A 57671-nucleotide genomic window follows, 5' to 3' on the forward strand; every position below is an offset into this window, starting at 1 on the left:
ACTTATTAGAGTAGTACAAGCAGAAGTAAATAAAATTGATAGCATCTCCATTCTTATCTAAAATTCTATATAGATATTCTTACTTACCTCTTAACTTTAAACATATGTTTTATCAATCCTCCAACTAAATTCTAAATTTAGGTTTCCAGTACCATCTAAGCCTATCTAAGATCTTCAAAGCATGATATTGAACCCATATAATATTCTTATACTTTAACACTCTGTTAATAATCTCTTCTTATTCTCTATAAATGATACCATGTTTATAATACCACCCCACTACCCATATGATTTATTGTACTTACAAATGACAGCGCTTGAAAATTTCTATAAAACCTTGTCTTTATTTATTTCCTATACTTATAATATTACTATCACTTACTATTAATAAGGAACTAAGCATAGAATTAAGTGATTCATTACCTAATGCAATAATGCTAACGAAAACATTCTGTAAATTGCAAGATAATATACAACTAAATCCAGATGCAGGAGTTTTAGGGGAACATTAAATTAAGTATAAAGTAAGTATTTTAAGATTTTAGGAATTATAAGCTTCTTCTGTAGTAAGATATGCACAATATTAATACTCTTTAAGATTAAATGTTATAAAACTACATCTTTAATAAATATAAGCAATTCTTGAAAGAAATTTATTATATCTCTATAATTAACATATTCATTAAATTCAAGGTTCTTTGATAGTGATTGATAAATATTCTTCTAATTTAGTACCGGTAAATATCGAAGATGAGATGAAAGTATCTTATCTTGATTATGCTATGAGTGTCATAGTAAGTAGAGCAATACCGGATGTTCGTGATGGCTTAAAGCCAGTACATCGCCGTATTATCTATTCAATGTATGAAGCAGGTAACCACGCTAGTAAACCTTACAGAAAATCTGCTAGAATAGTAGGTGACGTGATGGGTAAATACCATCCACATGGGGATAGTGCTATTTACGATTCGTTAGTACGTATGGCACAAGATTTTTCATTGCGTTTGCCGCTTGTTGACGGGCAAGGTAATTTCGGCTCTATAGATGGTGATGCTGCTGCTGCCATGAGGTATACCGAATCACGAATGGCAAAAGTATCGCATAAATTGATTAGCGATATTGATAAGGAAACGGTTAGCTTTAATTCTAATTATGATGGTTCTGAACAAGAACCGTCAGTACTTCCTGCTATGTTTCCAAACTTACTAGTGAATGGTAGTGGCGGTATTGCTGTTGGTATGGCAACTAATATTCCACCACATAATCTTGGAGAAGTTATTGATGCTTGTTGTTTATACATAGATAATAATAATATAGAAATTTTAGATCTTTTAGAGGTTGTCAGAGGACCTGATTTTCCTACAGGATCAATGATTTTAGGTGTTAGCGGTATTAGGTCAGCATATTTAACAGGCCGAGGCAGCATCATTATAAGAGGTCGAACTGAAATCGAGAATATAGGAAGCGGACGTCAAGCAATTATTATTACTGAAATACCGTTTATGGTAAATAAAGCTAGATTAGTTGAGAAGATTGCTGAGATGGTTAAAGAGAAACGTATTGAAGGGATCAGTGATTTACGTGATGAATCGAATAAAAACGGTATAAGAATTTATATTGAATTGAAAAAAGATATAGTAGCCGAAGTAGTATTAAATCAAATATATGCTTGTACGCAGCTTCAAACTAGTTTTGGTGTAATAATGCTAGCACTTAAAGACGGCTTGCCTAAAGTAATGAACTTAAAGGAAGTAATTGCTGCTTTCGTTAATTTTAGAGAAGTAGTAATTACCAACCGTACTATACATTTACTGAATAAAGCAAGAGATAGAGCTCATATTCTATTGGGACTTACTATTGCTGTTAGCAATATCGATGAAATAATTCACATTATTAAGTCTTCAAATGATTCAAATGTAGCTAGACAAAAATTAATGGCACGCCAGTGGGATGCATTAAATATTTTGCCGCTTGTAAAGTTAGTGGATGACAAAGCAATGCTAGATAATCATAGCCAATGTAGATTTACTGAGGTGCAGGTTAAAGCAATCTTAGATATGAGATTACAGCGTTTAACTGCTATGGAGAAGAATAAATTAGAGGAAGATCTAAAAAATCTTGCTACAGAAATTACTGAGTATCTTAATATACTTGGCTCAAGGGAGAGATTACTTGAGATTTTAAAAGAGGAATTAGTTGAAGTTAAGAAAGAATTTGCAACCCCTCGTCTTACTTCGATTGAATTTGGTGAATTTGATCAAGATATAGAAGATTTAATTCAACGTGAAGAAATGGTAGTAACCGTAACGCTTGGTGGGTATATAAAACGTGTTCCTCTCAGTAGCTATCGTGCGCAAAAACGAGGAGGTAAGGGGAGATTTGGGCTTTCAATGCGAGACGAAGATATTACTACACAAGTTTTCGTCGGCAGCACACATACTCCGATGTTGTTTTTCTCAAATATCGGTCAGGTTTATAGCTTAAAGCTGTATAAACTACCATTAAGTAACCCTCAAGGTAAAGGTAGACCAATGGTTAATATATTACCTCTTAAAGAAGATGAATATATTACAAATATCATGCCATTACCTGAAAATCAGGATGAGTTAGGTAATTTAAATATTATGTTTGCAACTGCTAAAGGTAATATTAGAAGAAGCGATTTACTAGACTTTAAGAAGATCCAATCAAACGGTAAAATTGCTATTAGGCTTGATGAGGATGATAAATTAATTGACGTAAAACCTTGCAAGGAAGATGAACATATTTTACTTGCTACTAAAGCTGGTAAAGCACTAAGATTCCCAGTAGCATCACTTCGTATTATTAAAAGCCGTACTTCTGATGGTGTACGAGGCATGAGGCTTGCAGAAGATGATTCCGTAATTTCTATGACTGTGCTTAGAGGAATTAGCAGTACAAAAGAAGGAAGAGAGGCTTATTTGTCGATACCGTGGGAGCGAAGGCTTGAAATTGCTAAAGGAGAGTTAGTTAATCCTGAAGAGTTAATTGCAAACTTAACTGCTGATGCCATTTTAGAAATGGCTAGCTCTGAAGAGTTTATATTAACAGTTACTGAAAATGGTTTTGGTAAAAGAAGCTCAGCATATGGTTATAGAATTACTGATCGTGGCGGTAGCGGTATAATCAATATGGATGTCAATGACAAGACCGGTTTGGTTATCGGTGTTATGTCAGTTAAGATGGATGATGAGTTAATGCTTATTACTGATAGCGGTAAGTTAATTCGCTGTAAACTTGAATCAGTGCGTATTACAGGACGTAATACTAGCGGTGTCATATTGTTTAAGTTAGATGAAGGTGAAAAAGTCGTTTCTGCCTCTTTAATTGCTGAAAGTTCTGAGGATGAAGAAGATACTGAATTAGAGGAAGATAAGATTTGGCAATCTTAGGCAGTGTTTCTAAATACTTAAACATTACTGCGTTAGCTCATAAAACGTCTCCTATACTGTACAAACAGTGTACTCGTGGTTTTTACAGAGCATGCTATATTATTTCTGCTTTCATAGGAACTGAGTAATACAAAAACTTTATAATTTTCATTTCTTTTGCCTAAAATAAAACACTGTCTATTACACATTTAATTTTTAATTTTTGTAAACAAACAATTAATTAATTTCTGAACTAACTCTAATATAGAAAGTTGATTTAAGATGAGTAATATATAATATTTGAAACAAATTAGAGATAAGCAAATTATGATATGGTTTTTAATGCTAATTAGTAACTGTTACAGTCTTGATTATAGGTATTGTGTCAAAGTGCTATTAGTAGTAAATTTGATAGGAAATTTAGTTCAAAGTTGATGACTTTGAGAGTTTATTTTCAGGCAGCTGGTATATTTGTATTAGTTATAATATATTCTTAAAGTTAATTTATACAATACATCTCTAGATTACTAATTAAATTGTTTTCTTGCATATTTCTGCCCATTCTGCTCTCTAAAAGTAACTTCTTTAATTTAAAGTATTTAAAATTTCTAATTATTTTTCCTAGATTTGATAGTGCTATATTTAGGTTATAATTATCATTATAATTAGCTTCAAATGTTCCCAATATTAGGTAAGGATAAAAATAGATAGAAGTTAGGAATAGAGAGATTAAAAATATTAGTTTTATATTGTAAGTATTAACACAAGAATGATATAGAATAGGAGGTTCATAGGTAATTTGTGCTTTGAATGCTCTAAGATTCATAGACTTTTTTAGAACATTAAATATAGATTCAATGAATGAACGATCTTTTGCATAATAAAACTATGTCTTCTATATCTAACAAATGATTTTCATTTTTTCTGTATTTCCTGTAAATAAAGGTAATTCATGAGAATATAAGTTATTAAATTAATCTTTGGATATATCTTCTGGTCAGTAACTCATAAAGCTTTTAGTCTCCTTTTCTCTAAGGCTTGCTATATACTAATTTTGCTGCCCTCATTCTTTATGTACCTTATAAAAAGTATCAAGTATACCAAATATACTTTGATGTACATCCCTTCATTGTTGAGTACATGATTTAAAATCAAAATACTATATAACTTACACCTAGTCTTTGTAAATTTTTTATTATTTCTCTTCTCCATTCTTTCCTTATCCTAAATTTGCATTTTATAGATATTTACCATTATTTTACTAAATATGATAACCCATAAATTATTATAAATAAATAAGTTTATCATGCGACTATTGCAACAGTTAGGTAGATTGCTTCCTTTACATTTTGGTGATTTTATAGTACATTAACTCGAAATATTATATTCAAAGATATGTCAATATTATCAATAGTAACAGCACCTGATGAAAGATTGAAACAGAGATCTCAGCCTGTTTTAGAGGTTACCAGTCAAACACAAAAATTTATGGATGATATGCTTAAGACTATGTATCATCACAATGGAGCTGGTCTTGCTGCTGTACAAGTTGGAGTATTAAAGCGTATCCTAGTAATTGATATAAACGATCATGATGATATAGAAAGACCAAAAGATTTTTATCCGCTTTTTATAGTGAATCCTGAAATAATAGAAAAGTCAGAAGAATTAGTTACTGCTAAAGAAGGATGCATTTCATTGCCTGAACAATATTTTGAGATAATAAGACCAGACTCTATAAAAATCAGATATTTAGATTACCATAATAAGTTGCAAGAACTTGAAGCAAGTGATTGGTTAGCAAGAGTCATTCAGCATGAATATGATCATTTGGAAGGTAGGCTTATAATCGATTATTTAAGCAATCTCAAACGAGATGTAGCCTTTCGTAAGCTCAAGAAACTTAAAAATAATATAGTATGAAAATAATCTTTATGGGTACACCAGAATTTGCTGTTCCTGCTCTTAAAAATCTTATAAATTCTCATCATCAAGTTGTCGCTGTTTTTACTCAAATGCCTAAAGCTAAAGGTAGAGGACTTATTGAAGCTCAATCTCCAGTACATCAATTAGCGCTTAAACATCGAATATCTGTTTATATTCCTTCTACTCTTCGTGATGATGAAATAATAAATTTAATTAATAGAATTAATGCTGATATAATAGTTGTTACTGCATATGGTTTTATCATACCAAAAAGTATTTTAGAAGCAAAGAGATATGGTTGTCTTAATATTCATCCATCTGATTTGCCACGTCATAGAGGTGCTGCACCATTACAACGTACTATTATTGAAGGTGATCGAAAAAGTAGTGTGTGTATTATGCGTATGGATGTGGGACTTGATACAGGTGATATATTGATGAAAGAGGAATTTGATTTAGAGGAAAGAATAACACTACAAGAGTTACATGATAAATGTGCTAATTTAGGAGCGGAGTTATTAATTAAAACACTTGCAAATATCGATAATATAGTACCAATAAAGCAGTCTAATAAAGGCGTTACTTATGCTCATAAGCTAACTAAGGAAGAAGGAAAAATTAATTGGTATGAATCAGCTTATAAGATAGATTGTAAAATAAGGGGTATGAACCCTTGGCCAGGTATATATTTTAATTATAATAATAAGATAATTAAAATTCTTGAAGCAGAATATTTTGACAAATCTCATGATTTTACTCCAGGTATCGTTATTAGTGATAAGTTAGAAATAGCTTGTGGGAGTGGCATACTACAGGTAAAAAAACTTCAGCAAGAAAGTAAAAAAGCTTTAGATGTAGAGGAATTTTTACGTGGTACAAATATTTTAACAGGAGTAGTATTAAAGTAATGGTAAAAATAAAGATTTTTAGAATATTCAGAGCGTAAGGTATACTATAAACCTGAAAAAAGTCGGCTAAGTCTTTTCTTAAGAGCAGTTAAAATAATTTATAAAAAATAAAATTAAAATTATTTGAAATTAGTGTTTGACAAGTTTTAAAAATATAGATATAAAGTCATCACGCAAGGTTTAAGAAAACTTTGTAGCTGTTTAAAAAGTTGATAAAGCTAAAAACTAAATACACCGCGATAATAAAAATTTATATCGTGAGTTTAGATACTGACAGAGTGATTGTAAAATTAATTCTGTATGCATTGTGTAATCTCAAGTTAAAGGCATAAGTAAATATAATAAGAGCATTTGGTGGATGCCTTGGCACTAGAAGGCGATGAAGGACGTAATACGCTGCGATAAGCTTCGGGGAGTTGCGAATGAACTTTGATCCGAAGATTTCCGAATGGGGAAACCTACCTAATTTTTAGGTATCATATAGTGAATAAATAGCTACATGAGGCGAACCCAGCGAACTGAAATATCTAAGTAGCTGGAGGAAAGGACATCAACCGAGACTCCGTTAGTAGTGACGAGCGAACGCGGACCAGGCCAGTAACTTCAAAAAAATAACTAAAATAACAGTGGAAAGGTTAACCATAGAGGGTGATAGTCCCGTATAGGTAAAAAGTTTGAAGTTCTTGAGTAAGGCGGGACACGTGAAATCCTGTCTGAATATAGGGGGACCACCCTCTAAGCCTAAGTACTCTCTAGTGACCGATAGTGAACAAGTACCGTGAGGGAAAGGTGAAAAGTACCCCGACAAGGGGAGTGAAATAGTACCTGAAACCAAATGCTTACAAGCAGTCGGAGCAGACATATTTATATGTTTTGTGACGGCGTACCTTTTGTATAATGGGTCAGCGACTTAGTTTATCTAGCAAGCTTAAGCCGTTAGGTGTAGGCGTAGCGAAAGCAAGTCTGAATAGGGCGTGTTAGTTAGATGAATTAGACCCGAAACCGGGTGATCTAGCCATGGCCAGGTTGAAAGTGGAGTAAAATCCGCTGAAGGACCGAACCCACTACTGTTGAAAAAGTAGGGGATGAGCTGTGGTTAGGGGTGAAAGGCCAATCAAACTCGGATATAGCTGGTTCTCCGCGAAATCTATTTAGGTAGAGCGTTATAGCGATTACCGTCGAAGGTAGAGCACTGAATGAGCTAGGGGGTCCCACAGACTTACCAAACTCAATCAAACTCCGAATGTCGACGAGTACAGCATAGCAGACAGACTATGGGTGCTAAGGTCCATAGTCGAGAGGGAAAAAGCCCAGACCGCCATCTAAGGTCCCTAAATCATGACTAAGTGTTAAAGGATGTGAGAAGACCAAAACAACTAGGATGTTGGCTTAGAAGCAGCCATCATTTAAAGAAAGCGTAATAGCTCACTAGTCTAAGTAAGTTTTCTTGCGCCAACAATGTAACGGGGCTCAAGTCATGTACCGAAGATGCGGATTCATGTGTTTTGCGTGAGTGGTAGCGGAGCGTTCCGTAAGCCTGCGAAGGTGAACTGTAAGGTTTGCTGGAGGTATCGGAAGTGAGAATGCTGACATAAGTAGCGATAAAGAATGTGAGAAACATTCTCGCCGAAAGTCCAAGGGTTCTTGCGTAAAGTTAATCTGCGCAAGGTTAGTCGGCCCCTAAGGTGAGGCTGAAAGGCGTAATCGATGGGAATCAGGTTAATATTCCTGAACCTGAGGGATGTGACGAAAATAGTAAATTGTACAAGCTTATTGGATTGATTGTGCAGTGGATATTTTCCAGGAAATAACACCTTCGTTATAGACCGTACCCGAAACCGACACAGGTGGACAGGTAGAGTATACCAAGGCGCTTGAGAGAACGATGCTGAAGGAACTAGGCAAATTGCATCTGTAACTTCGGAAGAAAGATGACCTGCATGTGGGCAACCATAGGCAGGTGGCACAAGCTAGGGGGTAGCGACTGTTTATTAAAAACACAGGGCTCTGCAAAGTCAATAGACGACGTATAGGGTCTGACGCCTGCCCAGTGCTGGAAGATTAAAAGGAGGGGTGCAAGCTCTGAATTGAAGTCCCAGTGAACGGCGGCCGTAACTATGACGGTCCTAAGGTAGCGAAATTCCTTGTCGGGTAAGTTCCGACCCGCACGAATGGCGTAACGATTTCCCCACTGTCTCCAGTATCGACTCAGCGAAATTGAATTCTCCGTGAAGATGCGGAGTTCCCGCGGTCAGACGGAAAGACCCCGTGAACCTTTACTATAGCTTTGCACTGGTGTTAGGAATCAGATGTGCAGGATAGGTGGGAGACTACGAAGCAAAGGCGCTAGCCTTTGTGGAGTCACCCTTGAGATACCACCCTTCTGGTTCTTGGCATCTAACCGAGATCCTTGAATCAGGGTCCGAGACAATGCATGGTGGGTAGTTTGACTGGGGCGGTCGCCTCCCAAAGAGTAACGGAGGCGCGCGATGGTTAGCTCAGGTTGGTCGGAAATCAACTTTTAGAGTGCAATGGCATAAGCTAGCCTGACTGTGAGTCTGACAAGACGAACAGAGACGAAAGTCGGTCATAGTGATCCGGTGGTCCCGAGTGGAAGGGCCATCGCTCAACGAATAAAAGGTACTCCGGGGATAACAGGCTGATGATTTCCAAGCGTCCATAGCGACGAAATCGTTTGGCACCTCGATGTCGGCTCATCACATCCTGGGGCTGAAGAAGGTCCCAAGGGTTCGGCTGTTCGCCGATTAAAGTGGTACGTGAGCTGGGTTTAGAACGTCGTGAGACAGTTCGGTCCCTATCTGCCGTGGGTGTAGGAAGTTTGAGAGGATCTGCCTTTAGTACGAGAGGACCGAGGTGGACGTACCCCTGGTGGACCAGTTGTCGTGCCAACGGCACAGCTGGGTAGCTAAGTACGGAAGGGATAACCGCTGAATGCATCTAAGCAGGAAACCCACCTCAAAACTAGACTTCCCCATTAGAGCCGTGGAAGACCACCACGTTGATAGGTCAGGTGTGGAAGCGTGGTAACACGTGTAGCTAACTGATACTAATAGCTCGATTGGTTTACTTTGCTGTGAGATTACATGTGCATATAGTGTTAATTATATAATCAAATGTAGCATCAATTCATAAAAGTTAAGTTAGCTTTATCAACTAACAATAGTTAAATTAATACAAACATACTCAAAAAAGTTTGTATTGTTAGCTTGGTGGTTATAGCATGAGTGAAACACACGATCCCATCCCGAACTCGAATGTGAAACCTCATAGCGCCAATGGTACTATGTCATAAGGCATGGGAGAGTAGGTCACTGCCAAGCTTGCAATACAAATTTTTTATTTTTATTACCTGCTTTTATCTTTTTTAATGTTAAAGCCTTGCATCATTTTAGTATTTATCTATTTTTCTAATAAGTAAAGATTATAATATAAAGATATAAAAATTTGCAAATTAGGTTTATGCTTAAGGTAGGATCATATTTTTATTTTAAGCTTATTGTTTTTTGAACGAACTATAAATCCTGGTAAAACATATCCTTATTTACAGGTGGTTGCTAAATGGTTAGAAGTTTATGATCATTATTTTGAAAAAAAATGGTTGTGATGTGCTTATTGAAGGTTTAACTCATTTTAAAGAGTTTTGAAGGTGGTATATAGAAAGTTATTACCTAGTAATGTAGCTTGCAGCATAATAGAAGAAAAAAGCTTTAGGGCTTTAATATGTTTATAAGCTCTGCATATGATAGCTAATTTAGTAGTTATAAGGCGGTATCTAACTTATACATTGTAATTATGTGGTGCCTTTCTAGCGTAATAAATAACTTTTTGACCCTAAGGAATGCTAATAATCTTAACTATTTACTGCTTTAGCAACTATTATTAAACTTATCTAGTTGCCTTGTTTTTGTTGTATATTACATCATACTATTTTCTATTTTTATATAGTGCAAAACAAAATGATTAAAAGCTAAAAAGCTAATCAAGCAAGTGTTATTAATATCAACTTAAGTTCTTTTTTTTAGCTTTTAATTGCTTTTCTTTCTCTTCATTGATGTAAGACTCAGAGATTAAAATTTGTTCTTCTTTATTTTTTATGCTAATTCTTAAAACTTAGCTTATATGTTATGAGGTAGTATAAAACATTATTTAAGAGGATTAAGCTATAGGGGTAATTAAAGTAATTCAAAAATATATAATTGTTGGTTGAAATAATTATATAGTAAATTTTTAAGAAAAAATTTACTATTTCTAATTCTTGACGTTTAATAAGCTCATTTAATTTTTTATTATTAGCATAAACTAGCTTAATTAGTGTTCAGCATTAAGTAAATAATTCCCCTTAATTAAGTTTTTTAGTAATATTTGTTTTCTAAAAGCTTCTACCATAATTAACGATTAAAGAGATTAAAGCTATTTAAATGAATGTAACAATCTACATTAAATAGCTTTAGTCTGTTTTATATCATCAAATAATTCTACACTTATTTATAATTATTACGCTATTGAGATAGTTCTAATAAGGTTTTATTATGTAATAAATAATGACTCATTGTTAAGTTTTGCTAGACAGTAAATATAAACCTTAAAGCTTCAAACTGCTTAGCAAATTTTATTAGACATTAATTTAATGTTAATAATTTCCTAAAGCAGCTATACTGATTGTTCCTATGCTATAGCAAAAATTATAGTTCCTATTTAAGTTACTTACTGCTTTTTCTTTAATTTTACGTAAGTAACTTAAATAATGAGAATCTTACTACATTTATTACTTAGATCTGCTCGAAAAGATTTTAGAGTGTTAATTATTACTTTCTCTAAGTATACATGTAAGCGTACTGAGATTTTTATTCTTACAGCTTTACGTAAATTCTTTTAGGAAGTTAAAGAGTGGTACCCGCGGCCGGACTTGAACCGGCAAGAGCTTACGCTCCACGGATTTTAAGTCCGTTATGTCTACCATTCCATCACGCGGGCAGTTGTGGATATTAGAGTTGCACTTGCTAAACGGGTAGACTAATAAAAAAAATGTAAAAAGGCAAGTACTTTTATTATGTTCTGCATAGGAAATTTAAATTATTTATATTTTAAGGTATTTTTATGCGCAAATTAATAAAATAGGGGGAAGATACTAAAAAAATATTATAATTGTTAGTGCTAAATAATTAAAAATAAATAAATGTATATTTTCTGCATAGAGTCCCTAAATAATATAGGAAAGTTGAAGCATAAGTATGCTTTTGCTATTAATTTCTTAGATAATTAACTTAAATAGTGACAAAATAGTAGTAATATGCTAAATTAGCTTTAGAAAGTGATACTTTCTCTTGCATGTTATTGACAAGTACCGCAAGGTAGGATAGTTTTGCATAATGAATTTTTATCAGTTCTTGTATAAGTAAGGTTTAAATTTAAACTTTAATCAATTATAAGTATTGGTTAAATTCAATAAGTAATTTCTATCTAATAAAGGTTTTTATGGCTACAAATATAGTAGGTAAAGTTAAGTGGTATAATGCGACAAAGAATTTTGGATTTATTGAACAAGAAAATGGCGGTAAGGATGTGTTTGTACACAAATCCGCTGTAGAAGCAGCAGGTCTCCAGAGCCTGGATGAAGGACAAGGTGTAGTTTTTGACCTTGAAGAGAATAAAGGTAAAGTTTTTGCTGTTAACCTTAGAATTAAATAATTATATTTTAAATACTAAAAACAGCTATCCAAGGTTTTTTATAATTTAGGAATTCTTAGTCGTCTTTATCAAAATAGTAAATATTTTGTTTTTGTCTTATAATAACCGATATAATTTAAAGTATAATAAATTTTTTCTTGTTAAAGAGGATGAAAATACTCTATGATGGTATCATCATTAGTTCTAGCTTGAATTAGATTCTAAAATAGCTTCATTGTTCATTATGGTTTTATGTATTTAATTAGTGTTTTGTAGCAGTTATGCATATTTTTTGAATCAGAATAATTATATAAGTTGTTATTTTTTGCTGTAACTTATTTTTATACAATCAGTAATGTGCATATTTTGACTTAAAACTATATTGGATTATCATATAATGAAAAACTTTAATTTATCTGAAGAATTAATTATTGCTCTTGAGAAGATGAATATAACTGAGCCGACCGAAATACAAAAGCAATCAATTCCGGTCGCAATGGCAGGTTCTGATATACTCGCTTCTAGCCAGACAGGTTCGGGAAAAACTCTTGCTTATTTATTGCCGGCCATTAATTCATTTATTAAAAATAAAACTACTACTTTGATCCTTGTTCCGACAAGAGAACTTGCAACACAAATATATAGTACTTTAAACAAAGTAACTATATCTTACAAAATTAATAGTATAATTTTAATAGGCGGTGAACCAATGCCTAAACAATTTGTGCAATTAAAAAAGAAGAATCCAAAAGTGATTATTGGTACTCCAGGGCGTATTATTGATCATTTAACCCGAGGCAGTTTAAAAATTGATCATATAGGTATAACGGTACTTGATGAAATGGATAGAATGCTTGATATGGGGATGAAAGAACAGTTAGAAGAAATCAACAAATTTTTGCCAGAAAAGAGGCAGGTTTTAATGTTTTCTGCTACTATGCCAAAACATATTATTGCTCTTTCTCAGAAATATCTAAATAATCCAGTACGTATTACAGTTGGTGCTGCTAATAAGGCAGCTATAGAAATAAAACAGGAATCGGTACATATTTCTGATAAAGAAAAATTTAGTGAATTAACTAAACAGCTTAATAATAGAGAAGGATCAGTAATTATTTTTGTAAAAACTAAACGATCTGCAGATCAATTAGCTAAAATGTTGAGATATGAAAATCATGAAGCGGAAGCTATACATGGTGATTTAAGTCAACGTCAACGTGAAAGAGTAATTTCATCATTCCGTAAGTCAAACCATAGGATAATGGTAGCAACTGATGTAGCTGCTCGTGGACTTGATATTCCTCATACAAAGCATGTTATTAATTATGATTTACCAATGTGTCCTGAAGATTATTTACACAGAATAGGTAGAACAGGTAGAGCAGGTGCAACCGGTCATGCATTATCTTTTATTTCTCCTGATGATGTTATAAAATGGCGTGCGATTAATCATCTAGTAAATCAAGGAGAATCTACACCACGTAGTGAGTTTAGAAATGTAAAAAATAATCGTAGAAGATTTGGTAATAATAGAAGAGCTGATAGTACTAATAAGAAGTTTAATTCTTTTGATAATAACCGTAAAAGAAATTTTGACGGTAGCAGTTACAGTAATAAAAAAAGTAAAGTATCGTACGTATAGCTTGGTGTCGTTACCGTGAAAGTAGAGCATTGTTACATTGTTAAAAAAACTAGTGAAATATTATACTATGGTCAGGCCATAGTATTTTAAAAAGTGATCTATGATAATCTACTTTGATAGATTTATGACAAGTCAGTTTTTCTGGACTTGCAACAAGGTTCTATTTTCATGTTGGTAACATCGCGTGATTTGAAGAAGTGTGTGCGCGCACGATGTATGAAGTCTAAAAAAATAAAACAAAGGGGGAAAATTCATCACTTTTAATTTTTTACGATTTAAATCTATATTTAATATTTTATTCATATTAATAATTTCTTTTCCCGGCGGTTTAATTTATTTGCTTACCGGTTCAACTCTGTCTTTTTGGCTTCGAGAATCTAGTGTTGATAAAATTACTATCGGACTGTTTAGCTTAGTTAATTTTATTCGTATATTTAAATTTTTGTGGGGGCCTTTACTTGAAAAAGTAAGTTTTGTACTTTCAAGTAAGCAAGGATATAAATATTGTTTAATCCTTTCTTTAATCAGTTGCATTTTTTGTGTATATGTTTTAACAAGTTTTAATCCTAATAATAATTTTATATCGTTTGCTTTGTGCTTAGTAGCTTTAGCATTTTTTTCTTCAATTTATGATATATTATTACAATCTTCACAAATGCTATTCGTTACGAATAGAAATTGGGGTATAAGTGAAGCAGCATGTACTACAGGTTTTAGAATAGGTATACTTATTGCTAGCTCTGGTGCACTTTATTTATCGACCATTATATCTTGGCAAAATGTTTATAGGGCTATGGCAATTTTATGTTTGCCATCTTTATTTTTAATTATAATCTATCCGTTTAAATTTAAAGATAAAGTTATTGTTAATAGTTTTGATAGATTTTGGCATGCTTTCTATGACTTTATTAAAAAACCTAAATGGCTAATAATTGTCAGCTTTATGCTTCTATATCGTTTTCAGGATAATTTTCTTTCAGTAATGCCGAATATGTTTTATCTAGATATAGGCTACACTAAAAAGGATTTAGCTTTTGGTTATAAAGCTTTTGGTATGTGTGCTGCTATTTTAGGCGGTTTTGCAGGTGGTTTTTTATGTAGAAAATATGAATATTTATATCTGTTTAAAAGGGTATTAATATATCATGCTTTATCAAGTTTATCATTCCTATTTCTTTATTTTTATAACCAAGATCTAATTAGCTTATATATAGCTGTATTTTCTCAAGAGTTTACGAAAGGGTTAACTATGTCTCCATTTTTTGCTTACCAATTAAAATGCTGTAGCTCTCAATATTGTATAACTCAGATTGCCTTAATTACCTCTATTGCTCATGTTGGTACTATATTATTTGGTAGTATTTCAGGTTATGCTGCTACTTATTTAGGTTGGATTTACTTTTTTATAGCTGCTGGGTTTTGCTTTATTCCTGCTTATAATTTGATAAAATATTTACCTAAATTATAATATACTCGATGAATTTTAAAGATTGGCTATGTTGTTTTGAGCTCCAATGCTCGCATATTAATATGTGTGTCCAATTCTCAGGTTGTAAACACCTTGCTCTTTCTATTGCTTTTTGCTATACTATTCATTTATTAGGAATTTAATCATAAAGATGTTGTCAGAATCTAGCTATTTACTTACAATTGTTAACAAATTTATTATTTAGTTTATATTTATGTTTATTCAAACTGAAGATACACCAAATCCAGATGCAATAAAATTTTTTCCTGGGCAAGAAATAAGTAGTGGTCAACCTATATTTTTTAGTGAGCTTGCTGAAGTTAAAGGCAAAAGTAAGCTTGCGGAATCACTATTTAATGTTAATAACGTAAAATCAATATTTTTCGGTAGCGATTTTATTACGGTAACTAAGAAAATTGAAGGTAATTGGCAAGTGATAAAACCAGAGATTTTAATGATTATTATTGATTATTTTGCCGCAGGATTGCCAGTATTTGAAGAAAATAGTTTATCAAGTGCTATTATAAAATCTAATAGTGAGGAGCTTTCAGAAATTGAGAAGCAAATCATAGAAATTATTGAAACTAGAGTACGTCCGTCTGTTGCTCAAGATGGTGGTGATATAATATATAAAGGTTTTGAAAATGGCACAGTTAAATTAGCTCTACGTGGTGCTTGTTTAGGATGTCCTAGTTCTACAATTACCTTAAAAAATGGAATTGAGTCAATGCTTAAACATTTTGTTCCAGAAGTTCAAGAAGTTGAGGCTATTGAAGAATATTTTGACCTTTAGTAACAATTATCAATTATTATAAAAATCCTATTGTATCTTTTAAAGAATCTAGATATGGCTAAGATTAGTTCTACCGCTTGTTATGATGTCGCAACTATTTAGAGAGAAAGATACTGCTGCTTACTTTATTGATTCAACTAAACTATCTATATACTACACAAAACTTACAAGTAATAATTAAATATTTGGTAATCTTGTTAAAATAGCAATAAGCAGTTATAGGGAATCTATAGAGTATTCATTACATCTTGTAATTAATCATAAAGAAATAATTATGACAATTAAATTACTAAAGCTAATAGTACTAATTTATCAACAATAGGTGATATAATAACTGAATTACAAAACAAAATCTTTGATGATAAAAGATATATATCCAAAGATTAATTTAATCTCATTTCTTTCTTAAAAAAGCTGGTATATCATGAATATCAGATTCTTTAATATCTTGATCTTGCGCACTAATAACAATATTTTTGCGCTCTAAAACCTGATTATTTGAAGTTCGCAGCGAACTCCATATTTTTCCTAAAAATGATGATTTAGGTGTTTCTTCTTCAGGTTTATTGTTATATGTATTTACATTTAATTTTATTTCATCTTTATTTGCAGTAGTATCTTGATTTATTAAAGAATCAGTAATTTCAACATTTTCAGTACTATAGCTATTAAAATTTGGAATTTCATCTATCTGAATAGGTTGTAGTGTAGCTTCACTTTCTTCAGGGAGTAGAGTAGTTTCAGCCAATGCAGGTTTATATAGCGGTATTTTATCAGCATCAATACCAGTAGCAACTACTGATACTCTAATCATGCCTTTTAGTTCTGGATTAAATGTTGAACCAAAAATAATATTAGCATCAGGGTTATTTACTTCTTCTCTAATTCGATTGGCAGCACTATCAACTTCAAATAAAGTCATATCAGGTCCGCCTGTAATATTAATTAATACTCCTTTTGCTCCACACATTGAGCTATGATCAAGTAAAGGATTTGAAATTGCAGATTCTGCTGCTTTAATTGCTCTATCTTCAGCACTAGCTTCACCTGTACCCATCATTGCTTTACCCATTTCACTCATGACAGCTTTAATATCAGCAAAGTCGAGATTAATAAGTCCCGGCATAATCATTAAATCTGTTACGCCTCGGACTCCTGCATGTAGTACATCATCTGCCATTTTAAATGCATCAGCAAAAGTAGTCTGTTCATTAGCAATACGAAACAGATTTTGGTTTGGTATTACAATTAAAGTATCAACATATTGCTGTAATTCAATAAGCCCTTTATCAGCAGTTTTCATACGATGTCCGCCTTCAAAGTGGAATGGCTTTGTGACTACTCCAACTGTAAGAATACCAAGTTCTTTGGCAATGCGTGCGATAACAGGTGATGCTCCAGTACCTGTGCCTCCTCCTAGACCTGCTGTAATAAATACCATATTACTATTTTCTAGGTGACCATGAATTTCGTTTTCTGATTCTTGTGCAGCTAAAGATCCAATTTCAGGAGATGCACCTGCACCAAGCCCTCTAGTTGTAGCAATGCCTAATTGGATTTTATTTTCACAAAGAGAATGTTCCAGTGATTGTGCATCAGTATTAGCAACTACGAAATTAGCACCTTGTAGTTTAGCACCGATCATATTATTTACTGCATTACTTCCTGCGCCTCCAACACCGAAAACTGTAATGAGAGGCTTTAGTACTATATTTTCAGGAGCTTTTATATTTAAAACCATAATAATCTTTTATTTAATATAATCATTTATGCTTTAAGTATAATAAAAGATTTAGAAATTTCCATACTATTTTATGAAAAATGTAGATTAATATTCTCTTGTAGAAGTGGTACTCCATTATTGTGGTATGCTTTAATTAGTGCTTTATCATTAGTCACCATAGCAAGATCTTCATGTATTGCAGTTAACAAATAAATTATTAAGATTATTAGCTCTAGCAACTTGTATAAACTTCATACATAGTGAAGTTATAATTTGATATGTCAGTAGGTAAAGAATTTAAAGAAAAAACATGAAATAGTTAATGAGCAATCAGCTATTTAAGGTTTAAAGCGTATCTTTTACCTTCATTAATTAACTCTTTAATAGAATATAGTGCTAGTTTTTTACCTTTGCTAGAATAAATTATTTTTTCTACTCTAGGTTTTTTTTGTAATACAGGTATAAACATTGCAACAGGCGTATTAATGTTTACAGATAACAACTTTCCACTATCTTATACACGTTGTATAATGTTTAAAAAATGAATTTCTGCTTCAAATAAATTAATTTGATTGGACTAAAGTTATTTCACATATTTAATTTAAATAGACTTGTACTATTCTATTTTCTTCTTAATATTGTCTTACCATTTTGTTAGATACTACTATTTTATCGAATTCTTCTTCTGATAAAAGATTTAACTTTTTTGCTGCTTCTTTTAAGGTTATACCATATTTATGTGCTTCTTTAGCAATTTTTGCAGCATTATCATAGCCGATATGCGGGTTAAGGCTAGTTACTAGCATCAGTGATTTGTCACGTAAATCATTAATGCATGCTATATTAGGCTCTAATCCTTGGATACAGTGAGTAACAAAGCTATTTATAGCATCAGATAATAACTCAATTGATTGCAGAATATTATATATTATTACAGGTTTAAAGACATTAAGCTCAAGATGTCCATTTGAACCAGCAATAGTAACTGTAACATGATTCCCCATTACCTGTGTGCATACCATTGTTAAAGCTTCAACTTGTGTAGGATTTACTTTGCCAGGCATAATTGAAGAGCCAGGTTCATTTTCAGGTAGATGTAATTCACCAAGACCACACCTTGGACCGGAACCTAATAACCTTATATCATTTGCTATTTTCATTAAGCTAACAGCTATAGTGTTAAGTGTTCCTGAAAATTCTACTAATGCATCATGAGCAGCCAAGGCTTCAAATTTATTAGGAGCTGTTTTAAATGGTTGCTTTGTAAATTCTGCTACTTTCTGAGCAAATTTTATATCAAAACCAACTCTTGAATTAATACCTGTACCGACTGCTGTCCCTCCTTGTGCAAGTAAGTAAACTTTTTTTAGTGCATCTTCTATGCGTTCCAAAGCATATTCTATTTGTGTAATATATCCAGAAAATTCTTGCTTAAGAGTAAGGGGTGTAGCATCTTGCAAATGAGTACGCCCTATTTTTATGATTTTATCCCAGTCTTTTGATTTATCTTGCATAGTCTTAAGTAAATTATTTAAAGCTGGGATTAGCTGTTCTTTAGTTGCAAGTACTGTTGCTATGTGCATACTAGTTGGAAAAGAATCATTAGAAGATTGCCCCTTATTGACATGATCGTTTGGGTGTACAGGATATTTCCCACCTTTTTTACCTGTTAATTTCTCATTAGCTATAGAAGCAATTACCTCATTCATATTCATATTTGTTTGAGTTCCTGAACCTGTTTGCCATACTACTAGTGGAAAATTATCATTAAACTCGCCATTTAAAATTCTATCTGCGGCTTGTTCTATATTTTTAGCTATTTCAGGTTCTAGATCACCAAATTCATAATTAACCTTTGCAGCACATTTTTTTAAAATAGCAAGGGCGCGGATTAAAATTATAGGCATTTGTTGCTTGCCTATTTTAAAATTTTTTAAAGATCTTTGAGTTTGTGCTCCCCAATAAAATTTTTCTTCTATTTGAATTTCTCCAAAAGAGTCACTTTCAGTTCTGTAATTTTTCATAAGTTATTAAGTTATTATGAGTTATTATATAATTATTTTTTATAAGATAATCATTATAATGTAATACTGTATTTAAATCTGATTGCTCAGATAATTAAGAGACACTATAACATAAGTTTTCTTTTAATAAGGAAACTTTCTAGATTCTTGGCAATAAGTGCTAACGTGCTTTCTATCATAAGATTCCAATTAAGACTATAAAATTTTTGCTTAGTTTATATTCAAAAGGTTCAATGTAATCAGAATATTACTGCTTCACTTTGATGTATGTTAAGTATTATATTACTCATTTATTACATTTTTAGAATTATTGATCACTTTATTAAAACAGTTATTTAATACAGTTTTTATAACTTCTTATTTTGCGAATTCATTTATTAAGCATGTCTAATTGTTCTTTAAAATTCTCAATAATTTGTTTATTCACTGCTCTTTTCATAATTTCTCCTTCAGAATTAATTGATATTATAGTTATAATTTACAATCTATATTGTTTGTTTAAGTATGGTTCAATATTTTATTTATTAAAAATATTTTTAGACATAGTACCTAATGTAGTAAGTAAAAAATTATAGAAGCAGCATTTGATACATTCAGGCTTTCTACTCTCTGAGAAATAGGGATTTTGGCCAAATAATCACATGTTTTTCCGACTAATCTTCTCATACCTTTATCTTCTGAACCAAATACTAATGCCATTTTATTAAAAATTAATTTATTAGTAAAACAGTCATTTGCAGAGCTCGTTAGTCCTATAATCCAAAAGCCATGTTTTTTAAGATATTGCATACATGAGCGTAGGTTAGTAACCTTAACAATTGTTATTACTTCTAAAGTGCCACAAGCAGCTTTAGCAATGGTGCCGTTTTCATTCGGAGCATTATTTAGTGGTAATATAATAGCATTAATATTAAAGGCCGCTGCACTGCGAATAATAGCGCCGATATTTTGTGGATCTGTTATTTGATCAAGAATCACAATTTTGCATTTAGGATTTTCTATATCAATATCCTCTATATTATAAGAAAAAATTTGCTTAACTTTTGCAGCTATTCCTTGATGTGTTTGATTTTCAAGTAATTTGGATAAAATATTGTTATTAACAATTTTATAAGATCTAGTACTTATTAATTTTTTGTTTGTGTCAAAAACTTCCTGAGTACATAAAATATTTTTAATTTGACGTTTTGGATTATTAAGTGCTGAGAATACAGGATGTTTTCCATAAATATAATAACAATTTTTAGAATCAAGTTTCTTGTTTTGCATGTTATTGAAAACCGTCGGTAATTTGTTCTTGACAGAAACTACTATTTATTATACAAAGTTACAACTAAATAAATGTGCAAGCTGCTATTTGTTTATTTGATGATTCGGCGAGAAGTTCTATTAAGTCCTATACTAATTTATATTGCACTTTGCAGTGAATTCGTCTATTTAATACAGTAAGTTCTTGAGGAGGGATGGCCGAGTGGTCAATGGCAGCAGACTGTAAATCTGCCCGCGTAAGCGTTCGAAGGTTCAAATCCTTCTCCCTCCACCACTTAAATGGTTTGGGGAAGCGTATCATTTTATTTTATAAGGACTTTCATGTGTATATGTTGAGTTTTATTAAAGTAAAACACAATACTGTATATTTGATAAGTCTAAGATGGAATTGGTATTAATGCGGGTGTAGCTCAATGGTAGAGTTCCAGCCTTCCAAGCTGGCTGTGTGGGTTCGATCCCCATCACCCGCTCCAGAGAAAGTGGTAACAAATAAATTTAGCAAAAAATGCACTTTCAAAAATTAATTTGTATTAAATCTAAAAATTGTGAGAGAGTAATAAAATATGGCAAAAGAGAAGTTTGAGAGGGACTTACCCCACTGTAATATAGGCACCATTGGACACGTAGATCATGGTAAAACATCTTTAACTGCAGCAATAACTAAAGTGCTGGCAAAAGAAGGTGGTGCGAAAGAAAAGAAATATGATGAGATAGATGGAGCTCCTGAAGAAAAAGAAAGAGGGATAACTATTTCTACTGCACATGTAGAATATAAAACTAAGAAAAGACACTATGCGCACGTAGATTGTCCAGGGCATGCAGACTATGTAAAGAATATGATTACTGGTGCTGCTCAGATGGATGGTGCAATATTAGTAGTTTCTGCTGCTGATGGTCCTATGCCTCAAACAAGAGAACATATATTACTAGCAAAGCAAGTCGGTGTGCCTGCAATGGTAGTGTTTTTAAATAAAGTAGATATGGTTGATGATCCTGATCTATTAGAATTAGTAGAGATGGAAGTAAGAGAACTACTATCAAAATATGGTTTTCCAGGTGATGATGTACCTATTATTAAGGGTTCTGCTCTTCAAGCTTTAGAGGGGAAACCTGAAGGTGAAGAAGCTATTCATAAATTAATGGATGCAGTAGATAGCTATATACCACAGCCTGTAAGAGCTACCGATAAGGCTTTCTTAATGCCTATAGAAGATGTCTTCTCTATTTCAGGAAGAGGTACCGTTGTAACTGGTAGAATCGAATCTGGAGTAATTAAGGTAGGTGAAGAAATTGCCATAGTTGGTCTAAAAGACACTCAGAAAACCACTTGTACAGGAGTGGAGATGTTTAGAAAGTTACTTGATGAAGGGCAAGCTGGGGATAATGTTGGTATATTGCTGCGTGGTACAAAGAGAGAAGAAGTTGAAAGAGGTCAAGTTCTTGCAAAGCCTGGTAGTATAACTCCACATGATGAATTTGAAGCTGAAGTGTATGTGCTTAGTAAGGAAGAAGGTGGGCGTCATACTCCATTTACTAACAACTATCGTCCACAATTCTATGTCAGAACAACTGATGTTACTGGTACGATAGAATTACCAGCTGATAAGCAGATGGTTATGCCTGGAGATAATGCTAATTTTAAGGTTAAGTTAATTGCTCCAATTGCTATGCAGGAAGGGTTAAAGTTTTCTATACGTGAAGGTGGTAGAACAGTTGGTGCTGGTGTAGTAACTAAAGTAATTAATTAATTGATTTTATAAATACCTATTATTAAAAAATAATAGGTATTTATATTTTAAGATGTGATAAAAGCATCTTGCTGTTTATAATAAGGTTTACTAAATGAAAAATAAAATTAAAATTTGTTTAAAGTCATTTGATCATCGTAGTCTTGATCAAGCTACAAAAGAAATAGTTAGTGCTGTTAAAAGAACGTTTACGAATATTAGTGGTCCTATTCCTTTGCCTAGAAAAATTGAAAGGTTTACTGTAAATAGGTCTCCTCATGTACATAAGAAGTCAAGAGAACAATTTGAAATTAGAAAGCATAAAAGATTATTAGTTATAGATGATCCTAGCCCTTCAGTGGTTGATGCATTGAGTAAAGTAGATTTAGCAGCGGGTGTTGATGTAGTGATTGAATTAGAGAGTGGAAAATAAATGAGAAGCGGTATAATTGCCCAGAAAATTGGCATGACTAGTGTTTTTAATGATAAAGGAGAAAGAGTTCCTTTAACATTAGTAAAAGTTGATGATTGTCAAGTAGTGGGTCATAAAACTCTAGAAAAACATGGATATAATGCTTTAGTTATTGGTATAAAAAATAAGAAAATATCTAGAGTAACCAAACCTATGAAGCAGTTTTTTGCTAATGCTAAAATATTACCTAAGACTAAATTAAAAGAATTTAGAGTTTCTGAAAATAATTTTATTGATATAGCAACGAGTCTAGAGGTAGATCATTTTATCGCTGGACAGTTTGTGGATGTGACTGCAACTACTATAGGTAAAGGGTTTGCAGGTAGTATGAAAAGGCATAATTTTAGAGGGCTTGAAGCTTCTCACGGTGTTTCAATATCACATCGTGCCCATGGTTCTACTGGGCAAAGACAAGACCCAGGAAAGGTTTTTAAGAATAAAAAAATGGCCGGGCACATGGGTTGTAATCAAGTTACTATCCAGAATTTGAGAATATTTGCTGTTGATAAGGAACGTAAGCTTATTATGATTCAGGGTAGTGTACCTGGCCATAAGAATTCGTATCTTTCAATAAAGGATGCAATAAAAAAGATTTCAAGTGTTAGTTAGATTCAGAAGGTCTGGGTAAGGTAATTTTAATAGGTGCTGTGCGCATGGACATGAAATTTCAAGAATTATTTGTACTGCACTACCTAAATTATGTTATATTTTTTTGAGATTAAAAATTATCAATTATTTAATAATTATATGATAATACTTTTATGAAAAAGTTTTATGTAAGGCTGTATAGGTTAAATAAAGATGAAAACTAAAATATTAAATCTTGCTAATGAAGAAGTTGGTGAGATTAGCTTAGATGAAAGAATATTTGCTGTTGAATTTATCAGAGATGATATAATAAAGCAGGTTATTGATTGGCAGCGAGCTAAATCAATGGCCGGTACGCATAAAACTAAAACAGTATCAGAAGTATCAGGGACTACAAAGAAGCCTTTTAAGCAAAAAGGTACAGGTAATGCAAGGCAAGGTTCGCTTAGATCTGTACAGATGCGTGGTGGTGGCGTAGCACACGGTCCAGTAGTACGTAGTCATGCAATAAAATTACCTAAAAAAGTACGGAGACTTGGTTTAATTCATGCTTTATCTGAGAAATTTACTGAAGGAAAATTATTAGTAATAGACTCTTTAAGGTTAGATAAACCTAAAACTTCTATTCTTGTGAATATGTTAAGTAAATTCCAAGGAAAGAGTTTCTTTGTAATAGATGGAAATAAAGTAGATATTAATTTTTCTTTAGCTGCAAAAAATATTTATAATACTGTTGTTGTTCCACAATTAGGTGCAAATGTTTATGATATAATACGACATGAATATGTATTCTTATCACAAGATGCAGTAAATGTCTTAGAGGAGAGGTTAAAATGAGTGCTTGTAAATATTACGATTTAATTAGGAAGCCTATTATTACAGAGAAAACTACGCTCCTTTCAGAACAAAATAAGTATACTTTTTATGTAGATAAATTTGCTAAGAAGCTTACCCTTAAAAAGGCTATAGAAGAAATATTTAAAGTAAAGGTAAAAAAAGTCAATATTTTAAATATTAAAGGTAAAAAGAAAAAATTTAAAGGGATTATCGGGCATCAAATTAATAAAAAGAAGGCTATTATTACATTAGAAAAAGATTATAATATTGATTTTGCTGGAGGAATTAAATAAATGGCTTTAAAAAACTTTAATCCAATTACTCCTTCTCTTAGAGAATTAGTGCAAATTGACAAAACTAATTTATGGAAGGGTAGACCTTTTAAATCTTTGACCAGAGGTATATCTAAAACTGGTGGACGAAATAATCAAGGTAGAATTACTTCTTGGCACAGGGGAGGAGGACATAAAAAGCTATATCGTATTATTGATTTTAAAAGAAATAAGGTCGGTGTTTCTGCTGTTGTTGAAAGAATAGAGTATGATCCTAATAGAACTGCTTTTATAGCTTTAATAAAATATGAAGATGGAGAATATTCTTATATTTTAGCACCACAAAAATTATCTGTAGGGGACAAAGTAATGTCAAGTCAAGATGCTGATATAAAAATAGGAAATTGTTTACCTTTAAAGTTTATTCCTATTGGTACTACTTTACATAATGTTGAAATGAAAGTTGGTAAAGGTGGCCAAATTGCAAGGTCTGCAGGTACTTCAGTAGATTTAGTAGGTAAAGATTCAGGATATGCACAGATTAAATTAAGGTCAGGTGAATTTAGGTTGATACCTCTAGATTGTAAAGCTACTATAGGTAGTATATCTAACCCAGATCAAAAAAACATTAATTTAGGTAAAGCTGGTAGAAATAGGTGGCTCGGTTGGAGACCTCATGTTAGAGGTGTAGCGATGAATCCTGTAGATCACCCTCATGGAGGTGGTGAAGGTAAAACTTCAGGTGGACGTCATCCTGTTACTCCTTGGGGGCTTCCAACAAAAGGTAAGAAGACACGTAAAAATAAATATACTTCAAAGTTTATCATAAAAAAAAGAAAATAGATTTTAAATTAATTAGGTATTAGTATGGCACGTTCAATATGGAAAGGGCCTTTTGTAGATGGTTATTTGATAAAGAAGGTTCAAAAATTAATGGAATCAGGTAAATCTGAAATGATTAAAACTTGGTCTAGAAGATCAACAATTTTACCTATTTTTGTTGGTTTTACCTTTTCTGTTCATAATGGAAATAAATTTATTCCAGTTTCTGTAAATGAGGAGATGGTTGGAAGAAAATTAGGTGAATTTGCTCCTACTAGAACATTTTATGGGCATGGAGCAGACAAAAAAGTCAAAAGAAAATAAAAATTTATATGGCAAAGGAAAATAAAAATTTTGCTACGGCAAACGCTAAGTCTATTAGAGTAAGTCCAAGAAAGCTAAATCTGGTTGCAGCTTTTATTAGAAATATGAAAGTATCTGAAGCATTGGTACAATTAACTTTTTCTTCTAAACGAATTGCAAAGGTTGTAAAGGATTGTTTACAATCTGCTGTTGCTAATGCTGAAAATAATTTAGGTTTAGATATAGATAAGTTAGTTGTTACTAAAGCAACAGTAGGTAAAGCTTTAGTGATGAAAAGAATTATGCCAAGAGCGAAAGGAAGAGCAACTAGAATAAATAAATTTTTTAGTAATCTCTATATAACTGTTACAGAAAAAGAGGATAATTAAAATGGGGCAAAAAGTTTGTGCACATGGTTTTAGGGTTGGCCCGACTTTAATTAAAGGTTGGGATTCAGTGTTATATGCAGAAAAATATTATAAAACTCTTTTTATACAGGATTTAAAAATTAGGGATTTAATAAATAAAAATTTTATTCAAGCTCAGATTAGTAGGGTTTTAATCGAACGCCCTTCTAATAAAAGTATTATAATTAATATTAATGCTAAAAAACCAAATATAATTATTGGTAGAAGTGGTAGTGAAATTGATAAGCTAAAAAAAGCTATTGAGAAGATAACTTCTTTAAAAGAAGTTTATATAAATATTCATGAAGTTAGAAAGTTTAATATAGATGCTGCTATAGTAGCTCAAACTATAGCACTACAGCTTGAAAAGAGAGTATCTTTTAGGAAAGCTATGAAAATAGCAATTCAGGCTTCATTTAAACAAGGCGGACAAGGTATAAGGGTTAGTTGTTCCGGACGGCTTGGAGGAGCTGAAATTGCTAGAACTGAGTGGTATATAGAAGGGAGAATGCCGTTGCATACTTTAAGAGCCGATATTGATTATTCAACGGCAGAAGCTATAACTACTTATGGGGTAATAGGGGTTAAAGTGTGGATTTATAAAGGTGAATATACAGAAAATAAAAGATATAATTAATTTTAAGTATTAGAATGTTAGTTCCGAAAAAGCAAAAATTTAGAAAAGCTCATAAGGGTAGGGTTGCTTCGAAAGCAAAAGCAGGTACAACGCTTGCTTTCGGGTCATTTGGTTTAAAATCTATAGATGGTTGGCGTGTTACTGCAAAACAAATAGAAGCAGGAAGGAAGGCTGCTGTTAGATGTATGAAGAGGCAAGGAAGATTATGGATTCGGATTTTTCCTGATTTGCCTGTTTCTAAAAAGCCTGCTGAGGTAAGAATGGGTAAGGGAAAAGGTTCTCCTGAATTTTTTGCAGTTAGAGTTTCGCCTGGGAGAATTATGTTTGAAGTTGAAGGTGTAGAAGAGATTGTTGCACTTAGAGCTTTAGAACTGGCAAGTGCAAAATTACCTGTTAGAACAAGGATAGTGAGGCGTTATGAATGATTTAAAATCATTAAGAGATAAGTTATCTACTGAAACAATTGAAGGGCTGTATAAGAATCTTAACCTTTTAAAAAAAGAATTATTTAACTTAAGATTCCAGCAGGCTTTAGGTGAATTAAAAAATATTAGTAGGTTTTCATTAGTCAAAAAGTCTATAGCACGTATTAAAACTGAATTAATAAAAAGATCTAATAGTGAGGAATGTTAAAATGCCGAAAAGAGTTTTACAAGGCGTGGTTATAAGTTCAAAAGCTGATAAGACAGTTACAGTAAAAGTAGAAAGAAGATTCAAGCATCCTATTTATAAAAAATTCGTGAAAGTATCTAAAAAATATGCTGCTCATGATTCGAAAAATAAGTGCCAAAAAGGAGATAAAGTTAATATAGTTGAAAGTCGTCCTATCTCAAAAACTAAAACATGGGTAGTAATAAATGAAGAATAAAGATTTTTAATCTTTGACTTTATTAGCTAGATTGTTTATTTTTACCCATCGTGAATAAAAGGAAGTGATTTATGATTCAAATGCAGAGCATTCTAGAAGTTGCAGATAATTCTGGTGCTAAAAAGGTTATGTGTATTAAGGTTTTAGGTGGTTCTCACCATATGGTAGCAAAGCTAGGTGACGTTATAGTTGTATCTGTTAAAGAAGCTATACCAGATGGTAAAGTTAAAAAGGGTGATGTTTATAAAGGTGTAATTGTTCGTACAAAAACAGGAGTGGTAAGGCCTGATGGTAGTACAATAAAATTTGATAAAAATGCATTAGTACTTTTGAGTAAACAAGATGAGCCTATAGGTACTAGAGTTTTTGGTCCTGTTACAAGAGAACTTAGAACAAAAAAATATGTTAGGATAATGTCGCTTGCAGAGGAAGTGTTATAAATGATTAAATTAAAGGTAAAGAAAGGTGATGAAGTTGTTGTTATTACCGGGAAGAACAAAGGAAAAAAGGGTAAAATATTAAAAGTTTTTCCTGAAGATAATAAAGTAATTGTTTCTGGAGTAAATTTAGTCAAGGAACATACTAAACCTAATCAGATGAATGAGGGTGGGATAGTAACTAAAGAGTTACCTATACATATTTCAAATATTGCACATATCGATCCCAAAACCGGTAAACCTACTAAAATAGCTTTTAAATTCTTAGAAGATGGATCTAAGGTTAGAGTGGCAAAGAAATCAGGAGAAATTATCGGTAAGGAAGGTAAATGATGTTAAGATTTAAAGAATTATATCAGGAGAAAATTATTAAAAATCTACAAGAAGAATTTTCTTATAAAAATAAACATGAAATACCAGAAATTAGGAAAATTGTTATAAATATGGGAGTAGGAGAAGCAATAGCTGATTCGAAGGTAATTAATAATTCAGTAAATGATCTTGCTTTAATTTCTGGTCAAAAGCCTGTTGTAACATTAGCAAGAAAATCTATTGCAACATTTAAATTACGTGAAAATATGAAGATAGGTTGTAAGGTTACTTTACGTAAAGACAGGATGTATGATTTTTTAGAAAGGTTAGTAATTGTTGCTTTACCTCGTGTTAAAGAATTTCGTGGCTTTTCTTATAAAAGTTTTGATGGCAAGGGAAATTTTACTTTTGGATTAAAAGAACAGATAGTCTTCCCTGAAATTAATTATGATAAAATTGATACAATAAGAGGTATGGATATTACAATTGTTACATCTGCTAAAACAGATAAAGAAGGCAAGTTCTTATTATCAGAGTTTAATTTACCTTTTTATAATTAATTTTTAGGATATACGTCATGGCAAAAGTAAGTTTAATACAAAAAAATGAAAGTAGGAAAAAAAAATCGCAAAGTTTTCATAACAAACGTTTAGCATTAAAGAGTAAAATTTATAATAAAAATATTCCACTGGAGGAACGTTTTTCTTTGGTGATGTTACTTGCACAATTGCCTAGGAATTCATCAACTACTAGAATAAGGAATAGATGTGAGCTTACTGGTAGACCAAGAGGCGTTAGTAGAAAGTTTGGTATATCAAGAAATATGCTTAGAGTATTAATAGGTAGAGGCTTGGTTCCTGGTGTAGTTAAGTCAAGTTGGTAAAAATCGATAGGTAAATAATATGTCAATGACTGATAACGTAGCAGATATGTTAACTAGGATTAGAAATGCTTATAAGAGTAAGTTAATAAATGTTTCTTTTCCTAGTTCTAAAATTAAAACTTCAATTTTAGATGTTTTGCAAAAAGAAGGTTATATAAAAAATTATATAACTACTCAAGAAAATAATATTAGTTATACTGAGGTAGTTTTAAAATATTCTGTTAACGGTAGTGCTGCTATATGCGAAATTCATAGGGTATCAAAGCCTGGAAAAAGAGTATATTCTGCTATTAAAGATTTGAAGGGGTATTATAATAATATGGGTATATATGTTCTTTCTACTCCTTATGGTGTTATGTCTGATAGAGAAGCTCACATTCAAAATGTTGGTGGTGAAGTAATTTGTAAAGTATTTTAAGGTAAAAAATGTCACGTATTGGGAGATTACCGATTGCTATACCAGATGGTGTAAAAGTTGGTTTGAATGATTTAGAAGTAAAAATATTTGGACCTAAAGGTGAGTTATCGAAAATCTTTAAAGGTAATATAGCAATTTCATTGATGGAAAATAAGCTCTTAGTAAAACCTTTAGCTTCAAATAAAAATGCACGTGCTATGTGGGGTACTGCAAGAAGTATAATATCAAATATGGTTACTGGTGTTAAGGAAGGTTTTAAATTGAAGCTTGAAATTAATGGTGTTGGTTACAGAGCAATGGTAAAAGGTAAATATTTAAATTTAATGCTTGCTAAAAGCCATAATACAAAAATTGAAATACCTTCAAATATTAAAGTAGATGTACCTAAACAAAATATAATTATTCTTGAAGGAATAGATAAAGAAAAATTAGGACAGTTTGCTTCAATTATTATAAAACAGAGACCACCTGAGCCTTATAAAGGAAAAGGAATTAAATTTGAAAATCAATTTATACCACGTAAAGAAGGTAAGAAAAATTAAATTTAAGAGTTAAATATGCGTAGTGCTAAAGTAAAATTTGAAAAAAGAAAGAGTAGAGTAAGGTATAAAATATCTAAAACTTCTAATAGGGCTAGGTTATCTATATTTAAATCAGGTAGGCATATATATGCACAGATTATTGATGATTCTAAGTCGATAACAATTGTTTCTGCTTCAACTTTAGATAAGAAAATTAAAAAGTTAAAAAAATCTCATTGTAATATTGAAAATGCTATTAAAGTAGGTCAAGAAATAGCAAGAAAAGCTCATTCTGAAGGGATAGAGGAAGTAGTATTTGATAGAGGCGGTTATAAGTATCATGGTGTTATAAAAGCTCTTGCTGATGCGGCTAGAGAGAAAATAAGGTTTTAGGTTATAAGGTTGGAATATGTCTAAAGTAAAAAAAAATGAAGAAGCTTTAAGTGAAGTTTTAGTTGATGTGAATAGGGTTACAAAAGTAGTAAAAGGTGGCAGAAGATTTGCTTTTTCTGCCTATGTAGTTGTTGGTGATAAAGCAGGTAGAGTTGGAGCAGGACATGGAAAAGCTAAAGAAGTTAATGAAGCAAGAGGGAAGGCAAAACAAGCTGCTAAAAAAAGAATGATGAAAGTGCCATTGTATCAAAATCGAACGATTCATCATGATGTTATAGGTAAAAGTGGTGCTGCTAAAGTAGTTTTAAGAAGAGCTAAAGCCGGTACAGGTGTTATAGCTGGAGGATCCATGAGAGCAATTTTTGATTCTTTAGGTGTTCATGATATTGTTGCTAAATCGATAGGTTCAACTAATGTTTATGCAATGATTGCTGCAACATTTAATGCATTAAATAAACTTGCATCACCAAAATCTATTGCTATGAGAAGAGGTAAAAAAGTAAATGAAGTATCTGTAAAATCTTCTGATATTCGAGTTAATGGATAATGTTGCAAAGTAAGGTGAAATTATGAATGATAAGATTAATAATGTAAGAATTACTCAAGTTAAAAGTAGTATAGGTCGTAAGTATGATCAAAAGTTGACATTAATTGGGCTTGGTTTAAATAAAATTAATAAAACTGTTGTTCTTAAAAATACTAATTCAATCAAGGGGATGATTAAAAAAGTAAAGCATTTGTTAAAAATAGAAAATAATATGTAATTAGAGTTTTTAAATGAAATTAAATGAATTATATAATAATATAGGTGCTAAAAAAAATAAAAAAAGAATAGCACGCGGTATTGGTAGCGGTAAAGGAAAAACTGGCGGCAGGGGGGTTAAAGGCCAGAAGTCTAGATCTGGTGTAGCAATCAAAGGTTTTGAAGGTGGTCAAACTCCTATTATAAAAAGATTACCTAAAAGAGGTTTTAATTGTATTTCAACTAAAAAATATAATATAATAAATGTTTATAATATTGAAGCAGCATTAGCTGATGGGCGTTTAAGTGTTGCTGATACTATTACTAAAGAAAAATTGATAGAAGTTGGAGTAATTAATAATAATAACAATAAGAAGTTAGTGAAATTACTATCGATTTGTAGTGATAATTTCGCTGCTCCTCTATCATTAAAATTAGATGCTTATTCTTCTAAAGCTAAGGATTTAATTGAAAAAGCAGGTGGAAGATTGTTATAGTATAAGAATTAAAAATAGTAAAAATAATATGAATCAAAATTTTCCTAAAAAGTCCAGTAATAATTTAATTAATCGCATTATTTTTACTATCTTTATTCTTATGGTATGTAGATTTGGGTCTTTTATACCTATACCTGGTGTAGATTCAATTGCTTTAAGTAGTGTGGCTGAAAAGAATCAATCTGGTATATTAGGAATGTTTAATATGCTATCTGGTGGGTCACTTGCCAGAATGTCTATTTTTGCTTTAGCAATTATGCCATATATAACAGCATCGATTATTATCCAATTAATGTCTGTTGCATATAAACCTTTAGAAAATTTAAAAAAAGAAGGTGAAATTGGCAAAAGAAAAGTAAACCAATTATCAAGGTATTTAACAGTTTTACTTGCTTCTTTTCAAGCATATGGAGTTGCTATAAGCTTAGAGTCAATTGTAACAAATACTGGGCCTGTAGTAGTTCTACCAGGTTTTTTCTTTAAAGTTACAACTGTAATTACTTTAGTTGTAGGTACTATGCTATTAATGTGGTTAGGAGAACAAATTACACAACACGGAATAGGTAACGGTACATCTTTAATTATATTTATAGGTATAATTTCAGGAGTACCTAGTGCTATTATTAGTATGTTTGAATTATCAAGAAAAGGAGTATTATCGCCTCTAATAGTAGTAGCTGTTTGTATTGGAGTAGTTATATTAATAGCTGTTATTACATTTTTTGAAAAAGCTCAAAGAAAGTTATTAGTTCAATATCCTAAAAGACAGGTAGGAAATAAAATTTATGGAGGAGAAGCAACACATATGCCTCTTAAATTAAATACTTCTGGTGTAATACCTCCAATATTTGCCAGTTCAATTTTGTTATTTCCTGCTACGCTTGCTAATTTTTCTAATAGTAGTTCAGAAACTATGGGTATGCTTACTTATTACTTAGGTCATGGAAAGCCCATGTATATTATATTGTATGTAACACTGATTATGTTTTTTAGTTTTTTTTATACTGCAGTAGTATTTAATTCTGAAGAGACAGCTAATAATTTAAGAAAATATGGTGCTTATATTCCAGGTAAAAGACCAGGAAAAAATACGTCTGACTATTTTGATTATGTACTTGCAAGGCTTACGGTTATAGGCGGGATATATTTAAGTGTGATATGTGTAATTCCAGAGTTGTTGATGAATAAGTATATAGTCTCTCTTTCTTTAGGTGGTACAAGTTTTTTAATTGTAGTGAATGTGGTACTTGATACTCTAACTCAGATTCAAACTTACTTATTTAGTAGTAAGTATGAAGGTTTAATGAAGAAAGTAAAATTAAAAAATTAAGAGTGGGCAAGTAGTGATAATAATTTTTTTAGGTCCTCCAGGGGCTGGGAAGGGAACGCAAGGAAAAAAGATAGCTAAAAAAATTCATTTACCACATGTAGCAATTGGTGATATATTTAGAACAATTATTAAAACTTCAACTAGAGAGGCGGAATTAATTAATAATTATGTTAAGCAAGGTAAGCTTATTCCTGATGAAATAGTTAATCAAATAATCAAAAATTTTTTATTATCCTCTGATTATAAAAACGGCTATATATTAGATGGGTATCCGCGTAATTTAGAGCAAGCTAAATTCTTTGAGTTATTTATTATAGAAAAACTTAATGTGATATATTTTGATGTTTCGTACGAGCTGTTGATTAAGAGAGTTCTAGGGAGATATAGTTGTAAAAATTGCGGTACTATATATAATAGTTATTTCTTGCAGCCTAAAATTGATAATGTATGTGATGTTTGTGGTTCAAATGTATTTGATTATAGAAAAGACGATAATGAAGAAATAATAAAAAAAAGAATTGAAGTATATAAAACCGAAACATATCCATTAGTAGATTATTATAAAAATAGTAGTAATTTTTATATGATTGATGGAAGTAAAAATGAACAAGAAATAGAAAGTAATATACAGAAAATACTAAAAATAAATTGACTTTATTAAAGGTTTTTATATTATTTTCTAGTTACTAGAAAAATTTGGAGATTATTTGTGGCAAGAATTGCAAGTGTTAACATTCCGGATAATAAACGCTTAGTAGTAAGTTTAACTTATATTTATGGCCTTGGGCTTGCTATGGCAAAAGGAATTTGTAATAAAGCAAAAATATCGAGGGATAAAAAAGTTAAAGATCTTACAGATCAAGAGTTAATAAGCTTACGTAATATCATTGAAAGTGAATATAAAGTTGAAGGTGATTTAAGAAGAGAAGTTACTCTTAATATTAAGAAGAAGAAAGATATACGATGTTACCAGGGGCTTAGGCATATACGTAAATTACCAGTGAGAGGACAGAATACACATTCTAATGCTCGAACTAGAAAAGGTAAAGCTGTTGCAATAGCTGGAAAGAAAAAAGCTGTAAAATAATAGTTTAAGTTAGAGTATAAATATAATGAATCAGACGGTTAAAGTTAAGAACAAGAAAAAAACTATCACTCTTGGTGTTGTACATATCCGGGCATCATTTAATAATACTATAGTAACATTTACTGATATTCAAGGTAATACTATATCTTCTGCATCAGCAGGAGGTAGTGGCTTTAAAGGAGCAAGAAAAGCAACACCTTATGCAGCTCAAGTAACAATTGATAGAGCATCAGAAAAAGCAAAAGAGTATGGTCTAAAAACTATTTCTATTAGAATTGGAGGACCTGGAGCTCAACGGGAATCAGCAATGAGAGCTTTATTTGGACAAAATTTTGTAGTGACATCAATTTTAGATGTGTCATCAATTGCTCATAATGGGGTAAGACCACCAAAAAGAAGAAGAGTATAAGAATCATAGGTATTAAATGTTATTATTAAGTAAAAATTGGAACGCTTTAATAAAACCTAATAAAGTCGCTTATGAAAGTTTTCCAGAAACCAATAATAAAGCTAAAATTGTAGTTGAACCTTTAGAAAGAGGTTTTGGGTTAACTTTAGGTAATGCTATGAGAAGGGTATTACTTTCTTCTTTACAAGGAGCAGCTATTACTTCTATAAAGATCCCAGCTATAGAACACGAATTTTCTTCTATACCTGGTGTGAAAGAAGACGTATCGGAAATGATTTTAAACATTAAAGGTATTGAAGTAAAAATGCATGTTTCAGAAAAGCGTATTATGAAGTTAAAAGCAACAGGGCCTTGTGTTGTAACAGCAGGTATGATTGAAACAGGGCATGATGTAGAAATATTGAATCCAGATCATGTAATTTGTAATTTAGCTAAAAATAAACAGCTTGAAATGGAATTAACCTGTAAGGTTGGTAAGGGATATGTACTTAGTACAAGTAATTATGATGATAATTTGCCTATTGGTGAAATAGCTATAGATGCTCTATTTAATCCAGTAAGGAGTGTTACTTATAAGGTAGAAAATACTAGAGTAGGTCAGGTTACTGACTATGATAAATTAATTATGTTTGTTGAAACTAATGGTGATTTATTACCTGAAATGGCTGTAGGTTTAGCTGCGCGTATCTTGCAAGAACAGTTACAATTGCTTATTTCTTTTGAGGAGCAAGAAGAAGATAAGCAAGTTAAAACAGATGCTTTACCATTTTCTCCTTATTTACTTAAGCGAGTTGATGAGCTAGAATTATCTGTTAGGTCAGCAAACTGTTTAAAAAATGATAATATAATTTACATAGGAGATCTAGTAAAAAGGACTGAATCTGATATGCTGAGAACTCCAAATTTTGGTAGAAAATCTTTAAATGAGATTAAAGAAATATTAGCAAAATTTAATTTAAGGTTTGGTATGGATGTACCAGATTGGCCACCAGTAAATATTCAGGAATTGTCTAAACGTTATGAAGATTCTTATTAATTAAAGGCGATAAAAATGCGACATAAGATTAAAGGTAGAAAGTTAAATATAACAAGTAGTCATAGGCAGGCAATGCTTGCTAACATGGCTATAGCACTTGTAACTCATGAGCAAATCAAAACTACTCTACCAAAAGCTAAAGAGTTGAGGCCTTATATTGAAAATCTTATTACTAAAGCTAAAAAAGCCGATTTAACGGTAAGAAGGGGTGTTTTATCAAAAATAAAAGATAAGAAAGTAGTAGAAAAGCTTATAAATGTTTTAGGTACTAGGTATAAAGATAGGCCAGGTGGTTATACTAGAATAATAAAAGCCGGCTTTCGTTATGGTGATTTAGCTCCGATAGCGTACATTGAATTCGTAGATAGAGATATTAGTGCTAAAGAAAGTATACGACAGGATGCTAATGAAGATGTTAAAAATTAAGTAATAAAGGACTAGTGATGGCTAATCATTCTTCAGCAAAAAAAGCTGCTAGGCAAACAGTAAAAAGAACTCTAGTTAATAAAAAGAGGGCTAGTGCAATAAAGACTTTTATAAAAAAAGTTATGCATGAAATTAGTCTTGGTAATCAAGAAAAAGCTAATTTAGCTTTAGTTGCTGCGCAATCTAAAATAATGAAAGGTGTAAAGAAAAACATAATTAAATTAAATACTGCATCAAGAAAAATTAGTAGGTTGTCAAAGCAAATAAAAAGTATGGAAAAAAATAAATAGTATTTTAGAGCTAGTTTGAATTCTACTTCATATAGAGTTATTCATTTATGTATTCTAAAGTGAAAGTTAATAAAGTTTTATTAAAGTAGTTTTAATTGTTTTTAATGTTATAATTTGTAATTGAAAAGAGCTAGACATAAGTAATATGTTATTTAAGGTGCTGAAGTCTTTATATGTATTTCATATCATAGGGTGTATGTGGTAAAGGCAATTAAATTTAAAACTAAAATAACGAAGGTAAGGGTTTTTAATTAGGTTATTTATATTTCTTATAATATTGTTAATTAAGAAATATGGGCGATTAGCTCAGATGGTAGAGTATCTCGTTTACACCGAGAGTGTCGGGAGTTCGAATCTCTCATCGCCCACCATTTTGTAGGTTTTCTATTAAATTTATAAAGCTATCAAGCAGAGAGAGTACTCTAAGTCAAGTTTTTTGCTGCTCAGCGTTAAATTTACAAGTACTGGTTTTATCAAGTTCTTGTTTTTTGAGATATCCGAATAATTGAATGCCTCAAGTGCATTAGGTGCAGATCTATTAGGGAAATCTACATTTTTGTAAAGCTAGGCTTTATAATGTGTTTAGGTTTTTTATGACAGGATTTCTTTTAATTAAATTTCTAAATACGTATCCTTTTCTTTGGTATTGGTAGGCTTTTGACGTCTATTGAGTTGTACTTTTTGACATCTATTAGGTAATTCTTTGTTTATAATTGAATAGCTAAATATATAGAAATTCTTGCACTATTTTTTGTAGCTTTATTACTCTATAATAAAGAGGATTTTGAATAATTAAATATTTGCTCTATATAATACCTTGATTACTTCTTGAATTAGTTAAACTGTATTCTTTAATTTTTTTCTAATATTTCAGTTTATATTATCCTATAATATAAACTTCAAATACACTTAAATAACTGATAGAGCATTTGTTAGCTATTTACCTTTACTTAACTTTACAAACATATTTTACATCATACTTTTTTGTAAAGTGGAGTTTTAATGTAAGTATAATTTTTTCGTTTTAATGACATTATTAAGCAGAGAAGCAATAAGAGATTTATAAGGATAGGGGTTTAAGTTACATAGTATTTTTATTTTAAATCATGTACTCAACAATGAAGAAATGTATATCAGAATATATTTGATCTATTAGATAATATAACAACTGAATTACAAAACAAAATCTTTGATGATAAAGATATATATCAAAAGATTTATTTAATCACTTATATTCTCATAGGTTATATTTTAGGTGATTCATAATTTAATTATTCTAAATAAAAATTTTATTGGCTAATTTTTAGATAGTTAAAAATATACCACATCCAAATGTGTTTCCTATAGTACCACCTATAGAACTAACAAAACTTCCAAACATATTTATAGTATAACGTTAATATGAATTGATATTCACACCACAATATGTTAACACTAATATACATATGTTATTATTTCATTCTAGCTAAAAGTAGGTTGTTACAGCTATCGAGTTGATTAAGAATTATAAAACAATCAAAAATCATACTAAATGATTCAAAACTATGAGTTTATTACAGCTAAAAAAATACTTATTTGTTTTAATTTTATTATTTACTTCTATAGCTTACTCAGAGACTATAGAAGTAAATAATTTAAGTAAAGTAAAGCAAGATTTTAATGAGAATTATAATAAAAACTATTTACCGCAAGATTTATTTGTAGTAACAGTTTTGGATGATCTATTATTTAAGTCTTTATTTCCTCAAGGTGAACAAATTGATAAGAGTGTTTATTCTAAACTAACTCCTCTTTTGCATAAGATTAATACAAACCCCAAAATTATTTATGTAAATCAATTGATTTTAACTAATGATAAATATAGCAATGAATTACAAGAACCTGATTTTCCAAATTTTGTAAATGAAATTAGTAATAGTGGAATCCCTATTATAGCTGTAAATAAAGGTTTTACTGGTCATTTTAATAATATTCCTAAATTTGAAATATGGTTTGCTAATTATTTAAAGAAAAATTTTGATATTGATTTTTCAAATAGTTTTCCTAACAATAACTATATTATTTTTAACAACTTGGAAAGTTTTGTTAATACTTATCCAGTATTTTATAAAGGCATATTAACTAGTAATAACATACCAGAAGCAGAAGTGATGATCAATTTCTTTATTCAAATGAATTTTATACCTAAGGTTTTTATAATGATTAGTAGTAGTATGGAATTACTAAAATCGATGGAAGCACAGCTGTCTAATTATAGCTCTTCCATATTATTTATTGGTTATTATTATAATAATCAAAATGCTGAAGAAAGTAAAGATGCAGCATATTATACTAAGCTCATTAATGATTTAGCAACTCAAATAAATAAAATAAAGAGAAATAATCCACCTTTGAAAATTAATAATATAAAAGTTAAAAATCCTTATGATAAAAATCAATAAAGTTTTATTGGGTTTACTTTGCTTAGTTATTTCTTGTACAAGTTATAGTCAAATAATTCCTACTTATTCTATAGGTTCGGTAACAATAAAAAATTTATTGCCGAAGATAGATGCAGATACGCTGGTACTTGTAAGTATAGATAATACTATTATAACACCAAAATCAAAATTGTTTCGGTACAAGGATAATTCTTATATAAATTTTACTAAATATTTATATAGTCTTGCAGTATCTGATCCATCGGTTAATAAGACTATTGCACAATTGATAGAACAACGTCAAATGATCCTTGTGGAAACGCTTTGGGTAGAATTTCTTAATAAGATACAAAAACAAGGAGCAATGGTTTTAGGGCTTGAAGAAATCACTGCTCCATGCAATTTAATTGAAAATTATGAAGGATGGTTATATACCTTACTTTACAGATTTAATATTAATTTTACTAATAAGGTTAACGGTAAAGATGTATTTAGATTTAATGCAAGTGATGCAAGTGCACCTATTTTTTATTTAGGTATAATATTTACTGGTAATAACAGTAAAGTAAAAACTCTTATTGAGTTTCTAAAAATTATGTCGAAAAAACCTACTAAAATCGTTATTTTAGCAAATAATAAAAAAGATTTAGAAGATATTAATTCTTATTTAAGAATGGTTGATATAGAATATTATGGAATTGAGTATTTGGGATGGCAACAATTACCTGGATCACCTGATACTCAGGTCGCCAAGTTGCAGCAATTTACGCTTCTCAATACTGGTCAGTGGTTAGAAGACGATATCGCTGCAAAGATGTTAAATAAATAATTATGAATGACAATTTAATCAATGCTTTAAAAGATTTAATTATTAATACTGGCAAGATTGCACTAGATATAAAGAAAACAGGAATATTAGTTGATACTAAATCAGATGGTTCTGTAGTAACTAATGTCGATAAAAAAATTAGCAAAATAATTTATCAAGCTTTACAGACCCTAACCCCTAAAATAGCAATAGTATGTGAAGAACAGCCACTACCAGTATTAAGCAGTGATACTTTTTGGTTAATTGATCCTATTGACGGAACACGAAGCTATGTAAATGGTAAAAGTACCTATACTATAAATATAGGACTTATTGAAAATGGTACTCCAATCATTGGCTTTATATATCAACCTGAAACATCTAAGTTATATTATACTGATAAAAGGAGATACTTTAAAATAGAACAAAATGCCTTAGAAATACCTGTTGACTATAAACTTAGAAGAGAAGAATTTAATGCAGTAGTAGGTTTTTATGATTCAAATAAAGCTACTAAAGAATTTTTAAACCAATATTCATTTGGCAAAATAGATGCAATAGGTAGTTCAATTAAACTATGCTTAATTGCTGAAGGTAAAGCTGATATATATCCCAAATTCGGTCAAACTATGGAGTGGGACATAGCGGCTGGTCATGCTTTAATTAAAGCCTGTGGAGGTAATATTTTAGATCTAGATGGAAAAGAAATTACTTATGGAAAAAAAAATTTTGCTAACCCTAATTTTTTAGCATGTAGTAAATATTGGTTACAAAGATGATGTTGTTATTCTTACATACTGCAATGAAATCAGAGTTGTTGTATTCCTCATTTCCGTCTACGTAGGAATACATTAAGAGTTTTTAAGAGTCATTATTGTAAAAGAAGATTTTCTTAAAACTAGTTTCTTTAATTCATAGATTAGCTTAAGTGCTTCTTTAGGTAAGAGTTTATCAGGATCAATAGTTTTAAGTTATTCTTCTAACATACTATTTTATGTAGCCCTATTAGAATCAAGGTTAAATAAACTCAAATTGTTCGACTCAGTTGATAGAATACTTTTTTCTTTACTAATTGCAGTTTTCTCCAATTTAAGCTGAATTTGCTCAGCTCTATTTATAACACTGGCAGGCAGACCAGCTAAGGCAGCAACATGAATACCATAAGACCTATCAGCTGCACCTGCTATAATATTGTGTAGGAATAGAATATCTGTACCTGATTCCTCAATAGCAATAGTGTAGTTTTGTAAGGCTGGTAAAAAATTGTTCATAATAGTTAATTCATGGTAATGTGTAGCAAAAAGACAACGGCATTTCAACTTATCATGTATATATTCAAGCACTGACCATGCAATAGATACACCATCATAGGTAGAAGTGCCTCTTCCTACTTCATCAATTATAATTAGAGAATTTTTTGTAGATTGTGCAAGAATTGCTGAAGTTTCAAGCATTTCTGCCATAAAAGTTGATTGCCCTTTAATTAAATCATCAGCAGCACCTATCCGGCTAAATATTTTATCTACTACTCCTATTTTAGCACTTTTAGCTGGTACGAATGAGCCTATTTGAGCAATTATAGCAATAATGGCATTTTGACGCAAGAAGGTACTTTTACCTGCCATATTAGGACCAGTAATTAGCCAAATACGCTCAGATTCAGATAAATGACAATCATTATTTACAAAGCTTTTACTTTCACGTAGCAAAGCTTCTTCTATTACTGGATGACGCCCTTTAACGATATCGAAGCTTAAATCATTAGTAAATTCAGGTTTAACATAATCATATTCATCAGCAATATAAGCGAAATTACAAAATACATCAAGTACGCTTAAAGTTTTTGCAAGTGCACGTAAATACGGAACTTTTTTGATCACTTGTTGACAAATACCAGCATATAGTTCTTTTTCTAAGCTTATGACTAAAGTTTTAGCATTGACTAAGTCATTTTCAAGTCTTTGTAATTCAGAAGTAGTATAACGTACGCTGTTAACTGTTGTTTGACGGTGAATAAATTTGGGATCAGTAATTTTATTAACATTTTTAGCAGTTATATCAATAAAAAGTCCTATAACATTATTATGAGATATTTTTAAGCTATCTATTGCTGTTTCTTTACGATATTGATCTTTTAGCTTTTCAATATGTAATTTCCCATTGTTAATTAAATCATATAATTGTGCTACTTTGGGATGATATTCATGTTTTATTATCCCGCCATCATTTAAATTATTAGTAGCATCTTCACGCACTGCTTCTTCTATTAAATTATATAATTCTTCATTTCCAGATAGTGGTTTAATAATTTTTTCAATAAAATCAGGTAAATCAAAGCCATAAATATCAAAAAATACTCCTTTAATAATTGTTGCTGCATCTAAAGTATATTTGATACTGAGTAAATCACGGCCAGAACTCCTATTCATAGTAATACGAGTTAAACTACGTTCTATATCACTAGTTTTTTTTAGCAGTTCTCTAATTCTTGTTACTATTTCTAGATTGGAATAAAAGAAGCTGGTAATATTTAAACGGTGATTTATTTTAGTAATATCAGTTAAAGGGCTTGAAAGAAAATGATATAGTAAGCGCCCTCCTTGCTTAGTAATGGTATGATTAAGGGTACTTAATAAACTTCCTTTTGAGCCACCATGTGAATTTGTTACAATTTCAAGATTACGCCTAGTAGAGAAATTAATAGTCATATAATTATGAAAATTAATAATTTTGGGTATCGGCAAATTAGGGATATTTTGTTTTTGAGTTAATGATAAGTATTCTAATATACTACCTATAGTGCTAATTTGACTATTAGAAATTTCTCCTATTCCTTGAATATCTTTTATTTTATAGAAATCTAAAATAATTTTTTCACATTTATTTACTGCAAAGAAACTATCTACTTGATAGGTAATACGAAAATTTAATTGCTTAGAAATGTTACTAGCAAGTTCTGAAGATCTTAAGCTTTCACTAAGCAAAATTTCACGAGGTTTAAGACGTGCGAGCTCGTTAAGTATTTCAAGTATAGGTACATTTACTACAAAAATTACTGAGGTAGAAAGATCAACATAACAAAGTGCTGCAATGTCTTTATTCTTTGGTACTACAAGGCTAACTAAATAATTAGGTTCAGAAGCAGTAATTAAATTTTCTTCAATTATAGTACCTGGAGTTATAATGCGTGTAACATCTCTATGGATTACCGCTTTGTAACCACCTCTATTTTTTGCTTTTTCAGGAGTTTCTAGTTGATCACAAATCGCCACTTTATAATTTTCTTCAATTAACTTAGTTAAATAATTTTCAAGAGCGTGATAAGGTACGCCACACATCGGCACTTCTTCTTCACTGTTTGTTCCTCTCTTAGTTAAAGTAATACCTAAAACACTACTTGCTAGAATTGCATCTTCATAAAACATTTCATAAAAGTCACCCATTCTAAACAGTAATAAACAATCTAAATGAGCAAATTTAATATCTAAATATTGCTGCATCATTTTTGTTGATACATCATAATTATATTTTTGTTTAAACTCCTGAAAATCCATATTAGATAAAATCAACTTATATTATGACTTAGTAAATAATTATATACTAGTGCTTTAGTAAGTTAAATATATATTTTTAGAAAAAATTAAGGCATTGTTAGTTAGAAAGACTATAGTTATATAGTGGTGTTTGTGTATTGTTATTAATATTTTAATAAATATATTATAATAATAATGTACAACATTAATCCTTGTACAGACATTGCATTTAAATCTAAAGAGATTCTTGGAGTTGGTGTAAAGATTTGCCGATGCTACTACTTATTAATTCTGTAATGAGTGAAAAAAGCAAGTATCTGAAGTAACATACTTATCCATATAACATAAAGAACTTCAGAAGTGATAAACTTTCTATTCTTAATAAAAGCGCTCAAAGCATAGATATAGTAGGGTATTTAATATTAGAATCCAGATTACTGACGAAGCTGATTATGATAAGAAAGTCTTAAATATTATTGAGCAAAACTTTATACAGATCAGTTAAAAGAAAAATTAGCTTATTATGAATGAAGCAGAGTGATAGGCACACATACTGAACTTTATAAATATTTATTGAGACTGACCTAAGGAGGAATTATCTGCATATATTAGCAAAAGTTAAAAATTTATTGGTAGCTTAATACGTAATGATTTACTTAATAAAGATACTTTACCTAAAGAGTCGATGATGTAGCAATCAAGAAGGGCTTAACAGTACTTGCAGTGATAAATCTCAGCGATGTAAAAAGAGGAGAATATGAAGATCGTTTTAAATAGCTTAGAATTTGAAACTAGTACTCTTAAAAACTCTGAAGAAAAGTGAAGAAATGAAGAAAGAGAAGAAGGTAAAGCTGAAGATATTAAGATTAGTGAAAGAAAAAGGCTATAAGTGTAGCAGAGATTTTGTTATTTGAAAATATAGAAATTAAAATAATAGAAAGAGCTATAAGTTTATTTATAGACGAAATAAGGAAACTAAGCAAAAAAATAAATATGTACAAAGTTAATCTACGTACGACTTAAAAATTTAGTGTTAAGCGTTAAATGTACAATGCTAATATTGCTATATGATTAGAAAATCATAAAGAAATTTAACTTTTAAGCACAAAACCTAATAGTTTGTAAAAGTTATTTTATCTTTGATAATCTAACACTATGTCTGCCACCTTCAAATTTAGTGGTTAAAAATTTATCTATGATATCAAATGCTGTTTTATGATCTAGAGTTTTTACTCCAATTATTAGAATATTAGCATCGTTATGTGCTTTTGCACTTTCGGCAGTTAATATATCACTGCATAAAGCAGCTCTTATTTCTGAACTACGGTTAGCAGCTATAGACATACCGATTCCTGTATCGCTAATTAAAATACCTATAGGAGCTAATTTTTCAATAATATTATCTACTACCTTTTTAGCATAATCTGGATAATCAACAGTTTGTGTATTGTTTGTTCCGCAGTCATAAATAGCTAAAGATTTTTTTTGTAAATAATCGATAATTTCAGACTTGAGCTTGTAACCTAAGTGGTCGCTAGCTATTACAATATCATAAGTTTTCATAATTAACTTTTTTGATGGAAAATAATGATAAGAATTATATAATAAGTATGATTTATTGCCTAATATAAATAATAATCTTATTAAATATATGAAATATCCTGTTGCACTTAGTACTATAATATGTTTGTGTTTGGCTGCTTGTGTTGATCAACTACCAGCATCGATTGAATATAAAGTAGGGGCTGTTACTGCAAGTAATCCTACCATACCAAATAATGATGAAGAGCTAATAATAGTTAGAAAAACTATTGAAAAAACTCCTAAATTGGACAAAGTGAGTAGAATACCTGCAGAGTTAAAAGCAGCAATTATAGAAGATGATAATGATGCGATTGTCATTCCAGTAACTCGAAATGATAGTAGTAAAATAATTTATCATGAAGTAGCAGAAGATGAGACGTTGGAATCTATTGCAAAAGATTATGAACAAAGCGAGCAGGAAATAGCAAGTTTAAATGATTTAACATATCCTTATAATGTAACAGAAGGACAGATTATTGAAATTAAAGTCAGTAGTGCATTACTTAATAAAAAGAATGTTGAAAATACTTTTAATTTTGCTAAACCCCTAAACGGTAAAATTATTACTAAATTTGGCGCAGAAACAAAAACCGGCAGAAGTAAAGGAATAGATATTATTGCTAAAGAAAGTGAAGTTAAGTCTATATCTGCAGGAACAGTTATATATTCAGGATTTAACAAACAATTTGGTAATTTAGTAATAATAAAGTTAGATATAGATAATCTAGAAGTAGCATATGCTAATTTAGATGATTACTTATTTAAAAGTGGTGATAAAGTTGCGAAAAATAGTGTAATTGGGCATGTAAAAAATAAATTATATTTTGCTATGCGCAAAGGCAAAGTAGTAGTTGATCCAACAAAATACATTGCATTCTAAATGGAAGAATTTTTTATTCTTAATAAATTTGGTGAACCTCAGACTGTAACAGTCAGAAGGAGTGCACGAGCTAAAAATATAAGCATCAGAATTACTTATAAAGGTGCTGAATTAGTTCTACCTCTTAAAGCAAAAGACGATAGAGGCCATAATTTTTTGTTGGGTAAAGAACATTGGATTAGGAAAAATTTACGTTGTAGTGTAAGTCAATCGCTAAATGATAAAAGTAAAGTTTCTATTTTAGGAAACTCTTATCAAATAATTGATACTAATTCACCTGAAAATTAGGTAAGACTAAATGATACTAGATTAGAAGTATATGCTAGTGATTTACTAAAAAAAGTCATTATAGAAGTATTTCTTAAAAGAAAATTATTGGCAAAAATAAAAATAATAGCAGAAACTATCTGTAGTAAGCATAATTTAACTTACTCTGATATTAGAATAATGTAGAATATTACTCATTGGGGAAGTGGTGGCATTAGAGGCAGAATTGCTTTTAACTGGCGAATAGTTTTTGCACCTTTCGAAGTACTGGAATATCTTATAGCTCATGAAATGGCACATTTAAAAGAAATGAATCATAGTAAAAATTTTTGGGAATTAGTGGCCAATATATATCCTGAATACTTAACAGCAAAATTATGGTTGAAAAGAAATGGCAAAAGTTTGTATAGTTATTTATCGTAGTTTGAAAGGTAGTTAAAATATTATACTGTAGTCTTTATCAGTCTTATTGTATGACTCTATATGTTATTCTTGTGGAAGCAGGAATCTAGAGTACACAACCTGAATTTAGTATAAAAATACAAAAAATTTATGGTTTTATATTATGGTGTTTTCTAAGTCATGCAACAAAGCATATAAGTTTGAGGTATGACAATGATGTCTTATAATTCACACGGGCAATGTTTTAACAATACTTGCACATTAATAAGTATAGAGCTTTAATTTTAAGAAAAATACAGAGGATAGAATGAACAACATTACCAAAAGAATAACAGTTCCTGCTTTAGAAAAACTGTTATATGAACCTATAAAAGTTCTAGATCATGGCTTTATTAAGGTTATCGATTATATGGGTGATGATAGTGCTATAGTACAAGCAGCACGTGTATCTTACGGTAAAGGAACAAAGCAATTAAATCAAGATAAAGGGCTAATTAAATATTTACTACGTAATTATCATACTACACCTTTTGAGATGTGTGATATAAAATTTCATATTAAATTACCAATATTTATTGCAAGACAGTGGATTAGACATAGAACAGCAAGTGTTAATGAATATTCAGCTAGATACTCAATTTTAGGAAATGAATTTTATCTGCCAGATCTACAAAATATTGCACCGCAATCTAAAACCAATAAACAATGTAGAGAAAATGAAAGTTTGCCAAAAGCAGTAGCTGAAAAAGTATTAGCAATCTTAGAGAAAGATGCACGTCAGTGCTACAAACATTATACAGAATTGATGAATACTGATGAAGAAGGGAATATTATAAACGAGAATGCTATAGGAATCGCAAGAGAACTTGCTCGTATGAATTTAACTTTGAATTATTATACGGAATGGTATTGGAAAATTAACCTACATAATCTACTTCATTTTTTAAGGCTACGTGCGGATCATCACGCTCAATATGAAATTAGAATTTATGCTGAAAAGATACTTGAGATAGTAAAAGCTTGGGTACCTTTTACTTATGAAGCTTTTGAAGAATATCAATTACATGGTGCACATATTTCATCTAAAGGTTTAGCTGTAATTAAAAAAATGATAAGTGATGAGAAAGTTACTCATGAGACTAGCGGTATGACTAAAAGAGAATGGGAAGAATTGATGCAGTGTTTAAACAACGGAATATAATCCAGGAAAAGAGTATTTAAGTGAGAAATGTTATATATTTTGTATTACTATTATTATTTAGCTTTAAAGGTTATACGATTGAAACAATAAACATTGAGCGTGGGCAAGCTAATCCTACACCTATAGCAGTAAATAAGTTTGATGCTGATAATGCAACTGATGATATAGTAGGTCATGATATAGTTAAAGTTATTTCTAATGATTTAAAACTTTGTGGTTTATTTCGTCCTATACCTTCCGTCTCTTTTATAGAAGAAAAAATCGGCATAAAATATAAACCACTTTTTGCTGCATGGCGCCAAATTAATGCTAGTCTTTTATTAAATGGTGAAGTTAAAAAACTTGACGGCGGTAGGCTTAAAATTAGTTTTATACTATGGGATACATTGCTTGAAAAACAGCTTGCTGGTGAAATTTTTGAAGTACCTGAAACGTTATGTCGAAGAGTAGCTCATAAAATTGCCGATAAAATTTATGAAAAAATTACTGGTGATCCAGGTTATTTTGATACTAAAATAGTTTATGTCTCAGAAAGCGGACATTATTTACAAAAAGTAAAAAGAATAGCTTTGATGGATTATGACGGAGCTAATAATAAATATCTTACTGATGGAAAATCACTAGTATTAACTCCAAGATTTGCTCATTCAGCTGATAAAATTTTTTATGTTTCATACGCAGCTAAAAAAAGAGCTCTTGTTTATGAAAAAGATTTAAAAACTGGTAAAGAAACAGTAGTAGGTGATTTTGCTGGTATATCTTTTGCTCCTAGGTTCTCACCAGATGGTAGAAAAGCTGTAATGTCGATAGCTAAAAATGGCTCTACTCATATTTATGAAATTGATCTTGCTACAAAGCAGCTACATAAATTAACTGATGGTTTTGGTATTAATACTTCTCCAAGCTATTCTCCTGATGGCAGAAAAATTGTATTTAATTCTGATAGAAACGGTACTCGCCAATTATACATAATGAATGCTGATGGCAGTAATGTCGAGCGCATTAGCTTTGGTCGAGGATCTTACGCTACTCCTAGTTGGTCACCGCGAGGTGATTATATAGCATTTACTAAAATTACTAAGGGTGAAGGTTTTACTATTGGGATTATGAAGCCATACCCACAAGATAATGAAAATGGTGAAAGGATAATTACCAGTGGTTATTTAGTCGAAAGTCCTTGTTGGGCACCTAATGGACGTGTCATTATGTTTGCTAAAGGTTGGCCTTCAAGTAGTAAATCATCAGGAAAAAATAGAATTTTTGCAATTGATATAACAGGTTATAACGAAAGAGAAATTACTACTCCGCAAGATGCTTCTGATCCTGAATGGTCAAATGTACTGAATTGATTAGTAAAAATTAATGATCTCTAAATAATAATCATCATGAAGATATCTACTAAAATGCAAGTAGAAGTAATTTTTTATCAGGAAAAGAGAGTAAAGATTTTCTAGAATAAAAGACAAAAGCAATAAGTGATGACTTTAATATTATTGAAAAGCTCATAAGGGTTTTTATTGAAAAGTAAAGTTGTGATGTAGCTCTAAAAATTGTTAGATATCGTTCTGTAAAAGCATGAATCTAGTGATATAAACACAAGTTTATATTAATAAAGGCTGTTTACTATTGCGTAGGTAATACATGAACAATACATAATTTTCTTGCAACAATGATTATTTCCTAATTTATACAATTTGTTATACTACCTCACTGCTATGGTTTAAAATAAACTTTTTTATTTTCTCAAAGGCTGTGTTCTCTATTTGTCGAATACGTTCCTTAGAGATATTATACTCATTGCTTAGAATATCTAGAGTTTTAGGAGTATCTTTTAGTTTACGCTCTGTCAAGATATGGAGCTCCCTATCATTTAAAATCTTCATAGCATTTGATAGTAATTTCTTTTTATTACTATAATTTTGCTTATTAATAGCCATAGTCTCAGGGGTAGGTCGTGTTTCCGGTAATAATTCTATTAGTTCTCCTGATTCTGCATCATCACTATTTATAGAGTTATTTAATGATAAATCAGAGCTGGAAAGTCTAGTATTCATTTCGGAAACTTCATGGACTGAAACACCTAGTTCATCTGCTATCTGCACAAAATCATCAGTAGTGATAGCTCTTGAGTATAAATTAGTAATTTTATGCTTAATTTTGCTAAGACTAAAAAATAATTTTTTTTGTGCACTTGTTGTGCCCATCTTAACCAATGACCAAGATTTTAATATATATTCTTGAATAGAAGCTTTAATCCACCACATAGCATATGTTGATAGGCGAAAACCAAGCTCAGGGTTGAATTTTTTTACTGCTTGCATTAAACCCATATTACCTTCTGAAACTAACTCAGTAATAGGAAGACCATAGGTTCTATAGCCGCTTGCAATTTTTGCAACTAATTTAAGATGGCTAGTTACCAACTTATGTGCTGCTTGTAAATCATTTTGTTCTAAATAAGATTTAGCTAGTAAAAATTCTTCTTCCTGCGTAAGTGAAGGAATTTTATTAATTTTCTGTAAGTAGCTATAAAATCCTGATTCACTAGAGATTGTTAATGCATTAATATTACTAGTCATTACTTACCTACAAACTAATTTTCTTAAATAATATCACATATATTATCTAAAATAAACTTTTTCTAGAGTATTTTTTAATAAAATTAAGCAATTTCTAAAAAAACTAATAAAAATTTGGCGTTTTCCTTACTTGGATTAATAATTTAGTATGAGTTTTGTTTCCGTACCTATCTATATCTACAATTTATTTTGTAAAGTTACAGGGTATAAGGTACTAATCACAAAAGAAATGGTAAATATATAATTCTAAGGTTAAAGGTACTAAACATATCATTATTGAATTCGATGTGAATGTTGATAAAATCTACTATGGCGTTTTATTTCACGTCAGAAAATGGTCCAAATTGTTCCAGGACAAAATACTCTAGTTTTTTATTAAAATGATATAATAGGCGCTTCTTTGTATAATGTTACTTACTAATAAAGCAGGAAAATATTTTATAAAAATTCTATTGTTTTTGCTTTGAAGAACAATATATTAAAAGCCAATGAAAAAGTTTTAATGCAGGTTATGTTTTGTATAGATAAAGATTTTAAAATTGATCCTGAAATGCATGACGTTATAAGTACTTACCTTATCTTAATACTTTCTTTAAAGTGCAAGATATGATAATACCATATCCTATAAAAAAACAATTAATTTAATAATTTAAAATTTCAGATACAGAATTTAGTTGTAATTTAATTTAAAAATTTAATATAACTTATCGTTTGGTTCTCAAGTAAAATGTATGGTTAACTTAAGTAATAAGCAATCTACTATGGTTGTTGCGATGTCCGGAGGAGTTGATAGTTCAGCAGTTGCTGCTTTATTGTGTGAGCAAGGCTATAATGTGATAGGTATTACCTTACAGCTATACGATCATGGTATGGCAGTGGGGAAAAAGAATGCATGCTGTGCAGGTCAGGATATTTACGACGCTAAAATGGTAGCAAATAAGCTTGGCATTCCTCATTACGTGCTTGACTATGAAAATAAATTTAAAGAGTCAGTGATCAATAATTTTGTCGATAGCTATTTACAAGGTGAAACACCACTCCCATGTGTACAATGTAATAGATCAGTAAAATTTAAAGATTTGCTAAAAGTTGCTAAAGAACTTGGAGCAGATCAGCTTGCTACCGGTCATTATGTACGAAAAATAAATGGTGATAATGGAGTAGAGTTGCATACAGGACTTGATCCTACAAAAGATCAAAGTTATTTTTTGTTTACAACTACTAAAGAGCAACTTGAGTATTTACATTTTCCGCTTGGTGGTCTTAGCAAGGAAGAAACAAGAAAGCTAGCTAATAAATTTGGTCTTGATGTGGCAGATAAGCCTGATAGTCAGGATATCTGTTTTGTACCTGATGGAAATTATCGTGCTATAATAAATAAAGTGCGACCTCAGGCAAATGAAAGTGGTAAAATCATGCATGTAAATGGTTTTGAGCTAGGTGATCATAACGGGATAATTAATTATACTGTAGGGCAGCGCCGTAGGCTTGGTATATCTTATAATGAGCCTCTATATGTAGTAAAGATTGATCCTAATGATAATATAGTATATGTAGGGCCAGAATCTGCCTTAAATGTACAAGAATTTATAATTAAGGATATTAATTGGCTTGCAAGTGAGATTAAAGATGATAAGAAACTAGAGGTAGCAGTTAAAATTCGTTCGACAAGATTGCCACGTCTTGCAGAAATAAGTAAACTAGGTAACAATAAAATAAAAGTAAAATTTTTATCGGAAGAAAAAGCAGTTGCACCAGGGCAAGCATGCGTTATTTATGACGGCAATAGAGTACTTGGTGGAGGCTGGATTACTAGAGATATAAGGTGAGATATCATTGTCATGAAGCGCGTTTAATGTCATTCCAGTACATAGGTGTTCTGATATCATTCCTGTAGGAACAGTAATCCAAAGTAAACAACCTAGTATAAGAATTACAAATTTTATACTATAAAAACTTGTGCTTTATATAATTACTTTGATTCTTGTTTCTGCATGAAATATGTCAGGAGGTAAAAAGTTATTACTAAAAATGGAGAAACTAATGAGTTTTTTAAAGAAAAAAAGTTTTGAATCAGTAAAAGAAATAGGTAGTTCTAGTGGTCTTAGAAAGACGCTTGGAGCATTTGATTTAATATTACTCGGACTTGGCGCTATGATTGGTACTGGCGTATTCGTTGTTACTGGTATAATTGCAGCTAAATATTCGGGTCCTGCAGTAATGGTATCTTACATGATTGCTGGTATTACGTGTATTTTTGTAGCACTTGTTTATACAGAGCTTGCTGCAATGCTTCCAACTTCTGGAAGTATTTATACTTACTCCTATGTTGCATTTGGTGAGATATTTGCCTGGATGATTGGTAGTGTTATAATATTAGAGCTTGGTGTGGCTGCAGGAATAGTAGCAGCAGGCTGGTCAGGTTATGTACAAGGAATATTAACAGCAGGAGGAGTATACTTACCAAAAGCTTTAACCACAGTACCAACTAATGGTGGAGTAATAAATTTACCAGCATTTTTAATTTCAGCTTTTATCGGATTTATTTTATATTTAGGTACTAAAGATAGTAAAAAATTAAATGCTGTTTTAGTTCTTATAAAAATGATTGCTATATTTGTATTTATACTTGCTGCTGCTCCACATTTTGATGCAACTAACTGGAGCAACTTTATGCCTTTTGGTTTCAGTAATGTTTTAATAGGAGCATCTATTTTATTTTTAGCTTTTACTGGTTTTGGGACAATTGCAACTGCTGCTGAAGAATGTAAAAATCCAAAACGTGATATAATGATTGGTATTATTGGTTCGCTTGTTTTAACAACTTTAGTATATGTAATAATGGCAGGGCTTGTTACCGGTATAGCCCCTTTTGATCAATTAAATAATGATCAGCCACTTGCTTATGCTTTAATTATCAATAATAGCAAGATTGGTTCAGCTATTGTTGCAACTGGTGCGATTTGCGGTATGATGACAGTGCTGATGATGAATATTTATGGTACTTCTCGTATTTTTTATGCTATTGCACGTGATGGTTTATTGCCAAAAAGCTTTGCAAAATTACATCCAAAATATGACAGTCCTTATGTTACAATTATAACATTTGCATCTCTTGCAGCGATTCTTGGAGGATTTTGTTCTACAGAATTATTGACACAATTAACCTCTATGGGAGCTCTTATTGACTATATAACTGTAGCAATAATAGTATTATTATTTAGGATAAAATTACCTGATGTACAAAGACCTTTTAAATGTCCTTTGGTATTTATTATTGTGCCATTTATTTTATTTGCTTGTGCATATCTGTTATTTATTCAAATATATGACAGTGAATTTAATATATTAATGGCAGGACATGCTCTAATATATTGGTTTATTGCAATGTTCTGTTTATATATCGTAAGATCGTTTTTTATGAAAAAAGAAGCAAATTAGAGAGATGAGCGATAAAATACGGTCACTGCGTGGAATGAAGGATCTCTTGCCTGAGGATTATAAAGTTCATGACTATATAATTAATAAAGCAAGAGATATTGGAGTATTATATGGCTATAAGCAGATGAGCACTCCTATCTTGGAGTATACCAAAGTCTTTAATCGTTCAATGGGTGAAAGCTCTGACGTCATTAGTAAAGAAATCTATAGTTTTTTTGACAAAAGTAATCAATCTGTAGCACTAAGACCTGAATTTACAGCTGGTATTATTAGATCTTTTATTTCAAGTGATTTACAGCATAAACTACCTCTTAAATTTTTCTCTACTGGTCCTGTTTTTCGCTATGATAGACCACAAGCAGGACGTCAAAGGCAATTTCATCAACTAAATTATGAATATATTGGCGCTAAAGGTGCTACTTCTGATGCAGAAACTCTAAAGCTAGCTGTAGATATATTAAAAGCTCTTGAGATAGAGCAAGAGACTGTATTAGAGCTTAATTCTCTCGGATGTAGTAAATCTCGTGCTAATTATCAGCAGAAATTAGTAGAGTACCTTAATGATTTTAAAGATGAATTATCCGATGAAAGCAAGATTAGACTGGTCAAAAACCCGATGCGAATTCTTGATTCTAAAAGTGAAGTTGATCAAAAAATAGTAGCTAATGCTCCAGTTTTATCTGAGTATTATACTGATGAATCGAAAGAATATTTTGATGAATTACTAAAATATCTAGATGTTTTAAACGTAAAATATCATATAAATCCACGTTTGGTTCGAGGGCTTGATTATTACTGTCACACTGCTTTTGAATTCACTGTTGCAAAGCTTGGAGGGCAATCAACTATTCTTGCTGGGGGGCGATATGATGGGCTTAGTAAAATTATGGGTGGTGATGATGTGCCTGCTGTTGGTTTTGCTGCTGGAATTGAACGGATTGCTTTAATTAAAGAGTATAGTATATCCTTAGTAAGTCCAGTATTCGTGTTGCCCATAGGCGAACATAATGTTTGTTCTGCCTTAGCAATTGCAGATAAATTGCGCTTACATAATATTACTACTACACTAGAAATAATGGGTAAAATAGCTAAAAGAATGCAGCGTGCACTGAATGAAAAGGCAAGATTTATTATCTTTATTGGTGATGAAGAACAAACAAATAATAGACTAAAACTTAAAGATTTAGAAAAAGAAGAAGAATATGTAATAGATTTTTCAAAAGCCCTTGAGTTATTGAAAAAATACGGCTAGATTTTAAGAATATTGAGTATTGAATTAATTATTATATGGTACTAATTCTTAGATGATTTAAAGCTGAAGTTTTGTTACATGTTGTATTACATGAATAAATATTCTGCATATCTTGTGTGTTGTCAAATTCTTCTGCAAAATGATTAAAGTGTAGATTTATCACTATAAATATATTTTAATATTTTTTTTATCGTTTCCATTTAATGTACTACATTAAAAATAATGTTCACCGCTTGAATTTTAGTTAATATATTAGCTTTACAGCAATTATTTTACTTCACCAATGTATACTCTAAACATCAAGACGGATTTCCATGTTATTTAATTGTGCTTGTTATAAGCTTCATATTTATAATTACACATTAATTGATGTATTATGTCATGCTTAATATAATTATTATTTCGGGTTCTAATATATAATAAGCTGCTTCTACAGCTGTATTGATGTCCTAATATGTATAGAAAATGTCTATATAATGCTTCTATATTAAGGTTAGAAGAGCTTTGTCTAAGTGTATGTAGCAACCAACATTAAACTTATAAGTAGTTAAAATTCTATGATTTATCATGAATATATTTTTTAGTAATTAGTAAGTTGTAGAACCATTAGGAGATGACTTTACATAGGTTATCATTATTTGCTAGTTAATTTTATTAAAAAATTATTTTTAAATCCAAAACATAGTTTAGACAAAATATACTATAATATTAGTTAGAAATACAAAATTTTTTATATAATCTAATGACAAAAGTAATATAAATATATATTATTTTAGAGTAATTAATTAGTGTAATTTTAATGAATACAGATACTAATAATATTAGCGAAACTTTAGAAGTTGTAACACAAGATTATTTGTCAATTTTTTCCTTAATAAGTTCATCTGACATTATCAGTAAATCGGTTATGTTAATGCTACTTATTGCTTCCATTTGGTCATGGGCTATTATTTTAGAAAAAATATTTAAGATTATGCAGGTGAAGCGAAGGATGAAAGCTTTTGAAAATATTTTTTGGTCAGGAGGAGTTTTAGAGAATTTGTATAAAACTATAAAAAGATCAGTGAATAACCCTCTAGCTTTAATATTTGTTTCAGCTATGGATGAATGTAAGAGCCTAAATACTAGAGGTCTTTCTGATTCATTAAAGAATAATCATAAAGAGCGTATTACTAATTCAATGTACCTAGCTCAGAATAAAGAGGTCGAAAAGTTAGAAAAGAATTTAAGTTTTTTAGCAACAGTAGGATCAAGCGCTCCTTTCATTGGTTTATTTGGTACTGTTTGGGGAATTATGCACAGTTTTCAATCAATTGCTACATCAAAAAACACTTCACTTGCTGTAGTAGCTCCTGGGATTGCCGAAGCATTACTTGCAACCGCTATCGGCTTATTTGCAGCTATTCCAGCAGTAATTTTTTATAACTATCTGATTTCTCATATTACTCTTATTAATAATAGAATGGAAGACTTTATCAGTGAGTTAAATTCTATACTTTCTAAGGCAATTGATCAGGAGAAAATGTAATGGCTATAAAGCTTGCCAGAAGTAATAGGAGAAGCAGAAGAGCTGTAGTTAGTGAAATTAATGTTACACCGCTTGTGGACTTAATGCTAGTACTCTTGATTATTTTTATGATAACTTCTCCAATGTTAGTTTCAGGTGTAAATATAGATTTACCTGAGACAAATTCTAACCCAATTTCAGGGCAGGATGAGCCATTAGTAGTTACAATCAATAATAAAGGAGAAGTATTTATATTTGAAACTCCAATAGAGAAAGCATATTTAATTAGTAAGCTTGCAAATATTATCAAAGAGAAAAAAGATATTACAATTTTTGTAAGAGGTGATAGGAATGTTTCTTATGGACAAGTAGTAGAGATAGTTGCCGACATGCACACTGCTGGATTCTCTCGTGTAGCTCTTATTTCAAATATTAAAAATAATGAAAAGTAACAATAAGCAAAATTTGCAGTTTACTTCAGAAGATAAGACATTAAAAGAGTTCAGAAAAAAAAATACTGATAATTTTACAGTCTTCTTAAGCTGTTCTATTGTGCTTCATTTATTCATTTTATATTTTTTTCTATGTGGTATGCCATCATTTTTTAAAAAGTTACCGGAAGAGCAAACAATAACTTTTGAAATGCTGCCAATTAGCGATAAATCCAATATCATAACTCAGACAAAGCAAAATGAAGCACCAATAGAAAATAAAGATGCTAAAAAATCTGAACACACTAAGCCTAAAAATACTTCAGAGCAAGATTTACTAAAAGAAGAAAAAATAAAAAAGCATGAGGCTAAAATAATAGAAGAAGAACCTAAAATAGAAGAAAAGAAACTTATTGAAGAAATGAAACAGGAAGTAATAAACAAAGCATTACATGAGAAACAAGAAGAGATTAAAGAAGAAAAACATAAAGAGGAAAAGTTTAAAGAAGAGAGAGAAATAGCAGCTAAAAAACCTGAAGAGAAAAAAGAACCTAAAACTGATGAGCTTGATTTTTTATTAAAAAATTTAGAGCAGTCTTCAGAAGGTAATAATTTAAAATCAAATAAATATAAAAGAGAAAAACAAATTAATAACGCAAAAGAATCTAAAGGTGTTTATACAGAAGGGTTACCTCTCTCTGATAGCGAAATATCATTGATAAAGCGGCAGATTGAAAGACATTGGAGTAATATACCAGCAGGAGTACGTAGTAATAATAAGGTTAGAGTAGTTGTTAACATTATGCTTGATAAAGGTGG

The 57671-nt window shown here is 30.9% G+C and carries 54 protein-coding genes, 4 tRNA genes, 2 rRNA genes and 4 pseudogenes (1 of these 64 running past the window's edge); 56 read left to right on the forward strand and 8 right to left on the reverse strand.

All coding sequences use genetic code 11. The annotated features are described in order from the left end of the window. Positions 1-704 precede the first annotated feature (704 nt). From gyrA to rrf, 6 genes and pseudogenes are all read left to right on the forward strand, one after another. Positions 705-3413 carry a DNA topoisomerase (ATP-hydrolyzing) subunit A gene (gyrA, locus tag AC27F4_RS00580; protein ID WP_487061060.1) on the forward strand — a complete coding sequence of 903 codons (2709 nt, stop codon included), beginning with the start codon at positions 705-707 and terminating at the stop codon, positions 3411-3413. A 306-nt stretch (positions 3414-3719) separates the two neighbouring features. Continuing rightward, positions 3720-3889: pseudogene (locus AC27F4_RS00585) on the forward strand (HIG1 domain-containing protein). 898 nt (positions 3890-4787) lie between these two features. Beyond that, positions 4788-5315, forward strand: a complete 528-nt coding sequence (def, locus tag AC27F4_RS00590; RefSeq protein WP_487061062.1) for a peptide deformylase — start codon at positions 4788-4790, stop codon at positions 5313-5315. Beyond that, positions 5312-6226, forward strand: coding sequence for a methionyl-tRNA formyltransferase (gene fmt / locus AC27F4_RS00595; protein ID WP_487061064.1), 915 nt, complete (start codon positions 5312-5314; stop codon positions 6224-6226). Before def ends, fmt begins: the two co-directional genes overlap by 4 nt. A 330-nt stretch (positions 6227-6556) precedes the next feature. Next, positions 6557-9318, forward strand: a 23S ribosomal RNA gene (locus AC27F4_RS00600). A 134-nt stretch (positions 9319-9452) separates the two neighbouring features. Continuing rightward, positions 9453-9567, forward strand: a 5S ribosomal RNA gene (gene rrf / locus AC27F4_RS00605). 1568 nt (positions 9568-11135) lie between these two features. On the opposite strand, the gene AC27F4_RS00610 is transcribed toward rrf, so the two are convergent. Then, positions 11136-11221: transfer RNA gene (locus AC27F4_RS00610), tRNA-Leu, on the reverse strand. A 501-nt stretch (positions 11222-11722) separates the two neighbouring features. Here AC27F4_RS00610 and AC27F4_RS00615 point away from each other — a divergent pair. From AC27F4_RS00615 to AC27F4_RS00630, 4 genes are all read left to right on the forward strand, one after another. Further along, positions 11723-11935, forward strand: a complete 213-nt coding sequence (locus AC27F4_RS00615) for a cold-shock protein (RefSeq protein ID WP_487061066.1) — start codon at positions 11723-11725, stop codon at positions 11933-11935. A 376-nt stretch (positions 11936-12311) separates the two neighbouring features. Further along, positions 12312-13556: a DEAD/DEAH box helicase gene (locus AC27F4_RS00620; protein WP_487061068.1), complete on the forward strand. Its 1245-nt coding sequence runs from the start codon at positions 12312-12314 to the stop codon at positions 13554-13556. Positions 13557-13809: 253 nt separating this feature from the next. After that, on the forward strand, positions 13810-15024 hold the full coding sequence (locus AC27F4_RS00625; RefSeq protein WP_487061257.1) for an MFS transporter: 1215 nt from the start codon (positions 13810-13812) through the stop codon (positions 15022-15024). 214 nt (positions 15025-15238) lie between these two features. Next, positions 15239-15817 (forward strand): NifU family protein, encoded by a 579-nt coding sequence (locus tag AC27F4_RS00630; RefSeq protein WP_487061070.1) that lies wholly within the window; start codon positions 15239-15241, stop codon positions 15815-15817. A 394-nt stretch (positions 15818-16211) separates the two neighbouring features. Here the strand turns inward: AC27F4_RS00630 and ftsZ are convergent, their stop codons facing one another. The 4 genes from ftsZ to rlmB all read right to left on the reverse strand — a co-directional run bounded on the left by ftsZ (position 16212) and on the right by rlmB (position 20833). Beyond that, positions 16212-17558 carry a cell division protein FtsZ gene (gene ftsZ, locus AC27F4_RS00635; protein WP_487061072.1) on the reverse strand — a complete coding sequence of 449 codons (1347 nt, stop codon included), beginning with the start codon at positions 17556-17558 and terminating at the stop codon, positions 16212-16214. A gap of 316 nt (positions 17559-17874) precedes the next feature. Then, the gene (locus AC27F4_RS00640) at positions 17875-18042 is read right to left on the reverse strand and encodes a hypothetical protein (protein ID WP_487061074.1); all 168 of its coding nucleotides are present in this window, start codon (positions 18040-18042) and stop codon (positions 17875-17877) included. Positions 18043-18172: 130 nt separating this feature from the next. Further along, positions 18173-19564: a class II fumarate hydratase gene (gene fumC, locus AC27F4_RS00645; RefSeq protein WP_487061076.1), complete on the reverse strand. Its 1392-nt coding sequence runs from the start codon at positions 19562-19564 to the stop codon at positions 18173-18175. Between the two features lie 549 nt (positions 19565-20113). Beyond that, entirely contained in the window at positions 20114-20833 is a 720-nt protein-coding gene (rlmB, locus tag AC27F4_RS00650) for a 23S rRNA (guanosine(2251)-2'-O)-methyltransferase RlmB (RefSeq protein ID WP_487061078.1), read from the reverse strand. Between the two features lie 188 nt (positions 20834-21021). Here rlmB and AC27F4_RS00655 point away from each other — a divergent pair. The 35 genes from AC27F4_RS00655 to AC27F4_RS00825 all read left to right on the forward strand — a co-directional run bounded on the left by AC27F4_RS00655 (position 21022) and on the right by AC27F4_RS00825 (position 40554). Continuing rightward, positions 21022-21107 (forward strand) — tRNA-Tyr (locus AC27F4_RS00655). 125 nt (positions 21108-21232) lie between these two features. Continuing rightward, positions 21233-21306: transfer RNA gene (locus AC27F4_RS00660), tRNA-Gly, on the forward strand. A gap of 90 nt (positions 21307-21396) precedes the next feature. Next, positions 21397-22581, forward strand: coding sequence for an elongation factor Tu (gene tuf / locus AC27F4_RS00665; RefSeq protein ID WP_487061080.1), 1185 nt, complete (start codon positions 21397-21399; stop codon positions 22579-22581). A gap of 94 nt (positions 22582-22675) precedes the next feature. Further along, positions 22676-22993 carry a 30S ribosomal protein S10 gene (gene rpsJ, locus AC27F4_RS00670; RefSeq protein WP_487061082.1) on the forward strand — a complete coding sequence of 106 codons (318 nt, stop codon included), beginning with the start codon at positions 22676-22678 and terminating at the stop codon, positions 22991-22993. After that, positions 22994-23641: a 50S ribosomal protein L3 gene (gene rplC / locus AC27F4_RS00675; protein ID WP_487061084.1), complete on the forward strand. Its 648-nt coding sequence runs from the start codon at positions 22994-22996 to the stop codon at positions 23639-23641. It abuts the gene before it with no gap. A 192-nt stretch (positions 23642-23833) separates the two neighbouring features. Continuing rightward, positions 23834-24457 (forward strand): 50S ribosomal protein L4, encoded by a 624-nt coding sequence (gene rplD / locus AC27F4_RS00680; protein WP_487061086.1) that lies wholly within the window; start codon positions 23834-23836, stop codon positions 24455-24457. Beyond that, positions 24454-24750, forward strand: a complete 297-nt coding sequence (gene rplW / locus AC27F4_RS00685; protein WP_487061088.1) for a 50S ribosomal protein L23 — start codon at positions 24454-24456, stop codon at positions 24748-24750. The genes rplD and rplW overlap by 4 nt, the downstream gene beginning before the upstream one ends. Further along, positions 24751-25572, forward strand: coding sequence for a 50S ribosomal protein L2 (gene rplB, locus AC27F4_RS00690; RefSeq protein ID WP_487061090.1), 822 nt, complete (start codon positions 24751-24753; stop codon positions 25570-25572). It abuts the gene before it with no gap. 24 nt (positions 25573-25596) lie between these two features. Then, positions 25597-25875 (forward strand): 30S ribosomal protein S19, encoded by a 279-nt coding sequence (gene rpsS / locus AC27F4_RS00695; RefSeq protein WP_012148990.1) that lies wholly within the window; start codon positions 25597-25599, stop codon positions 25873-25875. Between the two features lie 8 nt (positions 25876-25883). Next, entirely contained in the window at positions 25884-26243 is a 360-nt protein-coding gene (gene rplV, locus AC27F4_RS00700) for a 50S ribosomal protein L22 (RefSeq protein WP_487061093.1), read from the forward strand. Position 26244: 1 nt separating this feature from the next. Beyond that, complete coding sequence (gene rpsC, locus AC27F4_RS00705) at positions 26245-26898, forward strand: 30S ribosomal protein S3 (RefSeq protein ID WP_487061095.1); 654 nt, start codon at positions 26245-26247, stop codon at positions 26896-26898. A 14-nt stretch (positions 26899-26912) separates the two neighbouring features. Then, complete coding sequence (rplP, locus tag AC27F4_RS00710) at positions 26913-27323, forward strand: 50S ribosomal protein L16 (RefSeq protein WP_487061097.1); 411 nt, start codon at positions 26913-26915, stop codon at positions 27321-27323. Further along, positions 27316-27531: a 50S ribosomal protein L29 gene (gene rpmC / locus AC27F4_RS00715; protein WP_487061099.1), complete on the forward strand. Its 216-nt coding sequence runs from the start codon at positions 27316-27318 to the stop codon at positions 27529-27531. The genes rplP and rpmC overlap by 8 nt, the downstream gene beginning before the upstream one ends. A 1-nt stretch (position 27532) precedes the next feature. Further along, positions 27533-27766 (forward strand): 30S ribosomal protein S17, encoded by a 234-nt coding sequence (gene rpsQ, locus AC27F4_RS00720; RefSeq protein WP_487061101.1) that lies wholly within the window; start codon positions 27533-27535, stop codon positions 27764-27766. 71 nt (positions 27767-27837) lie between these two features. After that, entirely contained in the window at positions 27838-28206 is a 369-nt protein-coding gene (gene rplN, locus AC27F4_RS00725; RefSeq protein ID WP_487061103.1) for a 50S ribosomal protein L14, read from the forward strand. Then, positions 28207-28536, forward strand: a complete 330-nt coding sequence (gene rplX, locus AC27F4_RS00730; RefSeq protein WP_487061105.1) for a 50S ribosomal protein L24 — start codon at positions 28207-28209, stop codon at positions 28534-28536. After that, positions 28536-29075 (forward strand): 50S ribosomal protein L5, encoded by a 540-nt coding sequence (gene rplE / locus AC27F4_RS00735; RefSeq protein WP_487061259.1) that lies wholly within the window; start codon positions 28536-28538, stop codon positions 29073-29075. The genes rplX and rplE overlap by 1 nt, the downstream gene beginning before the upstream one ends. Before the next feature lie 17 nt (positions 29076-29092). Further along, on the forward strand, positions 29093-29398 hold the full coding sequence (gene rpsN / locus AC27F4_RS00740) for a 30S ribosomal protein S14 (protein ID WP_487061107.1): 306 nt from the start codon (positions 29093-29095) through the stop codon (positions 29396-29398). Positions 29399-29417: 19 nt separating this feature from the next. Further along, on the forward strand, positions 29418-29816 hold the full coding sequence (gene rpsH, locus AC27F4_RS00745) for a 30S ribosomal protein S8 (RefSeq protein ID WP_487061109.1): 399 nt from the start codon (positions 29418-29420) through the stop codon (positions 29814-29816). Positions 29817-29824: 8 nt separating this feature from the next. After that, the gene (gene rplF, locus AC27F4_RS00750; protein ID WP_487061111.1) at positions 29825-30358 is read left to right on the forward strand and encodes a 50S ribosomal protein L6; all 534 of its coding nucleotides are present in this window, start codon (positions 29825-29827) and stop codon (positions 30356-30358) included. Positions 30359-30373: 15 nt separating this feature from the next. After that, positions 30374-30730: a 50S ribosomal protein L18 gene (gene rplR / locus AC27F4_RS00755; RefSeq protein WP_487061113.1), complete on the forward strand. Its 357-nt coding sequence runs from the start codon at positions 30374-30376 to the stop codon at positions 30728-30730. A 16-nt stretch (positions 30731-30746) separates the two neighbouring features. Further along, on the forward strand, positions 30747-31277 hold the full coding sequence (rpsE, locus tag AC27F4_RS00760) for a 30S ribosomal protein S5 (RefSeq protein WP_487061115.1): 531 nt from the start codon (positions 30747-30749) through the stop codon (positions 31275-31277). A gap of 22 nt (positions 31278-31299) precedes the next feature. Further along, complete coding sequence (gene rpmD, locus AC27F4_RS00765) at positions 31300-31494, forward strand: 50S ribosomal protein L30 (protein ID WP_487061117.1); 195 nt, start codon at positions 31300-31302, stop codon at positions 31492-31494. Positions 31495-31507: 13 nt separating this feature from the next. Continuing rightward, entirely contained in the window at positions 31508-31969 is a 462-nt protein-coding gene (gene rplO, locus AC27F4_RS00770) for a 50S ribosomal protein L15 (RefSeq protein WP_487061119.1), read from the forward strand. A gap of 28 nt (positions 31970-31997) precedes the next feature. Further along, a complete protein-coding gene (gene secY / locus AC27F4_RS00775; RefSeq protein WP_487061121.1) occupies positions 31998-33299 on the forward strand; it encodes a preprotein translocase subunit SecY in 1302 nt (433 codons plus the stop codon). Positions 33300-33312: 13 nt separating this feature from the next. Then, positions 33313-33951 carry an adenylate kinase gene (locus AC27F4_RS00780; protein WP_487061123.1) on the forward strand — a complete coding sequence of 213 codons (639 nt, stop codon included), beginning with the start codon at positions 33313-33315 and terminating at the stop codon, positions 33949-33951. A 57-nt stretch (positions 33952-34008) separates the two neighbouring features. Continuing rightward, positions 34009-34386, forward strand: a complete 378-nt coding sequence (gene rpsM / locus AC27F4_RS00785) for a 30S ribosomal protein S13 (RefSeq protein WP_487061125.1) — start codon at positions 34009-34011, stop codon at positions 34384-34386. Positions 34387-34411: 25 nt separating this feature from the next. Then, a complete protein-coding gene (rpsK, locus tag AC27F4_RS00790; RefSeq protein ID WP_487061127.1) occupies positions 34412-34795 on the forward strand; it encodes a 30S ribosomal protein S11 in 384 nt (127 codons plus the stop codon). Positions 34796-34811: 16 nt separating this feature from the next. Further along, entirely contained in the window at positions 34812-35831 is a 1020-nt protein-coding gene (locus AC27F4_RS00795; RefSeq protein ID WP_487061129.1) for a DNA-directed RNA polymerase subunit alpha, read from the forward strand. Between the two features lie 15 nt (positions 35832-35846). Continuing rightward, positions 35847-36257 (forward strand): 50S ribosomal protein L17, encoded by a 411-nt coding sequence (gene rplQ / locus AC27F4_RS00800; RefSeq protein ID WP_487061131.1) that lies wholly within the window; start codon positions 35847-35849, stop codon positions 36255-36257. A gap of 17 nt (positions 36258-36274) precedes the next feature. Then, on the forward strand, positions 36275-36547 hold the full coding sequence (gene rpsT, locus AC27F4_RS00805; RefSeq protein WP_487061133.1) for a 30S ribosomal protein S20: 273 nt from the start codon (positions 36275-36277) through the stop codon (positions 36545-36547). A gap of 295 nt (positions 36548-36842) precedes the next feature. After that, a tRNA-Val gene (locus AC27F4_RS00810) sits at positions 36843-36918 on the forward strand. Positions 36919-38091: 1173 nt separating this feature from the next. Then, the gene (locus AC27F4_RS00815; protein WP_487061135.1) at positions 38092-38988 is read left to right on the forward strand and encodes a DUF2608 domain-containing protein; all 897 of its coding nucleotides are present in this window, start codon (positions 38092-38094) and stop codon (positions 38986-38988) included. Beyond that, the gene (locus AC27F4_RS00820; RefSeq protein WP_487061137.1) at positions 38972-39796 is read left to right on the forward strand and encodes a DUF2608 domain-containing protein; all 825 of its coding nucleotides are present in this window, start codon (positions 38972-38974) and stop codon (positions 39794-39796) included. The genes AC27F4_RS00815 and AC27F4_RS00820 overlap by 17 nt, the downstream gene beginning before the upstream one ends. A 2-nt stretch (positions 39797-39798) precedes the next feature. Next, complete coding sequence (locus tag AC27F4_RS00825; protein ID WP_487061139.1) at positions 39799-40554, forward strand: 3'(2'),5'-bisphosphate nucleotidase CysQ family protein; 756 nt, start codon at positions 39799-39801, stop codon at positions 40552-40554. A gap of 72 nt (positions 40555-40626) precedes the next feature. On the opposite strand, the pseudogene mutS reads toward AC27F4_RS00825, so the two are convergent. Further along, a pseudogene (gene mutS, locus AC27F4_RS00830) lies at positions 40627-43329 on the reverse strand (DNA mismatch repair protein MutS). Between the two features lie 1107 nt (positions 43330-44436). Beyond that, positions 44437-44871 (reverse strand): ribose 5-phosphate isomerase B, encoded by a 435-nt coding sequence (gene rpiB / locus AC27F4_RS00835; RefSeq protein WP_487061141.1) that lies wholly within the window; start codon positions 44869-44871, stop codon positions 44437-44439. Positions 44872-44959: 88 nt separating this feature from the next. Here rpiB and AC27F4_RS00840 point away from each other — a divergent pair, with 88 nt between their 5' ends. From AC27F4_RS00840 to tolB, 4 genes and pseudogenes are all read left to right on the forward strand, one after another. Then, a complete protein-coding gene (locus AC27F4_RS00840) occupies positions 44960-45772 on the forward strand; it encodes a peptidoglycan DD-metalloendopeptidase family protein (RefSeq protein WP_487061143.1) in 813 nt (270 codons plus the stop codon). Beyond that, a pseudogene (locus AC27F4_RS00845) lies at positions 45773-46462 on the forward strand (M48 family metallopeptidase). A 286-nt stretch (positions 46463-46748) separates the two neighbouring features. Then, positions 46749-47642, forward strand: a complete 894-nt coding sequence (thyX, locus tag AC27F4_RS00850) for an FAD-dependent thymidylate synthase (protein ID WP_487061145.1) — start codon at positions 46749-46751, stop codon at positions 47640-47642. Positions 47643-47662: 20 nt separating this feature from the next. Then, the gene (tolB, locus tag AC27F4_RS00855) at positions 47663-48991 is read left to right on the forward strand and encodes a Tol-Pal system beta propeller repeat protein TolB (RefSeq protein ID WP_487061147.1); all 1329 of its coding nucleotides are present in this window, start codon (positions 47663-47665) and stop codon (positions 48989-48991) included. A gap of 348 nt (positions 48992-49339) precedes the next feature. Here tolB and rpoH read toward each other — a convergent pair whose 3' ends face one another. Continuing rightward, positions 49340-50221, reverse strand: coding sequence for an RNA polymerase sigma factor RpoH (rpoH, locus tag AC27F4_RS00860; protein WP_487061149.1), 882 nt, complete (start codon positions 50219-50221; stop codon positions 49340-49342). A 90-nt stretch (positions 50222-50311) separates the two neighbouring features. Between rpoH and AC27F4_RS00865 the strand changes: the two are divergent. The 7 genes and pseudogenes from AC27F4_RS00865 to AC27F4_RS00895 form a co-directional block, all read left to right on the forward strand. Then, a pseudogene (locus AC27F4_RS00865) lies at positions 50312-50866 on the forward strand (cytochrome c oxidase assembly protein). Positions 50867-50952: 86 nt separating this feature from the next. Beyond that, complete coding sequence (mnmA, locus tag AC27F4_RS00870; protein WP_487061151.1) at positions 50953-52050, forward strand: tRNA 2-thiouridine(34) synthase MnmA; 1098 nt, start codon at positions 50953-50955, stop codon at positions 52048-52050. 214 nt (positions 52051-52264) lie between these two features. Beyond that, the gene (locus AC27F4_RS00875; RefSeq protein ID WP_487061261.1) at positions 52265-53662 is read left to right on the forward strand and encodes an amino acid permease; all 1398 of its coding nucleotides are present in this window, start codon (positions 52265-52267) and stop codon (positions 53660-53662) included. 4 nt (positions 53663-53666) lie between these two features. Next, positions 53667-54914, forward strand: coding sequence for a histidine--tRNA ligase (hisS, locus tag AC27F4_RS00880; protein ID WP_487061153.1), 1248 nt, complete (start codon positions 53667-53669; stop codon positions 54912-54914). 799 nt (positions 54915-55713) lie between these two features. Beyond that, positions 55714-56442, forward strand: coding sequence for a protein TolQ (gene tolQ, locus AC27F4_RS00885; protein WP_487061155.1), 729 nt, complete (start codon positions 55714-55716; stop codon positions 56440-56442). After that, positions 56442-56873 carry an ExbD/TolR family protein gene (locus AC27F4_RS00890; RefSeq protein WP_487061157.1) on the forward strand — a complete coding sequence of 144 codons (432 nt, stop codon included), beginning with the start codon at positions 56442-56444 and terminating at the stop codon, positions 56871-56873. Before tolQ ends, AC27F4_RS00890 begins: the two co-directional genes overlap by 1 nt. Further along, positions 56863-57671, forward strand: the 5' portion of a protein-coding gene (locus tag AC27F4_RS00895) for an energy transducer TonB (RefSeq protein ID WP_487061159.1). The gene runs 184 nt beyond the window's last position; the window shows 809 of its 993 coding nt (coding positions 1-809); its start codon is at positions 56863-56865; its stop codon lies off the right edge, out of view. The genes AC27F4_RS00890 and AC27F4_RS00895 overlap by 11 nt, the downstream gene beginning before the upstream one ends.

The sequence above is a fragment of the Candidatus Rickettsia mendelii genome (assembly GCF_057543435.1).

Bases quoted from the DNA above. Each gene is read 5' to 3' on its own strand.
- rpsT (WP_487061133.1), top strand. From the start codon at position 36,275: ATGGCTAATCATTCTTCAGCAAAAAAAGCTGCTAGGCAAACAGTAAAA.
- tolQ (WP_487061155.1), top strand. From the start codon at position 55,714: ATGAATACAGATACTAATAATATTAGCGAAACTTTAGAAGTTGTAACA.
- AC27F4_RS00620 (WP_487061068.1), top strand. From the start codon at position 12,312: ATGAAAAACTTTAATTTATCTGAAGAATTAATTATTGCTCTTGAGAAG.
- AC27F4_RS00820 (WP_487061137.1), top strand. From the start codon at position 38,972: ATGATAAAAATCAATAAAGTTTTATTGGGTTTACTTTGCTTAGTTATT.
- rplX (WP_487061105.1), top strand. From the start codon at position 28,207: ATGATTAAATTAAAGGTAAAGAAAGGTGATGAAGTTGTTGTTATTACC.
- AC27F4_RS00630 (WP_487061070.1), top strand. From the start codon at position 15,239: ATGTTTATTCAAACTGAAGATACACCAAATCCAGATGCAATAAAATTT.
- rplB (WP_487061090.1), top strand. From the start codon at position 24,751: ATGGCTTTAAAAAACTTTAATCCAATTACTCCTTCTCTTAGAGAATTA.
- rpsE (WP_487061115.1), top strand. From the start codon at position 30,747: ATGTCTAAAGTAAAAAAAAATGAAGAAGCTTTAAGTGAAGTTTTAGTT.
- rpsS (WP_012148990.1), top strand. From the start codon at position 25,597: ATGGCACGTTCAATATGGAAAGGGCCTTTTGTAGATGGTTATTTGATA.
- rplW (WP_487061088.1), top strand. From the start codon at position 24,454: ATGAGTGCTTGTAAATATTACGATTTAATTAGGAAGCCTATTATTACA.
- rpmC (WP_487061099.1), top strand. From the start codon at position 27,316: ATGAATGATTTAAAATCATTAAGAGATAAGTTATCTACTGAAACAATT.
- fmt (WP_487061064.1), top strand. From the start codon at position 5,312: ATGAAAATAATCTTTATGGGTACACCAGAATTTGCTGTTCCTGCTCTT.
- mnmA (WP_487061151.1), top strand. From the start codon at position 50,953: ATGGTTAACTTAAGTAATAAGCAATCTACTATGGTTGTTGCGATGTCC.
- AC27F4_RS00795 (WP_487061129.1), top strand. From the start codon at position 34,812: ATGTTATTATTAAGTAAAAATTGGAACGCTTTAATAAAACCTAATAAA.
- rplD (WP_487061086.1), top strand. From the start codon at position 23,834: ATGAAAACTAAAATATTAAATCTTGCTAATGAAGAAGTTGGTGAGATT.
- rpsN (WP_487061107.1), top strand. From the start codon at position 29,093: ATGGCAAAAGTAAGTTTAATACAAAAAAATGAAAGTAGGAAAAAAAAA.
- rplN (WP_487061103.1), top strand. From the start codon at position 27,838: ATGATTCAAATGCAGAGCATTCTAGAAGTTGCAGATAATTCTGGTGCT.
- rplQ (WP_487061131.1), top strand. From the start codon at position 35,847: ATGCGACATAAGATTAAAGGTAGAAAGTTAAATATAACAAGTAGTCAT.
- fumC (WP_487061076.1), bottom strand. From the start codon at position 19,564: ATGAAAAATTACAGAACTGAAAGTGACTCTTTTGGAGAAATTCAAATA.
- rplE (WP_487061259.1), top strand. From the start codon at position 28,536: ATGTTAAGATTTAAAGAATTATATCAGGAGAAAATTATTAAAAATCTA.
- thyX (WP_487061145.1), top strand. From the start codon at position 46,749: ATGAACAACATTACCAAAAGAATAACAGTTCCTGCTTTAGAAAAACTG.
- def (WP_487061062.1), top strand. From the start codon at position 4,788: ATGTCAATATTATCAATAGTAACAGCACCTGATGAAAGATTGAAACAG.
- rplO (WP_487061119.1), top strand. From the start codon at position 31,508: ATGAAATTAAATGAATTATATAATAATATAGGTGCTAAAAAAAATAAA.
- AC27F4_RS00815 (WP_487061135.1), top strand. From the start codon at position 38,092: ATGAGTTTATTACAGCTAAAAAAATACTTATTTGTTTTAATTTTATTA.
- AC27F4_RS00875 (WP_487061261.1), top strand. From the start codon at position 52,265: ATGAGTTTTTTAAAGAAAAAAAGTTTTGAATCAGTAAAAGAAATAGGT.
- rplP (WP_487061097.1), top strand. From the start codon at position 26,913: ATGTTAGTTCCGAAAAAGCAAAAATTTAGAAAAGCTCATAAGGGTAGG.
- AC27F4_RS00615 (WP_487061066.1), top strand. From the start codon at position 11,723: ATGGCTACAAATATAGTAGGTAAAGTTAAGTGGTATAATGCGACAAAG.
- rpsK (WP_487061127.1), top strand. From the start codon at position 34,412: ATGAATCAGACGGTTAAAGTTAAGAACAAGAAAAAAACTATCACTCTT.
- rplC (WP_487061084.1), top strand. From the start codon at position 22,994: ATGAGAAGCGGTATAATTGCCCAGAAAATTGGCATGACTAGTGTTTTT.
- rpoH (WP_487061149.1), bottom strand. From the start codon at position 50,221: ATGACTAGTAATATTAATGCATTAACAATCTCTAGTGAATCAGGATTT.
- rpsJ (WP_487061082.1), top strand. From the start codon at position 22,676: ATGAAAAATAAAATTAAAATTTGTTTAAAGTCATTTGATCATCGTAGT.
- rlmB (WP_487061078.1), bottom strand. From the start codon at position 20,833: ATGCAAAACAAGAAACTTGATTCTAAAAATTGTTATTATATTTATGGA.
- rpmD (WP_487061117.1), top strand. From the start codon at position 31,300: ATGAATGATAAGATTAATAATGTAAGAATTACTCAAGTTAAAAGTAGT.
- tuf (WP_487061080.1), top strand. From the start codon at position 21,397: ATGGCAAAAGAGAAGTTTGAGAGGGACTTACCCCACTGTAATATAGGC.
- rpsQ (WP_487061101.1), top strand. From the start codon at position 27,533: ATGCCGAAAAGAGTTTTACAAGGCGTGGTTATAAGTTCAAAAGCTGAT.
- AC27F4_RS00890 (WP_487061157.1), top strand. From the start codon at position 56,442: ATGGCTATAAAGCTTGCCAGAAGTAATAGGAGAAGCAGAAGAGCTGTA.
- rpsC (WP_487061095.1), top strand. From the start codon at position 26,245: ATGGGGCAAAAAGTTTGTGCACATGGTTTTAGGGTTGGCCCGACTTTA.
- AC27F4_RS00840 (WP_487061143.1), top strand. From the start codon at position 44,960: ATGAAATATCCTGTTGCACTTAGTACTATAATATGTTTGTGTTTGGCT.
- rplF (WP_487061111.1), top strand. From the start codon at position 29,825: ATGTCACGTATTGGGAGATTACCGATTGCTATACCAGATGGTGTAAAA.
- hisS (WP_487061153.1), top strand. From the start codon at position 53,667: ATGAGCGATAAAATACGGTCACTGCGTGGAATGAAGGATCTCTTGCCT.
- rpsH (WP_487061109.1), top strand. From the start codon at position 29,418: ATGTCAATGACTGATAACGTAGCAGATATGTTAACTAGGATTAGAAAT.
- ftsZ (WP_487061072.1), bottom strand. From the start codon at position 17,558: ATGGTTTTAAATATAAAAGCTCCTGAAAATATAGTACTAAAGCCTCTC.
- AC27F4_RS00825 (WP_487061139.1), top strand. From the start codon at position 39,799: ATGAATGACAATTTAATCAATGCTTTAAAAGATTTAATTATTAATACT.
- rplR (WP_487061113.1), top strand. From the start codon at position 30,374: ATGCGTAGTGCTAAAGTAAAATTTGAAAAAAGAAAGAGTAGAGTAAGG.
- rplV (WP_487061093.1), top strand. From the start codon at position 25,884: ATGGCAAAGGAAAATAAAAATTTTGCTACGGCAAACGCTAAGTCTATT.
- secY (WP_487061121.1), top strand. From the start codon at position 31,998: ATGAATCAAAATTTTCCTAAAAAGTCCAGTAATAATTTAATTAATCGC.
- rpiB (WP_487061141.1), bottom strand. From the start codon at position 44,871: ATGAAAACTTATGATATTGTAATAGCTAGCGACCACTTAGGTTACAAG.